The sequence below is a fragment of the Pseudomonas agarici genome (genome assembly GCF_001543125.1).
In the GTDB taxonomy this organism is placed as follows: Bacteria; Pseudomonadota; Gammaproteobacteria; order Pseudomonadales; family Pseudomonadaceae; genus Aquipseudomonas; species Aquipseudomonas agarici.
The window spans coordinates 2,461,041-2,518,257 of the sequence record NZ_CP014135.1 but is presented as its reverse complement, the minus strand read 5'-3'; the positions used below and the strand labels follow the sequence as shown (position 1 = coordinate 2,518,257).

Below are 57,217 nucleotides of genomic sequence, written 5' to 3'. Positions count from 1 at the left end.
CGCTGAAGACCGCGCTGGCTCAGTTCCTCGCGAATGCGCAAAGGCCCATAGCCGGAACGGGCACGGTAAGAAACAAAGCTTTCGAGGTAACGGGATTCGGACAGCAGCCCCTCTTGCGTCAGACGGTCGAGTTCGCTGTCGATCATTTCGGGAGAAGCGCCGCGCTGGCGCAATTTGCGTGTCAGCTCGACTCGACCATGCTCGCGTCGTGCGAGCAGGTCCATGGCAGTACGCCGTACAGCAACAGGGGTATCCAGTACGGCGCTCATCGCTTCACTCAGAGGTCAGCGTCAGCCAGATCGTCTTCGGTTTCAACGATCGCGGCAGCGCCGGAGTTGGCTTTGGTATCAACGCCTGGGCTCAGCAACTTGTCACGCAGTTGCTTCTCAAGGGTCGCGGCGATTTCCGGGTTCTCCGCCAGAAACTTGGCCGAGTTGGCCTTGCCCTGACCGATCTTGCTGCCGTTGTAGCTGTACCAGGCACCGGACTTCTCGACGAAGCCGTGCAGCACGCCCAGGTCGATCATCTCACCATTGAGGTAGATACCCTTGCCGTAGAGAATCTGGAACTCGGCCTGACGGAACGGCGAAGCCACCTTGTTCTTGACCACCTTGACACGGGTTTCGCTGCCGACCACTTCATCGCCTTCCTTCACCGCGCCGGTACGGCGGATGTCCAGGCGAACCGAAGCGTAGAACTTCAGCGCGTTACCACCGGTAGTGGTTTCCGGGCTGCCGAACATCACGCCGATTTTCATGCGGATCTGGTTGATGAAAATCACCAGGCAGTTGGCGTTCTTGATGTTACCGGTGATCTTGCGCAGCGCCTGGGACATCAAGCGAGCCTGCAGGCCGACATGCATGTCACCCATTTCGCCTTCGATTTCCGCTTTTGGCACCAGTGCGGCCACGGAGTCGACGATGATCACGTCAACCGCGTTGGAACGTACCAGCATGTCGGTGATTTCCAGGGCCTGCTCGCCGGTGTCCGGTTGGGACACCAGCAGGTCGTCGACATTCACTCCCAGCTTGCCGGCGTATTCCGGGTCCAGGGCGTGTTCGGCATCGACGAAGGCACAGGTTGCACCGGCTTTCTGCGCCTGGGCGATGACGGAAAGCGTCAGGGTGGTCTTACCCGAGGATTCCGGGCCGTAGATTTCCACGATACGACCCTTTGGCAGACCGCCAATACCGAGCGCGATATCCAGGCCCAGGGAACCGGTGGAGATCGAAGGGATCGCCTGGCGGTCATGATCGCCCATACGCATCACGGCACCCTTGCCGAATTGACGTTCGATCTGACCCAAGGCCGCAGCCAAGGCTTTCTTCTTGTTGTCGTCCATTAAAGTCCTCACGTAATCAATAAGGCCTGACGGCCAACACCTGTATAAGTAGCCAGTATTATTCCACAGCCTCGGCGGATCGCCTACCCCTGTTTTGCGATTTCTGCTTCCGCCCGTCGCAACAGCCCTTCCAGTGCGGCCCGCACCGTCTGTCGACGGACCGCATCGCGGTCGCCGGGGAAGTGCCGGCGCTCGCTGTCGACCTCGTCGCCGACACCCCAGGCGAGCCAGACGGTGCCCACCGGCTTTTCCATCGACCCGCCGTCCGGCCCGGCCACGCCACTGACCGCCACGGCAAATTGCGCCGCGCTGTGGGCCTGGGCGCCACGGACCATGGCCTCGACCACTTCGCGGCTGACCGCACCGACCTGACCGAACAGGACCTCGGGCACCTGCAACTGGCGGGTCTTCTGTTGATTGGAATAGGTCACATAGCCGGCCTCGAACCAGGCCGAGCTGCCGGGAATCCGCGTGATCGCCTCGGCGATACCGCCGCCGGTACAGGACTCGGCCGTAGTGACCTGGGCGTTCAGAACCTGCAAACGCCGACCGAGTTCCACGGCCAGTTGGGTGATGTCGTCCACGTTGCTCTCCTGACGGGGCCGGTTGCGCAAAATGAACACCCTACATGAGCGCCTCGGACTTTCAAGCCGCGATGTGCATCCGCCGCTCAGTGCGACACCGCCTCGGCATACGCCTGACAGGCCTGCAAGGCAATCAGGGCGCGGTCGCCGTCGTCGGTGATGGCGATAATTCGTTGAGCATGCGCCGGGTCAAGTCGGGCGCGTGCGGCTGCATGAACCACGCCGCTGGCGGCGGTGGTGGCTGGCATCGCGCAGCCACTGGCAAGATCGCCTGCGTCGAGGAGGACTGACAACCGCAGATCAGCAGTGGCAATCCGATCGCGCAAGCGCGCCTGATCCTGTTGTACATCACTCAACTCCTTTGCATGGATCTGGTCGCTGGCCTGGAGCTGCTGCTCCAGGGCCAGGCGTTTATCCTGTTCGGCACGTTGCTGCGTTGCTGCGGCCAGGGCAATCTGGTGGAGCGTGTCGGCTTGCTGTCTGGCTTGATGCTCCAGTTGCAGGCCGTAACGCCAGTCCTGAATCCACCAGGCCAGCGCCGCCGAGCTGCCGGCCACAATGGCCAACAGCGCGACAGCGACGAATAGACGGTAAGGCGCCGGGATCAGATCGAGGAAACGCATAGCACCGCCCTCGCCCGCGCCCAGAGTTGCAATCGATCCTCGAGGCCGGTGAGGCCGCCGTTGATCTTGCGGGTGATGCTGTTGAATCGATCGGCATCGGCCAGTGCGTTCAACCCTTGTTGCTCCCAGAACCAGGCCGCCGACTCGGCAGCCCACTGCGGTTGCTCCAGCAGTTGCGGTTGTTGCAGCAAACGCTCGTCGCCGAACAGCGCGAGGCTGCATTGACGATAATTGCCATGCCCGCTGATCTGGAGCAGCCCACGACCGCGATAGCGCTGACCATCGCCGTCGGCATCCGGGGTATTGCCCAAGCGAATAGCGAGGGGGCCCGTATCGTATTTGCTCAGGTATTGATCACTGCCCAGCTCCCGCACGTGGCGCAGTTGCGCCGACTCATGACCCACCTGGGCCAGGAAGGCGGCGATGCGCTTGGGGGTGTTGATTTGATGGCGGGACATGGCGGTGTTGAGAGCGGATACAAAAACGCCCGCTTGGGAGCGGGCGTCGGGCATGATTTGCAGCAACTGCTGCTGGGTAACGGACATGGTTTTCTCCGGGCATAAAAAAGTTTTCGCGGATTGCCGGGAAAATCGCTCTTGATTTTCATGAAAAAGAACTCGCTACGCTGGTAATCGTAGGCCATGTACTGGATCACCCGCACCCAGTTGATCCGGACTGAATATCCATGGCAATTTTTTCAGCGTTGTCGCCCCAAAACCGCGTCCTGGTGCTGCCGAAGTCCCAGTTAAGGGCCGAGTATGTGGCGGTTTTCCCTGCTCGGTTGGCGTTAAGGCGCAACGCTTAGGAGTGACAATCAAGCAATACGCACCCTCCTTTTTGATCAGATCAGCCACCATCACAAAGGTGTACTCCTCCTGCTGGCCATCCTCATAGGTAAGCAACGCAACAACAGTGGTTGTACCGCCCCGGCGAGGGGGCATTTTGACGTTCTCGACCTTAAGCGCGCGTTTGCCGCCGAGGAACTACTCAAGGCTGATCGGCATTGAGGAGGGCTGAGAGATGATTCCCTTAAACAGCCCCCTCAATTGTTCGTTACCCGCGTCAACCAAATGATTGTCATCGTAATAAAGGGATACGCCGTTTTTCGATCCCATGCACTGCCCAGCAGGACAAAGATATGGGACTGGGTCGATCACTCGCTCATTACACTGCTTGGCAGCAGCTTCAATCGCACCGTTGGCTGTGCGGTTGCGGCTCTCATAGTCACGTAGCGGAATCGTGATATCCGACTTGCTCTGAAACACCCTGGCATGCAAGTTTAGCCCCTTATAAATACTGAACGGCATTTCTGGAATTGGTTTGACGATGTAAACAGGATGGTTTTCAGCTATAGCGCACACCGTGCTGACATACTCGACCGTATAGCTTACGTCCCGAGACAACTTATCCTGCTGAGAATCGCCATTGAAATAGACCTGAAAACCATTTTCTCTGCTCGGCTCCAAGTATAGAGATGCCCGGCTAAACAGAACAACCGGTACACCATGATATGAATCTTTCAGCGTCGCCAGTTTTTCGCCCATAAATCCACGGCATTTGCTTTCAAACTCTTTATTATGCATTTCGAAATTTTTCAGGGTTGGGCATCCGCCACGAGCCCATTCTAAAGCAGCTTCTTTATTTTCCATCTGAACAGCCGCGGCAGTAGATTGCGCGTGACTGTCACCGAAGATAATCACTGAAATTTCCCCTGTACCCAGCTTGCAGTCAGCCGCACCGTACTCGTTGGGGTAGCACTCTTGCTTGTACATCTTGCTTGTATAATCCGGCTGACCCAACTCCAGGAATGAGAACCTGATGTCAGGATGTTTTTTGACAAGTGAGGCAATGATTGCAGACACTCCAACTGCCACAACAAGGAATGCCGCGTACTTGAAAATGGCTTTGGGGGCTGATGCAAAATTCTTCGATTTAGACTCTACAAAATAGAACGATAGAGCGCCGAGTGCGAATGATAGGAATATCGAAGCCAGTACATAAGCTGAACTTTCGAGCAGCCCACATATGTAGAGAAATACCACTATAGGCCAGTGCCACAGATACACGGAATAGGAAATCCCCCCAGTGAACTGAAGGGTTTTGTTGGCACTGAATATTGAGTGAGTGTTTCCGTAGATAACCAATACTGTGCCCATCACAGGAAGAAGGGCCAGATAGCCTGGCCAGAAATCCTGCTCGGAAAAGTAGAAAATCCCCACCAGAATTGCTGCCAGCCCCAGCGCCTCAAACACATAACAGGCTCGCTTACCGAGTTGCAGGGGAAACAGGAATGCCAGCCCCCCGGCAATCATCTCCCATGCTCTTGTGGGAAGCATGTAGAACGCAAAAACCGGAGCAATCTTGGTCATGTATACAGATGCAACCAAGGACGCCGTTGCAAGCAGCACAAGGGCTACCTTTGTTACTTTTACGCCCGTATGCTTAAATAATAACATTAATAGAACGGGATAGAGCATATAGAACTGCCATTCTACGGATAATGACCAAGTATGCAACAACCAATTTTCGTGCAAGGGTGCGTCAAAATAGTTCCCTTCTTTTGCGAAATCAAAGTTTGAACTGAAGAGCAGGGCACTCTTGATGGTCTTGATCGAGTCGCGGTAGTCATCCAACGGCAGGTACAAAAACCCGAATATCAGGAGTGCAATACACAAGACCAACAATGCAGGAATAATTCTCCTCGCCCTGGAGGCGTAAAAACTGAGCAACGAAAACTGCTGCTCTTGCAGTCCTTTGAAGATAATCCCGGTCATCAAAAAACCAGAAATTACAAAGAAAATATCTACTCCTGTAAAGCCCCCGCCAAACCCCCTGATTTTGAAGTGAAAAAGCACTACGGATATGACCGCAACTGCCCGTAACGCATTTATGTTTTTTCTAAACTGCATTTGTTTTTCCGTTACTTTGGTGATATCAGCGCGGCCCGATGGGCCTGAAGGCTATTCATCGTCGCATTTTTCCTCGCTATCCGGCCTCCTTAACGCGTTACACAGCCGTTTAAAGACTCACATAAATAGGTCCGCCCTAAACGCTCGACCTACTCGACTCTCGAAGAATGCAGAATGCCCAACAACCAATCGACCGACGGGCGGCCAACCCTTCATGCCTACCTCCAACCTTGTATTGCACAATGCTACCTTCGCCCCTGTCAAGACCGACAGGTGAAAGTGGACATGCGGGTATCAACCCAGCGCCCACCATTGCTGGTCCACATGGATCGATAGGACGGTATCCATAGCATCAACTATAAGCCCTTGGTTTGAACCAAGGTATCACCCACGGCGTGCATTTTCGGCACATCAACACAGAGCAGCCCCTCACCGCATCCTCTTGGTAATCGTTCATGACCGCCTCGATAGAAGGGCTCCAGTTCTGTTGTCAGTGCCTACCATGAGATTACGGCGTCGATTTCAACCAGAAAACGGTCGCGACGCCTCAGCTTATTCTTGGTGGTGTATTCAAGGGTGGAAAAGTTCGACTGCATGGCAGGCAGACTGGCTGTTGTGCAGGGTGGCTGACCCTCTCAAATCAAGCGTTATGGCGGAACTGCTTGGAGAGGGACAAGAATAAATCAGCGTTTCCCTAAACATAATTGATGCCTCATGATTCCTTGTTCGTCAGGAGTAGAGGCGCGAAGATCTCCCCACGACAGAAGAACTCAGTACTTGATGACGTAGAGCAACGCCATGTTGCGTGGCCGAGACTCATTCCCACCCGATGCGGCAACTGTAATCGCATGTGTATGATCTTCTGTCTGGGCAACACTGATCACGTGTGTATGATCCACAGCAGCATTTATGGTCAGAGTGTGCGAGTGCGCGCCCGCCGCATTGGTGTATTGGGTCCCATAAGCTTGACGCCCACCACCAACACTCCCGTTGTCAAGATCGGTATACCCCATGGTTAAACCGTGTTGATGGTTCCCATCGGTCGATGTGCTACCTGTATGAGTATGTTCCCCGGCGGCTCCGGAGGACGCCGTGTGATTGTGCGACCCTGCAGCTCCTGAGCTGGCTCCATGGTTGTGGGAGGCATTCTGCGAATCCTGAAAACTACCGAGCGTCCTCCCCGAGTCAACACCTCGCCCATCATCCCAACCTCGGATGAACTCTCCTCGAAAATCCGGAAGATTGAAAGTCGATACGCCGTCCCCTTCACCGAAACGAATATCAATGGCACTAAAAAGTGCGGGGTATTGAGCACGTGAAACCGCATCACCATTGCACTTGAGCCAGCCTTTGGGCGGCTGTGTGGTCGCAACAGCCTTGACGTCCCCTACATCGGCGCCAGTCTGTTTGGCTGCTCCGGAACTCGCAATCAGAACCCACGCCCCATCACCAATCGAGCCGTTCCACTGCACCCATACATCGCCGCCAGCAACGATTTCACCGCCGAGTAACGGCACATGATCAATACCGAGGATTGATTTTGGGGCCAAGCCATTAGGTGAAAAGGTGCTGGCTCCGGTGTTGCCAGTCAGGGCCTTGAAACGTAACGTCACACCATCTACAAGTGCCGTGAGAGCCGGAGCATAAGTCGCAATATAGGTGCCAGCCCCCCCCGTATCCAAAGCATACTTAACAGAGTCAAATTGACTCATCTTCTGGATAGACAGCAGTAGTTGCCCAAGATCGGCTTCATCAGGAACCAGACCAGCCGCCTTAACTACATTCACAATTTCATCAGTAATTGAATTCCCCCACTCCGCTGGTATCAGTGAACCTGACGCGCCCGTCACCGGATTCTCATCTACGAACTTGCCGTTCACCAACCCTACACTGGGTACACTCTTTGGATAATCCATACTCTCAACCTCTAATCATAATTAATATGCACCAGCGTATGTGCTGGCGCGGTGCGGTGTATCAGGCATTCCAGGGCGCTGCCGGGGTTGGCGCCGAAGCGCTCGCCCCAGTAGCTGGCACCGAAACGACGGCCCATAAGCAACCGCCCGCCGGTATTAAGCGTCCACATGAATTGCGCCTGCCAGGTGCCGAAACGCGCCTTGCCGAACCGTGCCCGGCCCATGCGCGGGGTCTGCAGTTCGGTGACGCTGGCATTCGGATAACCCTGGCTGCGGGCGATATCGATGAAGTAGCCGATGCTCTGGTCGCCCACCGCCAGCAGGCGCCGACGCACCGCCAGGCGACGGTCGTCGAACAGCGGCTTGGGACCCAGGCACGGGTCAGGCAGGTTCATCACCCGCTCCCAGTCCGGCACCAGCTCGCTGACGGTCACCGGGTCCACTTCGTTGATCAGGTCGACCGCGCGGGCATCGACCCGCGCCAGCTCCTGGGCAATGCCCAACAGCACCTGCTGGATCTGCGGCACCTGTTCCGGATCCCACGCGGGACCGGCCGGCAGCAGGCTGCGCAGTTGCTCTTGGTATTGCGCGGCGGTTCTTATTCCAGCCATACGCAGCCTCCGAAGGTCAGCAACTGGTTGGTGGCCGCGGGCACATCGGCGGACGGCGTGACCAGCAGATGATCGTTCTCGCCACTGGCGCTGCTGATGGATTCGGCGATATGGGTCAGCAACAGGGTTTCCCCCAGACCGCCTTCACGGTTGTGCAGATCGCGCAGTTGCGCCTCGACCGCAGCGCGGGTGGCGCTGGTATCCGGCACCAGGCGCAGGGTGTAGGTGATCGGCACCAGCACCGGCGCCAGCACCTGCAACTGCGCCGTCACCGGCCGCAATGGCTCGATATAGGCCTGGACCAGCGCCAGTTGCGCGGCATCCGGCAGCGGCACGGGGTCGTCGTCACGCATGACAAACAACCCGACAGTGCCCGGCCCCAGGTAGTTGCCACGGCACCAGGCCCGAGTAATGCCCTGGCACTCCAGCGCCCAGGTTTCGTAGTCAGCCGCCGAACCGCCATGGGGCGTGACGCGATATGAGCGAATAACCCGCGCGCGCAGGGACTCAAGGCTTTCCTGCGCCACACCGCCGGTCAGGCCCGGCGTCAGTACCGTGAAGGTGTTGCCGATACCTTGCACCGGCTGCACCGGAAACAGGGTCAGGCCGGCATCGGCATTGCCCAGGCTGCCGGCATCCAACGCCTGGATCGGCGCGGTGTTGGTGCCGTCGCTGGTGGTGCCGCCGAGGGTCACCTTGTAGCTGCGACCGTCACTGGTCTGCAGTAGGGTGTCGGCGTCCAGCACCGCTCCGGCGGCGGCGCTAAAACCGACGCTGCCAACGGCGGCCTGAGCGGCCTTGCGCGGTTGGTGCAGACGCAGTGCGGCAATACGCTCCAGGGTGGTTTCGTCGGCGGTGTCGGGCAGGATCTGCTCGGCGATCCAGTCGAGGTAACCGTACAGGCCGAAGGCGGCGCCACTGAGCGTGCGGGCCAGGACCTGGGCATCGGACTGGCGCAGCGAATCGCTGGCCAGGTCGCTTTGGGTGCGGTTGATCAGCACCGGCAGCGAAGGGGTTTCAAACGGCATAAGTCACCTGCCAACTGTTGTTCGGGTTGATATCCAGGCGCTCGCCGCCGGCCAGGATCAGAACCGTGCGCAGGTTCAGTCGCTGGGCGTCGAGCCGTTCGGTGGTAATCTCGATGGCACTGCAATGGCCGTCGTCGATCAACCATTGCAGGGCTTCACGGGCATAGAATTGGGCGTCGAGCTGAGTCCGCGCGGTCAGCTTGACCCGTCGCAACAGCCACAGCCGCGAACCGATGCGGTCGTCGCTCACCACCGGAAAACTGTCGCCCCACCAACCGAAACGTTCATCGTCGTCGATAGGATCGTCAGAGTTGGCGCGACGCCAGGTGAACAGACTGATCAGCACCGAACGGGTCAGCGCCGCCTTGAGGTTATGGGAGACGAACATCAGGCACCTCCCGCCGGTACGCCAGTCTGGCCGGTGCCTGGCTGGATACCGCCGTGTACATGCTGGATCTGGCTGATGCCGCCGGCGAGTTGGTCGCCCTGGGAGACGATCTTGCCGGTCTGGGTCAAGGTCGGGCTGTCGAGGTTGATGGCGGTGCTGGCGCGGATGTTCAGGGTGCCGGTGTCGATATTGATGATTCTTCCGCGCTTGAAGTGGATCCGGTCGCCTTCGTCGGTGTAGAGGGCGATCTCACCAGGGGCGAGGTTTTGCAGGCGATAGCGGCGGTCGGCGACCACCAGCACGATGCCGTGGGAGCGATCGCCGCCGAGAAAGGTCGCGATGCCTTCGGCGCCGGCCAGTGGGTTGCTGGTGAAACCGTAGGGCTCGAAATGCTCCATGTCGTCGTTCACTTCACCGGCGGTCAGGCGCATTTGCAGCGATTGCAGTTTATTGGCCGAATTGGCAAGCACGACGGTGCCGCGCGCCAGTAGGCGTGTCAGTAGGCTCATGGTCAGTTCCTTGGGCAAGCGGTGTGTCAGGCAGGAGTGGATCGGGGGAGGACTATTTCGGGGTTTTGGCGAGCGTCGGCGTGGCCTCGAAAACCTGCGGCGGCGCCACGTCCAGGGTGGTAATCGAACCCTGTGCGGACAGCGAATAGGTCACTTTTGAAATCAACATGTCCTGATCCAGATCCAGCACCGGGTCCTTCACCCGCACCAGCAGATTGTGTCGCCACAGATCGCCGTTGGACTGTCGCCAGCCCTGTACGGTGTAGCTCGTGGCCAGGGCTTTGCCGGTGCGGATGGCGCGCTCCCAATCGGCCCGTTGCTGGGCCAGCTCCGGGGTGAGCTGCACGCTTTCGCTGATCACCGTGACCCGCTTGCGCAGCGCATGGGTGTCACTGGACACACCCGACACTTCGCTAACCGCGCTGCCGCTGTTCTGGTCGTTGCCCTTGTGCTGGCCGATGACCCGGTACTCGGAAAACACCGTGCTGTAATCCCGCGCGGTAGTGGCCGAGAGGATGTTCTGGCCCAGCTCCAGGACATCGCCGGCACGCCCGGCACTTCCCGGCTTGGCGAGCACCAGGTTGCCGTCGGCATCATCGGTGGAAAACACTCGGTACAAGGTCAACAGACGGTCAATGGACTTGAATACCGTTTCCCCCGGCACAATGCTGTGGGTCTGCAACTGGGTGGTCTCCGCGATCTCGCTACGCACATTGACCTTGTAGGGTTTGGCGAGCGCCTCGACGATCTTCAACATACCCTGCTGACGCCACTGGCTCGGCTGGTTGATGGCCGCGCAATCCACCAGGTCGCGGGTCAGCGAACTGCCCTCGATGGTCAGGCTGATCTGATTGCCGTCATAGCGGATGGGCGCCTGGTACACGTAACCGGTCAGGACCAGGTCGCAGCCGATCAAGACCGAGCAACGAGCCCCCGCCTTGATGGGCACCGCCTGGGTCTGTCCCGGCCATTTCCAGGTGATACCGAGCTTGAAGGTGCGGAACTGGCGCTCGAGATCGGCACTGATTTCAACGGTCTTCCAGCCCTCATAACTCAGGCCGTCAACTAACAGGACAACAGCATTGTCGATATCAGTCATGACTTACTCCTGGGATATCTGCAACGGCATCGGTGGTATGAAACCGGGGTGCGAAATCCGGTTGCGTTGCACCACTTCACCCACCCGCGTGGCATCACCAAAACTCCGGTAGGCCACCACCAGTGCCGGCAGGTTGCTCTTGGGGGTCAGGTCAATCAATCGCACCCCGGTGGACGCCACCGCGTTGAGATGCCGCACCAGTGTCTGACGTACACCGTTAAGTGCTTGGTAATGCATCGAGTCGGCTTTGAGCGCCGCCTGCCAGATCAGCTCATTGAGGCTGTCACGTAGCGCCAGTACGTCGTCGACCACCGGTACATCGGCTCGTTGTACCGGTTGCTGGGCTTGTTGGGCCAATGACGGTGTGCTGGCCAACTTCACCGCCGGCGTGGCGACCGGCATCATCGACACAAGCTGGGCGATCTGTACCAGTAAGGCATCCTGGATCAGGTTCACCGTGGCCCGTGACGCACTAGCGGAGTCCTTGCCAATGGGCAGTTGTGAGGTGTCGAGGGACTTGGCCTCCTCGATCTGTTTCGAAATGTCGGCCAACATCCCGCGATAACCTCGGACGGCAAAGTCTTTCAATTGCCGGACTTCACCCACCAGGCCCTTAAACTCGCCCAGCACGCCTTTGATCGCCGTACTCAGTTGATGGGGGAACTCCTTGACCGTGCGCACCAGCGCATAGATATCCGCGTAGGTTTCGATCAGCGGCGCCAACGCTTGCTCAATCACCTGATACGCCAAGGTAATCCCCTGACGCAGGTTATCCAGGCCGATCCGCGCCTGGTTGACCAATGCCATCGCTTCGTCGAAACGCACCAGCGAAGCGTCGAGCAATCGACTCGACGCCATCTGCAATTGCTCACGGGTGTTGATGACGACCTTGGGGAACGGCAACAACTCGTCCGGGTAGAACTTCAGGTTGAAGGTCACCAGCCCGCCATCCTGGCGGCTCTGGGTCATGTCGCATTCGCCGACCTTGACCTGCATCCGCCCCAACCACGGGTGAACCAGTTCGCCGCTGCCTTGCTCCAGCGCTTCGAGCAGCTTGTCACGCTGCTCCAGGCAATCGGTGCCCACGATAAACGCGGTCAGGGTATGGATCTTCGCCTGTTGGCCGAGCGGCTCGAAAAACGGCTGGTCACGCTGGGGGTATTCATGCAACTGGCCTTTCTGGCCGACTGGGATTTTCGCCTGGTCGACCCAGAACGGCACGCCGCGAAACGACGCCGGCAACAAACGGTCACGCCAGTGAGTCGCCATAAGCACCTCCAAGGGAAAGTGAGCGGTAGCCGACGGCAGGCGTCAGGCTCAGGCCCGGTTGATTGGTCTGGGGTGAGTCGACCCGCAAGCCTGCTGGGGCATTATCGAAGCGCACGGTCAGACCGCCTTCAAGCTGGGTACGATTGTTGGCGGCGGTTTGTTGGACAAGCGCACCGGAGCTTTGGATCAGGCCCGCGTTGGCGTTCCCGGCCTGCTGTTGCTGAACGAGGCCATCGACTTGTCCCGTGATCCTGGCGACGAAACCAGCGAAACCATCACTGAACAACTCCTTGATCGGCGCGATAAGGCTCTGCAACTTGTCCCATCACTCACCGAACCAGGCGATAATCGGCTCCCAGTTCTGGATAATCAGTCCTAGTGGCGACCAGTCGAACATCGTCCGAAAAAAATCCATCACCGGTGCCGCCAAGCCTCGCAAAACATCCCACAAGGCAGAAAACACCTCGCTGATGGGTTGCCAGTTGGCGATGACCTGCCCAATGGGAGACCACTCGAACACGCTCAGAAAAAACCCCTTGAGCAACTGCGCGGGATTTTGCAGCGCAGCCCACAGCGTCTCGAAGTAGCCGCTGATCGTGCCCCAGTTAGTGACGATCAATGCCACTGGCGACCAGTCGAACATGCCCTTGAGAACATCCGTCACCGGCACCGCCAACGCCTTGAGCAATCGCCAGATCGAATCGAACAGTCCCGTCAGTGGCACCCAATTGGCAATGACGAGGCCTAGCGGTGTCCAGGAAAACAGTGTCTGGAAAAAATCGACCAGCGTGGCAGCCGGCACTTTGATCGAATTCCAAAGACCGGCAAAAAATCCGCTGAGCGCTCCCCAGGCAGCGCTGATCATCGGCAGCGGCGACCAAGCCAGCACTGTCGCCAGGGTCGACATAAAGCTAAACGCCGCGTTTTTGATGCCCTCCCAAAGTTTGTTGAAAAAGCCCGATATCGGCTGCCAGTAGGCGACGATCAATCCCGCCGCAACGGCAATGCCCAACGCGACCAGGCCAATGGGCGAAGTCAGCAGGCCGGCCTTGAGCAGTTCCATTGCTCCCACCATGCCCGTCACCGCGCCACGCATGGCCGTAAACGCCAGGGCCCCGGCAGCGAGCCCCTGGACAAGATGGGGGTTTGCCGCGACAAACTCGGCAACGCTATTGACCAGCGGCACCAGCGCCGTGACGACACTGTTCAGCGCAGGCAACAACGCCTGGCCGAACTTGCTGGAAACGCTGTCGAGCGCCGCATTCAGCTTCGCCAGGTTCTGCGCCGTAGCACCTAAACCGGACGCTGACGCGTTTGCCGCCTGCGCGCCTTCGCGGGCCTCGGCCAGTTTGTTTTCTTCCTTGATGGCCGCCTGGACACCGGCCACGAAAGGCGCCGCCAGTCCAGCGCCGTTGAACACGCCGGCAATATCCAGGTTGCCCAGCCCACTGTTCTTCAGGCTGTTCTTGAACGTCTCGACTTGCGTGGTGACCTTAGCCATCTCGGTCTCCATTTTTTGCACACCCTTGATGACCACCGACAGGTTCACGATGGTCTGGCTATTCATCACCTGTTGCAGGGTTTGCGGGGTGTTATTGATTGTCGTAGCCATCACTGCACCTGCTGCATCGCATTGATCCGTTGCGCGTGCTCCAGGGATTCGCGGAGCACATCCAGTGGCCTGGCCATCATCTGTTCGGGGTCAACCTTCCAGAACCAGGCCAGGTCATAGGCCACCGCAATCAGCTCGCCGATGGCGGCGATGCCGCACTCATGAAAAAACCCGCCACCGCCCAGCTCAGCGTGTTGAGGTCGGACAGGTCCAACTGATTGACCGAGGACGGCGGGATGCCGGCGCAGATCGCGATGTATTTGGCCGCGACATCCATGTCGAGGCTGACCTCTTCGCTCTTGTCGATCTTGTACGGCAGTGCCTTGATCGCCCGTACCTCTTGCACCGTCGGACGACGCAGGCTGAGTTCGCTCAGCGGCTCGCCGTGGGCCTCGATGGGCACCTGCAACTTCACCGATTCAGTCATTGCCAGGTCCCCTTGATACCTTCGAATTTCAGCTCGATGGTCGCGTCATCGCCCTTGGCGACCGGCTCCTCGACCAGATAGGCACCGGCCAGTACATAGACTTTGCCGTTGCTGAATTCGCAGGTAACGGTCATGTCCGAACCGGCGATCAGTTGCTTGAGGGGGAAGTCCGGGGTATGCAGCGCCGTGACCTTGAAGGACGGGGCGATATCGGTTTCCTTGTAGAAACCCGGCACGACCGTTTCCCGTTTGACGGCCATCAGGGGCGCTTCGCAGCCGCCGTTGATGGTCAGTTGAGCGCCGTCCACTTTGACGTAGCAGGTGCCCGCAATCAGTTGACCCATGGTGTATCTCCCAAAAAATAAGCCCGCTCATGGCGGGCTGAAACAAAACCGTGAGGAAGACGCGGCTTACGCCACCGCGTCGTACTGCAGACGGAACTGGTTGAGCAGCGCGAACACGCGCAGGCCGTTGATGTAATCCGGCGGGAACAGCACGTTGATCCGGCTCGGGTCCTGGACGTCGCGCTCGACAATCAGGTGCTCGGCGAACAGCTCGGCGTTTTCCACATGGCCTTCCAGTTCGAGCTTGGCGTACTGGGCAATCAGCTCCCCGCGAATCGTGCTCGGGGTGACGATCGGCTGGCCGGCACCGAAACGGGTGCCATCGGCCGCGAGCTTGTGACGCCCGTATTTGCTGGTGATCACGCTTTGCAGGCGCCGGACGATAAAAGCCGACTGGTGCATGGTTTCGCTGTCCAGGTAGGAGTTGTCCGCCTGGCCATAGGCGTTCTTCTGGTAGGTGGTGATCGCGCGCTGGATGCGCACATAGCCGCCCTCGTAGTACGCGGTGGCGATGCCGTAGCTGAGCAACGACTGACGCTCGGTCAGGGTGAAACGCTCGCTGGCCGGGGCCGGATCGACACCTGGCAGGCTGCCGCTCTGGGTCGGACGGCTGGCATCGGCGGAGATGAACACCGCCGTGCGAGCAGCCAGGGCCGCGGCCTGGATCCAGAACGGCTGCGCAACACCGGGCTCCAAGGCCAGGAGGGTCATGTGTTGATCGTTGCGCGCCTGACCGGCCGCTACCAGGGTGCCGAGGGTACCGCGCTTGGCGGTATAGACATGGCCGAACAGTTGCTTGGACCAGGACCAGCGACCGACATTGTCGTCCATCGCCGCTTGCCAGGCACTCAAGCTGGCCGCGTCGGACCACGGTTGGCAGATGAACTCGAACGGTTCGTCGCCCAGAGCGGCGAGTGCCGCGACCTGATCCGGCACTCCGGCGCCACCGGCCATCTTGGCGGTGACGATGGTCAGGCCAGCCGGAGTTTGCTCACCGTTGCTCTTGCCCAGACGATTGAACTGCAGGCTGATGTCGTTGCCGCTGTCGCCGGTCCATTTGCAGCTCAGGGTGACGGTGCCATCGGTGGCCACGGCGCTGACCGGTAGATCGGCGGCGGCATTGATTTGCAATGCCAGGGTGGTCGCCGCCTGGGCGGCAGTCGCACCACTGACCACGACAGCCTGGACCCGCACGCCAGCGACATACAGGTTGAGCACGCCGCTTTCGGTGGCGGCGCCGCTCAGCTGCAGATCGGACTCGGCCACGGCGCCGGTACTATTGCGCAGTGGCAGGCACCAGATCTCGCCGATCGGATCGCTCTTACGCCAGGTGTCGTACATCGAGGCGAGCATCGAACCCTGGCCACCGATGTTTTTCGCCACCGCAAGGCTGGAGACCAGCACCAGGCCCCCGACTTCCGGGCTGGTGGCATTGTCATTGACCTGGGCGACGATCAGTCGACGCAGGGTTGACGACGCGCTATTGGCCGCCGAGTTGTCCATTTCAGCGTAGAACAGCGGAACACGCAGGTCCGCGGGGATGTTGCTGAATCCGATAGCCATTATTGGGCATCCTGTGGTTGTGCCGCTTGCACGGCGGTGAGGGTGATATCGCCATCGGTCTGACGACGGCGCCACCAGGCACTGTCGGCCACTTCGCGACCGGCGACCGGCAGCAGATCGCCGGCTTCCGGATCCGGCACGGCGCGGCCTTCGGCCGGCACTACGGTGATGCGTTGAGTCATTGCTTTACCTCTCCTGAAAAAGTCAGCTCCAGGCGCCCATCGGGGCCAGGACGCTGCAGATTGGGGTCGGCCGGGTCGATGGCATCGACCCGCACCGTCACCCCGGTAAAAGACGGCAAGCCGTCCAATTCGCGCTCGTGCCAGGTTTCCGCCGGGTCACTGGAGCGATTGCGCCCCAGTTGGAACTCGGCGAAGAAGTGCAGGCGGTAGAGCAGGTGGTCGGCGCTGATCGAGATCAGTTCGCCACCGTCGTATTCGAGGGGGCTATAGAAGCTGTCAGGCTTGAAACCCACCAGCGCGCGCCAGAGTTCGGCGCGTAACGCGTGGAGTTGGTCGAAGGCGGCTTGGCCGTCGCTGCTGTCGAGCAGCAGAATCAGTTCCAGGCGATCGCGGATGCGCTGATGAGTGACGTTCTGTGACGCATCCTGACTCGCCAGATCGGCGATCACCGTGACAAATGCCGCCGGGGTTGGCTGCGTGGTGTTGCCTTGCAAAAGCTCGAGATCAAGGCCGGTCAAGATAGCTTGAGCAAGACTGGGGCATTGATCGCGTAGCTGCGTGAGGATCGGGGTGATGTTCATGGGGTTTTACCGATAATAAAAAACCTGCCGATTGACAGGTTCGACAGGCGATATCTCGCCTCCAGAAAGCCCGCATCCTTGCAGGCTGGGCCTTGCTCTCAGGCCCGATGGCTCCAGTCCGTTGGCGATATTGATGACTGGCTGATTCGACAATCTGTCGGGCTATCTCTCTGGCGGAGGCCCCTCGCCCACCCCCAGCCGCTTGGCCGCCCAGCGCTCGTACAGGCCGATGGCGACATCCGCTCCGGCCATGGCGGTCAGACAACCAAAGGCACCGGCGGTCCAGATCGACAGGCCAGCGGCGTACAACAGCATGATGGTCGACACCCCACAGACCATGCAGGCCCCAGAGCGCAGCGCCAGCCGCCGTAGCAGCGGCCAGCCGCGAGCGCCCTCCTTGTCGGCCCGCCACATTTCGCCGCAAACCCCGCCGATCACGGCCAGCACAATGACCAGCCAGATAGGCATGTCCGCCAACGCTTGTTGCTCGCTTGTCATGTCACGCCTCCTGCCATAAAAGAGGGCCATTCATTGGCCGTTGATGGTTTGTCTGGTATTTCAAGAATAAGGATTCTCGTAGAAGCCCCTGTTCGGTAGGCATTCCAAAAAGCCCGGCTGCCCAGGCTTTTCAGTAATGCGGTCCTGATACCCAGCCTTGAATCCGTCCACGCTTTCGGCGCGTTGGATTCCTGGCGAGTTGGCTGATCTTTCGGCGCTACTGGCGCGGTACGGATCGATTCAAATTGTTCTTCCGACCGCGACCCTGTCCGCCGGATAACTGCTTACGGTGCTTTACGCTGCACACCCGGGTCAGTTGCCAACCCTCTGAACCGTTAAGGCCGGTTCATCGCTGCCTGTTCTTTGAAGCGGTGCCACTAAAGAGCTTCGGGTTACCCCTGGCATTGCTGCCTGCTGCCGAGCTTTTTTTGGCTGGCTTGAGACAAAGAATATGCATGTATGCATATACAGTCAATGCACAAACGCATTTATTTTGACCTGAATTTTTGCATTTACGCATAAATCTACACAAATCAAGGGTTAAGGCTTTTTTCAGCGCGAAAAAAAACCCACATTGCCGTGGGTTTTTTCTGCATCAGGGTGGGTTAGCGGGCGTACATGCCCCACCAGAAGACATGGCCAAGGAGGGTGATCTGCTCTTCCTGGATCTGCTGGAAGCTGTAGTCCTCATCCGGGTGTTCGTCGCGGTTGAAGCTGCGCAGGCGGATCCCGGTAGGCAACCGATAGAGCTGTTTCACTCGCAACTGGCCGTTGTGATTGATGGCATAGAGGTCGCCATCGACGATATCGCCGATGGCGCTCTTACTGGCGTTGACTCCAACCGTGGCGCCGTCACGCAATACCGGCAGCATGCTGTTGCCGCGCACCGTCACGCACTTAGCCTGGTCGAACTGCACGCCGTTGTGGCGAAGGCTGCGCTTGCCGAAGCGCAGGCTGGCCTGCTCGCTTTCCTCGATGACGAATCTTCCTGATCCAGCAGCCAATTCAACCTCGCGAAGAAAGGGGACGGAAACCTCATCGGCATCGACGGGGGTATCGTCGTCCCACAGGCTTATGTCCTTGAGCTCAGAGTGCAGCGTACCCAGGTCCTGATCGCGAACGGCACCGATATCGGCACGCCCGCGCAACTGGTCGGTACTGATCCGGAAGTATCCGGCAATCTTCGAGACATGCTTATCCGACGGATCGACGATCTTGCCACTGAGGATGCGCGACAGGGTGGATTGGGGCACGCCGGTACGACGGTGAAGCTCCGTGGGGGAGATCCCGTGGCGATCGAGCAAGGCTCGGAGGACGGTAGAAACGTTGCGTATTTGCATAACTCGCATATTGCTTGGGCTTTTCATGAATAGCAAATGCTGATTTGCATATTTCATGCATAAACCGATACACTGACTTCAAAAAGCCATGCCCACGGACCTCGGATCTCCCGTGTTAACCTTGCGCCCATCACAAAGCAACGGGCCGGGCTCCCGACCTTGCCTCTCCACTCAAAACCAATCCGCCTAAGTATCCAATGAGTAAAACTACTTCCGGGGTCTGCTAACGCAGGGAAAGCAACATTGTAAGCGGCGACAATTCAGGGCAACGCTGAAATCCTGCATGCTTCGCATAGAACTCTGCGAGCTTGTCGTCGAGTGGATGAACCAGCACAGCCGAAGTTCCAACTGAGTCTGATGCGATCATGCAACGGCGAATTGCATCTTGCAGAAGGTCAACAGCGTAACCATAGCCCTGTGCTGCAATGCTTACTCCCATGCGCCCCAGAATGGTTACTGGATGTGCACTAGGCGAGTTCCGCTGATGGCTTTTAGGGACGACGTGCTCCCGAGCAACCGATCCGGCTGACAATGTATAGAAACCAGCAACGCGGTTGGTTCCCGCGAAACAAGTCACATAAACCACCGCTTGCTTGTGGTCTTGCGCTTTTCTAGCGGTCTTATGAAGGTAGTCGTTGATCGACGACTCTCCACAGTCGAACTCGGTGAAGTCGTGAAGCTTGTTTAGTTTTTCGGGTCTACTCAGCTCCACCGGGCTGGTCTGGACATCAGTTTCTGTAGGCATTTGTTACTCCTAATCGAGTTGTCATCAAGTGCCTGCTCAAAACGGTCAAATGCTTCGTCATTGAGAATAAACAACTGTCGATCCATGATTACGTCTTCGGCCCGCTTGCAAGCAGCATCCAAGATAAAGCTGGTTCGATCTGTTCCCAGTAACTCGACTGCCGCGTCAATCAGGTTTCGCTTTTTTGTGTCGACCCGCATATTTATTGGTACGGGCTTTTCACGTTCTACTAGTAGTTGGCTCATCGCTTGGTCATCTCCAGGTATTATTTCTGCTTCGGGCCTACCTCCTTAATGTGATCGTCGGCCGTTGGTTGCGCGGCTATTTTGTGACATTGGCTATTCCTCTCTTTCTAGGGTTGGCCCTTGGTGGGCTCGGTTAGGTGGGATGCCATATCCCACGAGAACTACGCTAGCACAGTGTATAGCTATTGTGTAGCTGTATATGCGAAAGACTTACAAAGTACATCGCGCTAACGATGTATTGAAAACCCGATACACCCACGCCTGCCGACGCCTGACTGGCCGTGTTACCCTTGCGCTCATTCCAAAGCAGATGGGTCACAAGGACTTCAGCATACGGGTCCAGGTCTACGCCAGGTGAATGGATGGTGAGCCACCGATTGAGCGGGTCGGGCATTCAGAATGCAAAGCAAATAGCCCCATTCTTGCCCCGCACTTTTTTTAAAATCACGCCTAAGCCACTGATGAATATGTCAATTTTCGACCTCTCCAGCCACACCCCAATGATGCAGCAGTACTGGCGCCTGAAGCACCAGCACCCCGATCAATTGATGTTCTATCGCATGGGCGACTTCTATGAGATCTTCTATGAAGACGCGAAGAGAGCCGCCAAGCTGCTGGACATCACCCTGACGGCGCGCGGGCAATCGGCCGGGCAGTCGATTCCGATGTGCGGGATTCCCTATCACTCGCTCGAAGGCTATCTGGCCAAGTTGGTGAAGCTTGGCGAATCAGTGGTGATCTGCGAGCAGATCGGCGACCCGGCCACCAGCAAGGGCCCGGTGGAACGCCAGGTGGTGCGGATCATCACCCCCGGCACCGTCAGTGACGAAGCCCTGCTCGATGAGCGCCGCGACAACCTGATCGCCGCCTTACTGGGCGACGAGCGCCTGTTTGGCCTGGCGGTGCTGGATATCACCAGCGGCAACTTCAGCGTCGCGGAAATCAAGGGCTGGGAAAATCTGCTGGCGGAACTGGAGCGGATCAATCCGGTCGAGCTGATGATTCCGGATGATTGGCCACAGGGACTGCCGGCGGAAAAGCGCCGTGGAACACGTCGTCGCGCGCCGTGGGATTTCGAACGCGATTCGGCACATAAAAGTCTCTGCCAGCAATTTTCCGTGCAGGACCTGAAAGGCTTCGGTTGCGAAACCCTGACCCTGGCCATTGGCGCCGCCGGCTGCCTGCTCAGCTACGCCAAGGAAACCCAGCGCACCGCCCTGCCGCATCTGCGCAGCCTGCGGCATGAACGCCTGGATGACACCGTGGTGCTCGATGCCGCCACTCGTCGCAATCTGGAGCTGGATACCAACCTCGCCGGCGGCCGGGACAACACCTTGCAATCGGTGGTCGACCGCTGCCAGACCGCCATGGGCAGCCGCCTGCTGACCCGCTGGTTGAATCGCCCGTTGCGTGACCTCAAGGTACTGACGGCACGCCAGAGCTCCATTACTTGCCTACTGGAAAGCTATCGCTTTGAAAAGCTGCAACCGCAGCTCAAGGAAATCGGCGATATCGAACGGATCCTCGCCCGAATAGGCCTGCGCAATGCCCGTCCTCGCGACCTGGCGCGTCTGCGCGACGCCCTCGGCGCCCTACCGCAATTGCAGGACGCGATGCTCGAACTGGATGCGCCGCATCTCAAGCAACTGGCTGTCACCACCCGCACTTACCCGGAACTGGCGATCCTGCTGGAACGCGCCATCATCGATAACCCACCGGCGATTATCCGCGACGGCGGAGTCTTGAAGAGCGGCTACGACGCCGAGCTGGATGAACTGCTGTCCCTCAGTGAAAACGCCGGGCAATTCCTGATCGACCTGGAAGCCCGAGAAAAGGCCCGCACGGGCCTGGCCAACCTCAAGGTCGGCTACAACCGCGTCCACGGGTACTTTATCGAGTTACCGAGCAAGCAGGCCGAGTCGGCGCCGGCCGACTATATCCGGCGCCAGACCCTCAAGGGCGCCGAGCGTTTTATCACCCCGGAACTCAAAGAGTTCGAGGATAAGGCGCTGTCGGCCAAGAGTCGGGCGCTGGCGCGGGAAAAGATGCTCTACGAAGCCTTGCTCGAAACCCTGATCGGCGAGTTGCCACCGTTGCAAGACACCGCCGCGGCGCTGGCCGAACTGGACGTGCTGAGCAACCTCGCCGAACGCGCGCTGAACCTGGACCTGAACTGCCCACGTTTTGTCGATGAGCCATGCATGCGCATCAGCCAGGGTCGCCACCCGGTGGTCGAGCAGGTACTGACCACGCCGTTCGTAGCCAACGACCTGGCCCTTGACGACGACACCCGTATGCTGGTGATCACCGGTCCGAACATGGGGGGTAAATCCACCTACATGCGCCAGACCGCGCTGATCGTACTGCTGGCCCATATCGGTAGCTTCGTGCCGGCGGCCCGTTGCGAGCTGTCGCTGGTGGACCGGATCTTCACCCGGATCGGCTCCAGCGACGACCTGGCCGGCGGTCGCTCGACCTTCATGGTGGAAATGAGCGAAACCGCCAATATCCTGCACAACGCCAGCGAACGCAGCCTGGTGCTGATGGACGAAGTCGGTCGCGGCACCAGTACCTTCGACGGCTTGTCTCTGGCCTGGGCCGCCGCCGAGCGCCTGGCGCACCTGCGGGCCTATACGCTGTTCGCCACTCACTATTTCGAACTGACGGTGCTGCCGGAAAGCGAACCGCTGGTGGCCAACGTGCACTTGAACGCGACCGAGCACAATGAACGCATCGTCTTCCTGCACCACGTGCTGCCCGGCCCGGCCAGCCAGAGCTACGGCCTGGCAGTAGCACAATTGGCTGGCGTGCCGGCCGATGTGATTGTCCGTGCCCGCGAACACCTCAGTCGCCTGGAAACCACCAGCCTGCCCCACGAGCTTAGCGTGACCAAGCCCGACAGACCCAGCAAGCCCGCGACACCGATGCAGAGCGACCTGTTCGCCAGCCTGCCGCACCCGGTGCTCGATGAACTGGCCAAGCTCGACCTGGACGATCTGACGCCACGCCGTGCATTGGAAATGCTCTATACATTGAAAACACGGATCTAACGCAGACGGCCGCAAGCTGCTAGAATCTCGCGCGGTTTGGGATGCTGCCGACTATGCAGGTCAGTACGAGAACTCATCGAGCGGCGATCAAGCAAGGCGAAAACAGGCGAGAAAGCGCAGTTTAGTTCACTAAATGAGCATTCCGGGCCTGTTTTCAACGTGCCATGATCGACACGCAGGCAGTTATCGTGCTGAACCCGCCTGGTTCGCAGACTATCGCTCCTAGACCTGGCGAGCCTATTTTGACCGGGGTTCGCTGCCGCCGCCTGAGGAGAAAATTAGAAATGACCTTCGTCGTCACCGACAACTGCATCAAGTGCAAGTACACCGACTGCGTAGAAGTCTGTCCGGTGGACTGCTTTTACGAAGGCCCGAACTTCCTGGTGATTCACCCGGACGAGTGCATCGACTGTGCGCTTTGCGAGCCAGAATGCCCTGCTGTGGCTATTTTTTCCGAGGATGAAGTCCCGGAGGACATGCAAGAGTTCATTCAACTGAACGTCGAGCTGGCCGAGATCTGGCCCAACATCACCGAGAAGAAAGAATCGCTGCCGGATGCCGAAGAGTGGGATGGCGTCAAAGGCAAGATCAAAGACCTCGAACGCTGATTGCAGAGCGTTCCTGAAAAGGCTCCTTGCGAGCCTTTTTGTGTTTGCGCGCTGGCGCTTTCACTTTCCTGCAGGCAAAAAAAAGGGGCGGTATAACCCGCCCACATTTTTTCCCTAATCCCTTTTTTCCCTTTCATCATCCTGATGAATCGCATCCTGCGAGGTTCCTTGCAGTGACCTTCCCTGATCACCGTGTCTATCCGTCGACACAGGGCTGATATTAAGGGTTTTCAGATCCTCCGCAAGTGGATCCAACGGGACGTCACCGTGCTTTGGATCCATTGAAAAATATAAAAACACATGTATTTCAATAAGATACAAAACAACCCAGGTAATCTATTCCTACTTTTATCCTTGATCGCTTACGCAACGCGTAAGCAAAGGCTTACACGAGCATGCCGACAAAAAAGAACTTCTGGATCCAAACAGACTGATTTCCTCCTCAAAACGTCCTGATCCTCATCTGTTCATCTATTCGAGATTTCCGCACAACAATCCTTTAGGGCAAGCTCGCAACCCATGAGCCAATGCTCCCGACCTTCGGCCAGAGACACCGACAGGCGCATTAGCGCTTGACCTACAGCGCATATGATAAGCATTATCATTAACCTGTAATCGCTTCGGTGCTGTCGTGACGCAATCCCAGTTCAATCAAGTCTTCCTTACCCAGCGGGTCTCGCTACTGCGCACGCTGCAACGCATGGTACACAACCCCTGCACCGCCGAAGACCTGTTGCAGGAGACGTACCTAAGGGTCACTCGGGCATTGCGCGAACGCCCTATCGATCACCTCGAACCCTTTGTGTTCCGGACCGCCCGCAACCTGGCACTGGACCATCTGCGCGCACGGCGCATTCAGTCGCGCACGCTGATGGAGGACGTACCGCCGGAGCTCGTGGAGAATGTCGCCGCACCGCTGAGCCCGCCAGAAGATGCCACCCATGCCGAACAACTGCTGGAGCGCCTGAGTGTGAGTCTTGGTCAATTGACTGCCCGTCAGCAGCAGATCTTCATCCTCAGCCGCTTGCACGGTAGCAGCTATCAAGAGATCGCCGAGCAGCTCAAGGTGTCCCTGAGCACCGTGCAAAAGGAACTCAAGCTGATCATGGCTATCTGTGTCGGAGTGGCCGAACGCCTGGATCCCTCCTAAGCTTGGCATCGGACCGACCAGACGCGTCCATGCACAGCAGCAGATCATCGAATCGAACCGTGGCAGCGACTGCCGAGGAACTCCCGTGACGGAAAGCCCCAACCCGCATTCCCCCGAGCTGGCTCGGCAGGTGTTGCTAGACGATGCTATGGACCAGGCCCTGGACTGGCTGATCGTGATGGAGTGCCCGAGCGCCGAGCAGCGCATCGAGTTCGATACCTGGCTCGCCGCCGACCCGGCACACGCCCACGCCTATGCCCGAGCCAGCAAGGCCTGGAATGCCGAACCGGTGAGCGGCGCCGCACAGGCCCTGCAAACCCCTCGCCGCCCGTCGCTGCCGCGACGCCTGCGTCCCCACTGGAAACCCTTGGCGACTGCCGCCGTGCTGCTGATTGCCATCGGCACCTACGGCAACCTGCCCTTGCGCCTGCAGGCCGATCACCTGACCGTGGTCGGCGAACGCCAGCACCTGCAACTGGAGGACGGCTCAAAGGTCCTGCTCAACACCAACTCGGCGTTCTCCAGCAACGTCACCGGGCAACAGCATGTCGCGCGGCTTTACCAGGGCGAGGCGTTTTTCGAGGTGTCCGGCCAACGCCAATACCCGCTGGAAGTCGAGGCGGGTCCAGTCCAGGCCAGCGTACGCGATACCGCATTCTCCGTGCGTTATCTCAATGGCGAAGCACAGGTCCAGGTAGAACGTGGCGATGTCAACCTGCGTACCCGCGACGACAGCGCCCGCTTGCGCCTCTCTGCCGGCAATAGCGTGCGGATCGGCCCCCACGGGTTTGGCCACCCGGAAAAACTCGATGTACAGAAGGATCTGGCTTGGGTCCGGGGTCGACTGGTATTCGAGAATTGCCCACTGAGCCAGGTGCTGGCCGAACTGCGGCGCTATTACCCAGGTTGGATCGTCAACAACAACGAGCAGTTGGCCCAAGTCGCCGTGACCGGCAACTACCGCCTGGACAAGCCGCTGGACGTGGTTCGCTCTCTCGCCCACATTACCTCTGCCCGAATATCGGAATACCCAGCACTGGTAATTCTCAACTGACTGTAAGTTTTTTTACTCAATAGCGCAGGGTCATTCGTCTCGTTATAGCCAATGCAAGTGATTCGTATCTAGAATCGCATCGCAACTATACGATTCGTACACCGGAGCGCTATCGATGCCCACACGTTTGACGCCCAAGGCCCGCGGCGGCGGCCTGCAACAGTGCACCCTGTCCCTGCTCACCGTGGCCGTATTACTGGCTGGCGTCCAGGCGACTCCTGTGCTGGCGGCGACCAGCGCCAACCAGTCGACACGCAGCCTGGGCAACTACAATTTTGCCATCGCCCAGCAGCCGCTGGTGTCGGCGCTGAATGCGTTCACCATGATCACCGGCTGGCAAGTCGGCCTGTCGGCCGCGCTGGGCCAGGGCATGGCATCACCGGGCGTACAGGGCGCATTGCCGCCGGAAAAGGCCCTGGAACGCCTGCTGGTCGGCACCAACCTGAGCTACCGCAAGCTGAGCGACAACAGTATCGTCCTGGAAAAACGCAGTGGCGGCAGCACCCTCAATCTACAGCAGGTGACCATCAGCGCTACTCGCCAGAAGCAGGAAGTCTCCTCGGTTCCCAATACCGTGAGTGTCCAAGACCGCCAGCAACTGGACCGGCAAAACGTCAATACCCTCAAGGATCTGGTGCGTTATGAGCCCGGCGTCTCGGTCGGCGGTACCGGCGTGCGCGGCAGCGGGATCAGCAACTACAACATCCGCGGGATCGACGGCGACCGGATTTTGACCCAAGTCGATGGCGTCGAGATTCCCGATAGCTTCTTCAACGGCCCCTACGCACAGACCCAACGCAACTACGTCGACCCGGAAATCATCAAGCGCGTGGAAATCCTGCGCGGACCGGCGTCGGTGCTCTACGGCAGCAACGCCATCGGCGGCGCCGTGAGTTACTACACCCTCGATCCAGACGACATTATCAAGCCTGGCCAAGACACCGGAGCCCGCCTGAAGAGCGGCTACAGCTCCGCCGACAATAGCTGGCTGACCTCCGGTACCGTCGCCGGTCGCAGCGGCGATTTCGACGGCTTGCTGCACCTGAGCCAGCGTCATGGGCGCGAAACCGAATCCTACGGCGATACCGGCGGCACCGGCCTGAACCGCACCGCCGCTAACCCGCAAACTGCCCGCACCAGCAACGTGCTGGCCAAGCTGGGTTGGCACTACAACGACGACTCACGCTTGGGCCTGACCTACGAACGCTTCAAGAGCGATATCGATACCAATCAGCGCAGTGCCGTGGGCGGGCCGTTCGGCAACGGCGCGGGGCAGAACATGTACCGCTCGCGTACCGGCAACGACACCGTCACCCGCGAACGCTTTGGCATCGACAACAGCTTCGGCCTCGACAGCGCCGTGGCCGATCACGTCAAACTGAGCCTGAACTACCAGGTTGCCAAGACCGACGCGAGCACCCTGGAAAACTATGTCGTGCCCACCTTCGGCCCGTCCATTGGCCGTAACGTGATGCGCGCCCGCGACACCCTCTACAAAGAAAGCCAATGGGTCTTCGATGCTCAGGCCGACAAGGCGTTCAGCATCGGTAAAACCGATCACCTGCTGACTTACGGCACCACGATCAAGCAGCAAAAAGTCACCGGTTCGCGTGCCGGCTCAGGCACCTGCGTGGCCGCATCGGCGCCTTGTCCCGTAGTCGGAGGCGACAGCCCGAAGGACCGTCTGGTGAAATCCAGCGACTTCCCGGATCCGACTGTCGACAGCTACGGCCTGTTCGCCCAGGATCAGATCACCTGGAACCAGTGGACCTTTCTGCCAGGCCTGCGCTATGACTACACCCAGCTCAAGCCGCATATCACCCAGGAGTTCATCAACACCATCAACGCCGCACGACGCGGCCCCGGCGACGAGCCCATCGACGGTTCCAACAAAACCTGGCATCGCCTGTCGCCCAAGTTCGGCCTGACCTATGCCCTGAGCGAGCAATACACCTGGTACGGGCAATACGCCGAAGGCTTCCGCACGCCATCGGCCAAGGCACTCTATGGGCGTTTCCAGAACCTGAGCGGCGGTTATCAAGTTATGCCCAACCCGGATCTGGAACCGGAAAAAAGCAAGAGCTATGAAACCGGCGTGCGCGGCAAGTTCGATGTCGGTTCTTTCGACGTGGCGGTGTTCTACAACAAGTATCGCGACTTCATCGATGAAGACGCGGTCTCGCCCGGCTATGACGAGCCGACCTTCCAGACCCACAACATCAAGCACGCCACCATCAAGGGGGCGGAAGCCAAGGGTCGTCTGGACCTGGACAGCTTCGGCGCTCCTCAAGGGCTCTATACCCAGGGCTCGGTGGCCTATGCCTACGGCCGTAACGATGACACCGGCAAGCCGATCAACAGCGTCAACCCGCTCACCGGCGTCTTCGGCCTCGGTTATGACCAGGACGATTACGGCGCGCTGTTGAGCTGGACCCTGGTCAAGCGCAAGGAGCGGGTGGACAACAGCACCTTCTTCGCCCCTGATGGCCTGAGCGCCAGCAAGCAGTTCAAGACGCCCGGCTATGGCGTGATCGACCTGACCGGTTTCTACAAGGTAACCGATGATCTGACCGTCAACGCCGGCCTGTACAACCTGACCGACAAGAAATATTGGAACTGGAACGACGTGCGCGGCTACGACGGTGTCGGTGAGGCCGGCGTGCTGAACCCAGCCAACCTCGACCGCTTGACCGCTGCGGGTCGCAACGTCTCGGTGAATCTGATCTGGGATATCTGATCCCTGTGCACCTCCTCGCTGCGACAGGAATCGGCGGAGTGAGGTTTTTTTACTGTGGCGCGTCTTCTGATTCGTCTACCTATGTATCAATTGAAAATACATCTTATTCTCAAGGATTTCACAATGACACTCCAGGACAACACTCAGCGCCTGAGCCTGCGCTCCCAGCGCCTGAACCAGATCACCAACGAGCCGCACACCAAGCTCGATCAGTTGGTGAAAGCCCATGCGCCGTTCGAAAATCAGGCCAACTTCGCCCGTTTCGTCGTCGCTCAGTACCTGTTCCAATCGGAACTGGCTACCCTGTACAACGATCCCGAACTGATCGCCATTGTCCCGGACCTGCCGGCCCGCTGCCGTGCCGAACAGGCCAAGGCCGATCTCGCCGACCTGGACACCGAAGTGCCGGCTCCGGTCGCCGGTGCGCTGAACAATCCGAGCAAGGCCCAAGCCCTGGGCTGGATCTTTGTCTCCGAGGGTTCCAAACTCGGTGCCGCGTTCCTGATCAAACGCGCCGCAGGTCTGGGCCTGAGTGAAACCTTCGGTGCTCGGCACCTGGGCGAGCCAGCCGGTGGTCGTGCCGAGGGCTGGAAGAGCTTTATCAGAACCCTCGACGGCCTGACGTTCAGCGCTGAAGAAGAGGCTGCGGTGGAAAAAGGCGCCGTCGATGCCTTCCGACGCTTCACCGTGTTGCTGGAACAGGCTTACGCCACGGCCCCCGAACTGGCCTGATACCGGGTCCCCGGCTGGACGCCACCGGCTAGCGGGCTGTCGGCCCCCCGCGCTGGAGGCGGCCCCGGAACCGGCGAGCGCGGCCCGTCAGGCAGGGGTTACCCTGGCGTCGCCGCCGAGCGCGGCGCCTCGACCAGTCTGCTCGCCACAAACCTCGCCCCCTCGGGCTCATACGTGGAGTTCTCACCCAAAGCCCGAGCATTCATTCCAGACTTGAGCCAAATCGCCTGGCGCACCACAATCGATGCCATGACCAGCAAACCACCCTCGTCTTCGAAACTCGCGCGCCTGCTGTTCGGCATGCTCGCCTATGTCAGCCTCGGTATCGGCCTGATCGCCATCGTCGTGCCTGGCCTGCCGACCACCGAGTTCATCCTGTTGGCCGCCTGGGCCGCCACCCGAAGTTCGCCACGTCTGAGCGCCTGGCTGGAAAACCATCGCCTATTCGGCCCGATCCTGAGCAACTGGCGCAACGGCAAGATCATCGCTCGCCGCGCCAAGATCAGTGCCACCGTCAGCATGCTGCTCTGTGCCGTCCTGATGCTGGTGATGCTCGAACACCACTGGCCAGTCTATCTGGCCATCGCCGGCATGAGCCTGGGCAACCTGTGGATCTGGTCCCGTCCCGAACGCCGGCCGCTCGCCGATCCCCCCTGAACGTGCGTCACCAGGCCGGCCAAAGTCTACGTTGAGCGGCGCTTCAGGGCATAAGCAGTTGTTGGTGGTTGAAACATCGGCACAGATCCGTAGTCTGCTCTACTTCCATGCCTTGAAGGAGAGTTCCCATGGCCAAGTTCGAGCCCGGTCACCTGCATATCGAGCGCCACGCGCTGAACAAGGACGATTACAGCTACAACCTGCGTATCGACTACGAACTCGCCCAAGACCCCAAGGAAGGCCGGGGCATGCGGTTCACCCTGCGGGGCAGTATCGAGGAGAAATCTCTGAACGAGTCGTTCTTCCTGGCCAAGGACCAGGCCTTCGACTTCGCTCGTCATGCCAGCCGTATTGCCCAGCGATATGGCCTGCCGAAAAACGCTAATGTTGCATCGATGCACAAGTACTACGACGAGATGTTCGAGGACGTGCGGACACAGCTCAACGTCAAGTCCGGCGACCCGATGCAACCCGAACACCTGGAATAATTCCCCGCCCCGATGGGTCCCGCAGCGTGGGAACCATCGGGTAGAGATGTCATACTTGCCCCTCCTTGCCCCGAACCGTACTCCACCCCATGCGCATCCACGTCAGTTTCATCGACCGCGTCGGCATTACCCAGGAAGTCCTGGCGCTGCTCGGTGGTCGCAACCTGAACCTGGATGCCGTGGAGATGGTTCCACCCAACGTCTATATCGACGCACCGACCCTCAGCCCACAAGTGCTCGAAGAACTGCGCGAGGCGCTGTTCAGCGTCCATGGCGTGCAGGCGGTGACGGTGGTGGACATCCTTCCCGGCCAACGTCGGCACCTGCAACTCGATGCCTTGCTCGCTGCCATGACCGACCCACTGCTGGCACTCGACAGCGCAGGCGTGGTGCTGCTCGCCAACCCGGCGCTGATCGCCTTGTACGGGCGTGAGCCGGCCGGCGAAAGCGTCGCCGAACTGTTCGCTGATCCCGGCCTGCTGGAGACGCTGCTGGAAAACGGCTTTCGCTTGCCCCTGCGAGAAATCACCGTCAACGGCCAGACGCTGTTACTGGACGCCACGCCCATCACCAATGCCGGTGCGTTACTGACGCTGTACCAGCCCAACCGTATCGGTGAACGCCTGTCAGCGCTGCATCATGATCATGCCGAAGGCTTCGATGCCCTGCTCGGCGAGTCGGCGGCGATTCGCACCCTCAAGGCCCGTGCCCAGCGGATCGCGACGCTTGACGCGCCCTTGCTGATCCAGGGCGAAACCGGCACCGGCAAGGAGCTGGTAGCCCGTGCCTGCCACGCCATCAGCGCCCGCCATAGCGCACCGTTCCTCGCCCTCAATTGCGCGGCGCTGCCGGAAAACCTCGCCGAAAGCGAGCTGTTCGGTTATGCCCCCGGCGCCTTCACTGGCGCCCAGCGTGGCGGCAAGCCAGGGCTGATGGAGCTGGCGAACCAGGGCACGGTGTTTCTTGACGAGATCGGCGAGATGTCGCCGTACCTGCAAGCCAAGCTGCTGCGTTTTCTCAATGACGGTAGCTTTCGCCGGGTCGGCGGCGACCGCGAGGTCAAGGTCAATGTACGAATCCTCAGTGCCACTCACCGCAACCTGGAAAAGATGGTCGGCGAAGGCAGCTTTCGCGAGGACCTGTTCTATCGCCTGAACGTGCTCAATGTCGAGGTTCCGCCCTTGCGTGAACGTGACCAGGACATTCTGCTGCTGGCACGCTACTTCATGCAGCAGGCCTGCGCGCAGATCCAGCGGCCGGTCTGCCGGCTGGCACCAGGGACCTATCCGGCGCTGCTGGGCAATCGCTGGCCGGGCAATGTCCGCCAGTTGCAGAACGTGATCTTCCGCGCAGCGGCGATCTGCGAGAGCAGCCTGGTGGATATCGGCGACCTGGACATTGCCGGAACCTCCGTGGCCCGCCAGAGCGACAGCGAAATCGACAGCCTGGAACAGGCGGTCGAAACCTTTGAAAAAACCTTGCTGGAAAAGCTCTACGTTCATTACCCCTCGACCCGGCAGTTGGCCAGCCGCCTGCAAACCTCTCACACCGCGATTGCTCATCGCCTGCGCAAGTACGGCATCCCTGGCAAGGCCTGAGAACAACAAAAGCGACCCTCATCTGTACTGAAAGCGCTACAGTGGAACGATTTCGCTACAAATCCAACGCACCGTGGTTCAACAAGGCTTTTATCCTGTTGAGCTTTTTTTACGCACCCTGTCTGTAGCGATTTCGCTACAGACAGGGTGCTCCCGCGTCTTGAAATCCCCCCTCAAGCCCTTGATTTACAAGGCCCAAACAACATTGGCCACAAACTTGCTAAGGGAATCCCTATTAGCGAGGCCAGCTCTCGCCTTTATTGCGTCCACCAGACAAGTCTGGCCCTTGAGGAGTTTCCATGAGCGAGTTGCGTTTTACTGAAGACCACGAATGGCTGCGTACCGAAGCCGATGGCAGCGTCACGGTCGGCATCACAGCATTCGCGCAGAATGCCCTGGGCGATGTGGTGTTTGTGCAACTGCCGCAATTGCAGGACTACAACAAGGGTGCCGAAGCCGCCACCGTGGAGTCGGTAAAAGCCGCCAGCGGCGTGTACATGCCTCTGGACGGCAAAATATTGGACGTCAATCCGGCCCTGGAGGATCGCCCGGAACTGATCAACGAAGACCCGCTGGGCGAGGGCTGGTTCTTCCGCTTCCAGCCCAAGGACGCCGCCGCTGTCGACCAACTGCTCGATCAGGACGCCTACGACCGCCTGATCAAAGCCAACGCCCAAGCCTGAGGAGCCGCCATGACCATCAATCTCGGCACCGCCAATGAATTCATCTCCCGTCATATCGGTCCGCGTCAGGATGACGAACGCGCCATGCTCGCCACCCTCGGCTTCGACTCCCTGCAAGCGCTGAGCGCCAGTGTGATTCCCGACAGCATCAAGGGCACCAGCGTCCTCGACCTGCCGGCCGGACAAAGCGAAGCCGACGCCCTGGCATCGATCAAGGCCATTGCGGCGAAGAACCAAGTGTTCAAGACCTACATCGGCCAGGGCTATTACAACTGCCATACGCCGTCGCCTATCCTGCGCAACCTGCTGGAAAACCCGGCCTGGTACACCGCCTACACACCCTACCAACCGGAAATTTCCCAGGGTCGCCTGGAAGCGCTGCTGAACTTCCAGACCCTGATCAGCGACCTCACCGGTCTGCCGATCGCCAACGCCTCGCTGCTCGATGAAGCCACCGCCGCCGCCGAAGCCATGACCTTCTGCAAGCGCCTGAGCAAGAACAAGGGCAGCCAGGCTTTCTTCGCTTCCGTACACTGCCACCCGCAAACCCTCGACGTACTGCGCACTCGTGCCGAACCGCTGGGCATCGAGGTGGTGGTCGGCGACGAAGGCGAACTGAGCGATGTCAGCGCGTTCTTCGGCGCCCTGCTGCAATACCCGGCCAGCAACGGCGACCTGTTCGACTACTGCGAACTGACCGAGCGGTTCCACGCCGCCAACGCCCTGGTGGCTGTCGCGGCGGACCTGCTGGCCCTGACGGTACTGACCCCGCCAGGTGAATTCGGCGCCGACGTCGCCATCGGCAGCGCTCAACGCTTCGGTGTCCCGCTGGGCTTCGGCGGCCCGCACGCGGCGTACTTCTCCACCCGTGATGCTTTCAAGCGCGATATGCCCGGCCGCCTGGTCGGCGTTTCCGTGGACCGCTTCGGCAAGCCAGCCCTGCGCCTGGCGATGCAGACCCGCGAGCAACACATCCGTCGCGAGAAAGCCACCAGCAACATCTGCACCGCCCAGGTCCTGCTAGCCAATATCGCCAGCATGTACGCCGTGTACCACGGTCCCAAAGGCCTGGTGCAGATCGCCAATCGCATCCATCAGCTGACCGCTATTCTGGCCAGGGGTCTGGGCACGCTGGGCCTGAACGTGGAGCAAACCAACTTCTTCGACACCCTGACCGTCAAGACCGGCGCGCAAACCGCCGCCCTGCATGACAAGGCACGTGCCCGCCAGATCAACCTGCGGGTGGTCGATGGCGAGCGCCTGGGCTTGTCCCTCGACGAAACCACCCGCCAGTCAGATGTCGAAACCCTCTGGAGCCTGCTGGCCGATGGCCAGGCGTTGCCGGATTTCGCCGCCCTCGCCGCTTCGGTAGCCAGCGCCATCCCGGCCACACTGATGCGCCAGTCGCCGATCCTCAACCACCCGGTATTCAACCGCTATCACTCGGAAACCGAGCTGATGCGCTACCTGCGTAAGCTGGCGGACAAGGACCTGGCCCTGGATCGCACGATGATCCCGCTGGGCTCATGTACCATGAAGCTCAACGCCGCCAGCGAAATGATCCCGGTCACCTGGGCCGAATTCGCTGCCCTGCACCCATTCGCCCCGGCTGATCAGAGCGCCGGCTACCAGCAACTGATCGACGAGTTGGAAGCGATGCTTTGCGCCGCCACGGGTTATGACGCCATCTCCCTGCAGCCGAACGCCGGCTCCCAGGGCGAATACGCCGGCCTGCTGGCGATCCGCGCCTACCATCAGAGCCGTGGCGAAGAGCGCCGCGATATCTGCCTGATCCCGTCGTCGGCCCACGGCACCAACCCGGCCACCGCCAACATGGCCGGCATGCGCGTGGTGGTCACCGCCTGCGACGCCCGTGGCAACGTCGATATCGAGGATTTGCGAGCCAAGGCCATCGAGCACCGCGACCACCTCGCGGCGCTGATGATCACCTACCCGTCGACCCACGGTGTATTCGAAGAAGGCATCCGCGAAATCTGCGGCATCATTCATGATAACGGCGGCCAGGTGTATATCGACGGCGCCAACATGAACGCCATGGTCGGCCTCTGCGCACCGGGCAAGTTCGGCGGCGACGTGTCGCACCTGAACCTGCACAAAACCTTCTGCATCCCCCACGGCGGCGGCGGCCCGGGCGTCGGTCCAATCGGCGTGAAATCGCACCTGACCCCGTTCCTGCCCGGTCACGGCGTCATGGCACGCAAGGAAGGCGCAGTCTGTGCGGCACCGTTCGGCAGCGCGAGTATTCTACCGATTACCTGGATGTACATCCGCATGATGGGCGGCGAAGGCCTCAAGCGCGCCTCGCAATTGGCGATCCTCAATGCCAACTACATCTCCCGGCGCCTGGAAGAACACTACCCAGTGCTCTACACCGGCAGCAACAGCCTGGTGGCGCACGAGTGCATCCTCGATCTGCGACCATTGAAGGACAGCAGCGGCATCAGCGTCGATGACGTCGCCAAGCGCCTGATCGACTTCGGCTTCCACGCCCCGACCATGTCGTTCCCGGTGGCGGGCACCCTGATGATCGAGCCGACCGAAAGCGAATCCAAGGAAGAGCTGGATCGCTTCTGCGACGCCATGATCCGCATCCGCGAGGAAATCCGTGCAGTGGAAAACGGCACCCTGGACCGGGACGATAATCCGCTGAAAAACGCCCCGCACACGGCGGCGGAGATCGTCGGCGAGTGGACGCACCCGTACAGCCGCGAACAGGCGGTCTACCCGGTGGCGTCGTTGATCGAAGCCAAGTACTGGCCGCCGGTCGGTCGCGTCGACAATGTGTTCGGCGACCGCAACCTGGTCTGCGCCTGCCCGTCGATAGAGAATTACGCTTAACTGTTGGCTTGCTTGTGACCAGAGGCTTGCCTGTGGTCACAAGGCTCACCTCCGCCGGGCCGCGCAGCGCCCCTGAAACCGGCCACAGCGTTGCCTCGGAAAGAACACATTGGCTGATTTCACCTTCTATCTCCGACAGAATCGCGTGCTAACTCTATCCCCAACAGCTTTAACCCAATAACTATTAGAAAAACCGGAGAACCCATATGTCCCTGAGCGTGTTCGACTTGTTCAAGATCGGCATCGGTCCCTCCAGTTCCCATACTGTCGGTCCGATGCGTGCGGCTGCACGTTTCGCCGAGGGCCTGCAGCGCGAAAACCTGATGCAACAGACCACCTGCGTCAAAGTCGAGCTGTACGGCTCGCTCGGCGCCACCGGCAAAGGCCACGGCAGCGACAAGGCCGTATTGCTGGGTCTGGAAGGTGAGCACCCGGATACCGTCGACACAGAAACCGTCGCCGCCCGCCTGCACACCATTCGCAGTGACGGACGCCTGAATCTGCTCGGCGAACACTCCATTGAATTCAACGAAAAAATCCACCTGGCGATGATCAGGAAGCCCTTGGCCTATCACCCCAACGGCATGATCTTCCGCGCCTTCGATGCCGCCGGTCTGCAGATCCGCAGTCGCGAGTACTACTCGGTGGGAGGCGGTTTCGTGGTCGATGAAGATGCCGCCGGCGCCGACCGCATCGTCGAGGACAGCACCGCGCTGACCTTCCCGTTCAAAAGCGCCAAGGAACTGCTGGGGCAATGCAGCACCCACGGCCTGTCCATCAGTCAGGTCATGCTGACCAACGAAAGCGCCTGGCGTCCGGAAGCGCAAACCCGTGCCGGGCTGTTGAAAATCTGGCAGGTCATGCAGGACTGCGTCGATGCCGGCTGTCGCAATGAAGGCATTCTGCCAGGCGGCTTGAAGGTCAAGCGGCGCGCGGCAGCCCTGCATCGGCAACTGTGCAAGAACCCGGAAGCCGCGCTGCGCGACGCACTGTCGGTGCTGGACTGGGTCAATCTGTATGCTCTGGCGGTCAATGAAGAAAACGCCAACGGCGGGCGCGTGGTCACCGCACCGACCAACGGCGCGGCAGGGATCATTCCCGCCGTGCTGCATTACTACATGCGCTTTATCCCCGGCGCCAACGAGGACGGTGTGGTGCGCTTCCTGCTCACCGCTGCCGCCATTGGCATTCTCTACAAGGAAAACGCCTCCATCTCCGGTGCCGAAGTCGGTTGCCAGGGCGAAGTCGGCGTGGCCTGCTCAATGGCCGCCGGTGCCCTGTGCGAAGTACTCGGCGGCACAGTGCAACAGGTCGAGAACGCCGCCGAAATCGGCATGGAACACAACCTCGGGCTGACCTGCGACCCCATCGGCGGGCTGGTCCAGGTGCCCTGCATCGAGCGCAATGCCATGGGGTCGGTCAAGGCCATCAATGCCGTGCGCATGGCTCTGCGAGGTGACGGCCAGCATTACGTCTCCCTCGACAAAGTCATCCGTACCATGCGCCAGACCGGTGCCGACATGAAAAGCAAATACAAGGAGACCGCCCGTGGCGGTCTGGCAGTAAATATTATCGAGTGTTGATTGAGGGGCCGGCGCAAGCGGCCCTCCGGCAATTTCCAGGAGTTGAAGATGTCCACCGAAAACCTGCTAAAAACCCCACTGCACGCCCTGCACCTGCAACTGGGCGCACGTATGGTGCCGTTCGCCGGCTATGACATGCCGGTGCAGTACCCGTTGGGCGTGATGAAGGAACACCTGCACACCCGTGAACAGGCCGGACTGTTCGATGTTTCGCACATGGGCCAGATCCGCCTGGTCGGTGCCGCCGCCAGCGCACTGGAAACCCTGGTGCCGGTGGATATCATTGACCTGCCGGTGGGCATGCAACGCTATGCCATGTTCACCAACGAAACCGGCGGCATTCTCGATGACCTGATGGTTGCGAACCTGGGCAACGACGAACTGCTGCTGGTGGTCAACGCCGCCTGCAAGAACCAGGACCTGGCACACCTGCAAAAGCACCTGGGGCATCTGTGCGAGGTCCAGCCGCTGTTCGAAGAGCGTGCCCTGCTCGCCCTTCAAGGCCCCGCCGCCGCTACTGTGCTGGCGCGCCTGGCACCGGAGGTTACCCGGATGACCTTCATGCAGTTCCTCGCCATGCGCCTGCTGGGTGTCGACTGCTACGTCAGCCGTTCCGGTTACACCGGCGAAGACGGCTTCGAAATCTCCGTACCGGCGGCCAGCGCCGAGTGTCTGGCCCGCAGTCTGCTGGCCGAAACCGAAGTCGAAGCCATCGGCCTCGGCGCACGCGACTCGCTACGCCTGGAAGCCGGCCTGTGCCTCTACGGGCATGACATGAGCAGCGATACCACGCCGGTCGAGGCCAGTCTGCTCTGGGCCATTTCCAAGTCGCGGCGCGCCGACGGTGCGCGGGCTGGCGGTTTTCCGGGCGCCGAGCAAGTCTTCGCCCAGCAGCAACGAGGGATACGACGCAAGCGTGTCGGCCTGTTGCCCCAGGAACGCACGCCGGTACGCGAAGGTGCGGAAATCGTCGACCAGGACGGCACCATCATCGGCCACGTATGCAGCGGTGGCTTCGGTCCGACTCTCGGCGCACCACTGGCCATGGGCTACCTGGACAGCGCTCACTGCACACTGGACAACGATGTGTGGGCCACTGTCCGTGGCAAGCGCATACCACTGAAAGTCAGCAAAATGCCTTTTGTTCCGCAACGTTACTATCGTGGCTGATACCAACAGTAACAACTAACACGGTGATGAACCAGCGCACTATTTTGCAATGCAGTCGCCACGCAATAGTACATATATTTTCACCGAACTTGGTTTACAACTGTTGTACCCAACTGAGTACTTGTAGATCCACCCTGCCAAAGCTCTCGAAAACTGAGACAAACCGGGGCTTGGCGGGGGCTTGTTTTTTCTCCCACAGTTGGCGTAGAGTTTCTCCACTGTGTTTGCATGGGTCGCTCGGAATCGTGACCTGGGCAGTAGCTCTAAGTTTTGCTACAACCCGTTCGACGTCTCTTACTTTCCTGCAACCCAGCCCAGTACTCTTTCAGGTGAAAGAGACTGTCATTAATTTTTAGCGTCAAAGGAAATAAGAAATGTCCCAACGTCAGAGCGGCACCGTCAAATGGTTTAACGACGAGAAAGGTTTCGGTTTTATCACGCCTGAAAGCGGTCCGGATCTGTTCGTCCATTTCCGTGCTATTCAGGGTAGCGGCTTCAAGAGCCTGAAAGAAGGTCAAAAAGTGACTTTCATCGCCGTGCAAGGCCAGAAAGGCATGCAGGCTGACGAAGTCAGCGCAGAAGCCTAAACTTAAGCTTTATTACACAAAAAAGCCCCTGATGGCGACATCGGGCGCTTTTTTGTGGGTGCCTTCTAAGGTGTAGCTCCGTAAAATGGCTTTTTCCGATGAGAGAGCCGTTATGCCAAAGCACGTGCTAAGCCCCCAGGGCGAGTTTCCTGCCGCCGGCCTGGGCCGTCGCCTGGCAGCAATGTTCTATGACTTTCTGCTGTGTACCGCCTTACTGATGGTCACTGACGGCCTCTACAAGCTGGTGCAGATGGCATTCATTGGCGAGCAACGGCTCAGAGCCCTCGCGGATGCCGGCCAGCTGGACCATGATCCGTTGCTCTCGACCCTGCTGTTTTGCGTCCTGTTCGCTTTCTTCGCCAAATTCTGGACCTACAAGGGCCAAACCCTGGGCATGCAGGTATGGGGTATTCGGGTACAGAACGCCGACGGCTCAGCCATCAGTATCTGGCAGGCGCTGCTGCGTTTCATGGTATCGATTGCCTCCTGGCTGTTTGTCGGCCTGGGTTTTATATGGGTGCTCTTCGATAAGCAGAAACGCAGCTGGCATGACATCTACTCCAACAGTCAGCTGGTGCGTATTCCCAAGCAACCTCGATAATACTTTCCGTTCGCACATAAAAAAGCCCGCCTCATTCGAGACAGGCTTTTTTGCAACATTTCAATCCTGGTTTATTCGGTCAGCTTGAAGGTGATGAAACTCGCACGTCCCTGGCGCAACACGCGCATCGATACCGAGCGATTCTTCGGCAGGGCCTTGGCGATATCGGTGAACTGCTTGGCATCGGTGATTGCCTGGTTGTTCAGGTGCGTGATCACGTCGCCCGGCTGTAGGCCGATCAGGGCCGCTGGACCGTCCTGTACGTCCTTGATGAGCACGCCGCCCTTGAGCTGGTCATTGGCTTTCTTCTGATCATCGGTCAGGTCAATGACAGAAATCCCCAGGCGATTGCTGCTACGCTCGGCACCCGTGGACTTGGCGATATCCATTTCCTTGCCTTCATCCGGGATCGCACCGACCGTCAGGTCAACGGTCTTATGCTGACCTTCACGAACCACTTCCAGCTTGGCCTTTTCTCCCGCCTTCAGCGCGCCCACCAGATGCGGCAGGTCAGCCGACAACTCGATTGGCTGGCCGTTCATGCTGAGAATTACGTCACCGACTTGCAGGCCGCCTTTCGCCGCCGGGCCATCGTCCTGAACCTGAGCAACCAACGCACCGGCCGGTTTGTCCAGGCCGAAGGATTCGGCGAGATCCTTATTGACCTCCTGAATCACCACACCCAGCCAGCCGCGGCTGACCTTACCACCCGCCTTCAATTGGTTGGAAACGTCCATGGCAACATCGATCGGGATCGCGAAGGACACGCCCATGAAGCCACCGGAACGGGTGTAGATCTGCGAGTTGATACCCACCACCTCACCGTTGAGGTTGAACAACGGACCACCGGAGTTGCCCGGATTGATCGGCACGTCGGTCTGGATGAACGGCACATAGTTTTCGTTCGGCAGGCTACGACCTACGGCACTGACGATGCCCTGGGTCACCGTATGATCAAAGCCGAACGGCGAACCGATGGCGACGACCCACTGGCCGGACTTCAAGTCCTTGGATTTACCCAGCTTGAGAGTCGGCAGGTTCTTGCCTTCGATCTTCAGCAGCGCTACGTCGGAACGCGGATCGGTACCGACCAGCTTGGCCTTGAGCTCGCTACGGTCGGCCAGGCGCACGAGAATCTCGTCAGCGTCGGCGACGACATGGTTGTTGGTGAGGATATAGCCGTCATCGGAGATGATGAATCCCGACCCAAGCGATTGGGCTTCGCGTTGTCGACCGCCACCGCCACCTTTGCCACGCGGTTGCGGGAACCCGCGGAAAAACTGCTGGATTTCCGGCGGCAAGCCCTCCAGCCCCTGAATCTGCTCCGAAACCTTGCGGTCCGGCATCTTCTGAGTCGTACTGATATTCACCACCGCCGGCGAGGCCTGCGCCACCAACTGGGTGAAATCAGGCAGTTCCGCAGCCTGGGCCGCGACCGTCTGCCCAAGCAGCAGGACAGCGGCGAAGATGGACAAATAAGATTTCAAGCTTGGTATCGACATACGGCTCCCGTAAACAACGAGCATGGTTAAGCGACAGGTACCATAAAACCCGAGGATGATTAAGCCTGGATTACGGACCGGAAACAACAAACAAGGCCAGGGCCGTTAGGGCCTTGATCTGTAGGAAAGTTCGGTTTGTTTTGCAAATGAAAATGATCACCGGGCATTTCGGCATTTCGATCCTACCGCCTGGATGGCTTCATGTGAAGACCTGATCGAGCTCATGGGTCAGCGACTCACTGCTGGGGAGGCTGCGCTTCGCCGGCACGCATCGACAAGGCGATCCGTTCGGCGGTACCAATGGGAATCTCACCCACCACCGTGACCATGATATCCCCGCCGGGGGTGCTCAGGTGGCGGGAGACCGCGACGGTAGGCCCCAGTTGGGTACGGGTGTCGGTGGTGCTGGCGCCGTTGAGGGATTCGAGAAAGACCGAGAAACGCGCCAACCCATCGTCATACATAAGACTGCTGACCTGAGTCTTGGACTGTGGATCCAGACGCACCGTACTACTCACCAGTTCAAAACCCGGCGGCAGCCAATCGGAATGCCATAACTGCGCTACTTTACTGCCCAGCACCTGTCCCTTGGCCTGCGTCTGGTTACCGGGTAATACCACCGGTTTGCATTCAGGGCCAGCTTGCAACTGGCTGTTCAGGGGGGCCTCGGAGGTGTTCAATTCGGTAAACTGGAAACGTTCGAGCAATTGCCCCTTGTCATTGGTCAGCAGCGACTTGAGCGGCAAACCGGTCTGGCGATCCAGATGCAATTCGAAATCATAGCGATGCTGGTCGCGCGGCGTCAGCGACACGATCACTGCAGAACGGCCAGCCACGCGTGATTTACCCACGACCGTAATGTCATACCAGGCTTTGAGTTTCTGCGGATCGAGCGCACGGGCGTGCGCATCGGACGGCTCATCGAGTCCGGCGGCCAACGCGCCACTGACACACTCAGTGCGCCCATCGACGCGTACAACCTCTTGCGCCGAGTCATCCAACTGAAGCAACCGCTCATGAACCCGACCATTCTGGACTAAGTGCCAGATGCGGTGAGTCGAAAAACTACCGTTGCGTTCGTAGACAAAGGTGCCCTGAAAGCTTTGCTGCTGCTCAGCTTGCCCAAGACGGTCCAACCAATCCCGGGCATCGTCGGCCCGGGCAGTCAGAACAAACCCACCGGCCAGGGCAAGCGTTAAAAGAGCTAGCGCGCGCATGGTCCTCCTTAACTTAGCGGTTTTCCAGGCTCGCGGCACGTGCGTAAGGCAGCGCGCTCTCAGTACCCTTCAGGGCCGCCTGCTGCGCATGTTGGCGCAGATAGCTTGGCAAACGCTGCTCCCAACCGGGCTGGCCTTGCCGTAGCACCCCGCTGGCCATCGGACCGACGGGCTGGGAACCTTCAGTATAACCGGCAAGAACCGCCGGCCCCTTGGCCGTCGGAGCAGCCAAGCCAGGCTGATTCGATTGCTGGGCCAGTTGGGCACCGGCAATCTCATCCTGATTGTAGATGCGCACGCCAGCCAGCACCGCAACGGTTACCGAAGCGGCCACGGCCAGACGGCCCAGGGTACGCCAAGGACCACGGGAAGCTTTACTCGGCACATCTTCGCCGGCCAGAGCCAGCGACACAGCCGAGGCGATATCCAGGCGCGGGTCCAGCAATTCCTTGTGCATCACTGCCCGGGCGATTTGGTAACGCGACCAAGTAGCACGGGTATCAACATCGTCAAGGGCACTGAGTACCCGACGTAACTCCAATTCGTCCGCTTCGTTATCCATCACCGCGGACAGCGATTCCTGCAGGGCTTCACGACTCATGACGGTTCCTCTCTTGGCTGTCGCCGCTGTCTCAGGTTTCCTGCAACAACGGCTGCAGGGCTTTGTCTATGGCCTCCCGAGCGCGGAAAATCCGGGAGCGCACGGTGCCCACAGGACATTGCATGACCGCTGCAATGTCCTCATAACTCAGACCATCGAATTCACGTAAAGTTAACGCCGTACGCAAATCTTCTGGCAGTTGCTGGATGGTTCGATGGACAGTCCCCTCGATCTCATCCCGGAGCAACGCACGCTCCGGCGACTCGAGGTCCTTCAGGCCATGATCGCCGTCGTAGAACTCTGCATCCTCGGAACTCACATCATTATCTGGTGGCCTGCGACCGCGGGATACCAGATAGTTTTTTGCCGTGTTGATGGCAATGCGGTACAGCCAGGTATAAAAGGCACTGTCACCGCGAAAATTACCTAAGGCACGGTAGGCTTTGATAAAGGCTTCTTGTGCAACGTCCTGGGCTTCATGGGTGTCGTGCACGAAACGCACGATCAACCCGAGAATTTTGTGCTGATATTTCAGCACTAGCAGATCGAAAGCCCGCTTGTCGCCACGCTGAACGCGCTCGACCAGCTGCTGATCCTCTTCCTGGGTTAGCATGAACACTCCTCATAGGACTTGAAGGAGGCTGCCATTGCTAATTGATCAGACTTGCAAACATAGACTCGGGCTTTTGGCAAAAGTTCTCCCCCTTTCAAGCAAGTTTCCTGCGATCCGCTGAACGGACACACACGAAAAACGCAGCACGGACTTGGCCGACTGCGTGAATAATTTTGGCGTCGAATTCGCTGGTAAAGCCTTCCCTCAGGCCCCACAGAAAGCCGACGCTGTCCCCTTCTTTCAGGTACCTGTCTATGGAGCACGGGGCTTTTCAAAAGTTCCCGGAGATTGCAGTAAGTAATAGCATTGTGCCGTTCCATCGATCAAAGGTTGCCTGAACCTAGTTATAGCCGAAAAATCATCATCTTACCCTGCAAAACCACATGCACGACGCCCCGGAGTAGCGCACACTTCTTGCTCGTTATAGTCTCACGATGCCATGAAGGCCCTGCCATTGTGCCGATCCCTCCAGCTATATACTAGTGGGTGGTATGGCGGGCTTCGTGGCCTACCCAGGCGTTTTTCGGATTCCTAGAGATGAGCCAACATTTTCAACACGATGTGCTGGTGATTGGCAGCGGTGCCGCCGGCCTGAGCCTGGCGCTAACGCTGGCGAACCATCTGCGCATTGCCGTCCTGAGCAAGGGCAACCTGGCCAACGGCTCGACCTACTGGGCTCAGGGTGGCGTCGCCGCGGTGCTGGACGACACCGACACCGTGCAATCGCATGTCGAGGACACCCTAAACGCCGGTGGTGGCCTGTGCCACGAAGACGCGGTGCGCTTCACCGTCGAGCACAGTCGCGAGGCCATCCAGTGGTTGATCGACCAAGGCGTGCCCTTCACTCGCGACGAAAAAGCCAATGTCGATGACCGTGGTTTCGAATTCCACCTGACCCGTGAAGGCGGCCACAGTCATCGGCGGATCATCCACGCCGCCGACGCCACCGGCGCGGCGATCTTCACGACCCTGTTGGACCAAGCCCGGCAGCGCCCGAACATCGAGCTGCTGGAGCAGCGCGTGGCCGTCGACCTGATCACCGAAAAACGCCTCGGCCTGGACGGGGAACGCTGCCTGGGGGCCTACGTACTTAATCGCGGCACGGGCGAAGTCGATACCTACGGGGCCCGCTTCACCATTCTTGCCTCGGGCGGCGCGGCCAAGGTGTATCTCTATACCAGCAATCCCGACAGCGCCTGCGGCGACGGCATCGCCATGGCCTGGCGTTCGGGCTGCCGGGTCGCCAACCTGGAATTCAACCAGTTCCATCCGACCTGCTTGTACCACCCGCAGGCCAAGAGTTTCCTGATCACTGAAGCCCTGCGCGGCGAAGGCGCACACCTGAAACTGCCCAACGGCGAACGTTTCATGCCACGCTTCGACCCACGGGCCGAGCTGGCGCCACGGGATATTGTCGCCCGAGCCATCGACCACGAGATGAAGCGCCTGGGTATCGACTGCGTCTACCTGGACATCAGCCACAAACCCGAAGCCTTTATCAGGACGCACTTCCCGACGGTGTACGAACGTTGCCTGGAGTTCTCCATCGACATCACCCAGCAGCCGATCCCGGTAGTCCCGGCGGCGCATTACACCTGTGGTGGCGTGCTGGTGGACCAGCAGGGCCGTACCGATGTCCCTGGCCTGTATGCCATTGGCGAAACCAGCTTCACCGGCCTGCACGGTGCCAACCGCATGGCCAGCAACTCGTTGCTGGAATGTTTTGTCTATGCCCGTTCGGCCGCCGCCGACATCCTCCAGCAGTTGCCACGGGTCGCCATGCCCGCGGCCTTGCCGAGCTGGGACGCGAGCCAGGTGACCGACTCCGACGAAGACGTGATCATCGCCCACAACTGGGATGAACTGCGACGTTTCATGTGGGACTACGTCGGCATCGTGCGCACCACCAAGCGTCTGCAACGAGCCCAGCACCGGGTGCGGCTGCTGCTGGACGAAATCGATGAGTTCTACAGCAACTACAAGGTCAGTCGCGACCTGATCGAGCTGCGCAACCTGGCCCAGGTGGCCGAGTTGATGATTCGCTCGGCCATGGAGCGAAAAGAAAGCCGGGGCCTGCATTACACCCTCGACTACCCGGACCTGCTACCCGAGGCCCTTGACACTATTCTGGTGCCGCCCATCTACGCCGGCTGAACTTCAGCCATACGCGCAGGCGCCGATGCAGGTCGCTCGCCAGCGCGTCGCGGGGCACGCAAATCGAGCGCGACCACCAATCTCCGCGCCGACGAAAGCGCAGCACCACCAGCCAGGGCAAGGCCAGGCTGTCGCGGTGCAACTGTACCGACTGCCAGCCAGCCGCCCGACTCCAGAGCTGCCAACCCCGCTCGTCCCGGCGCAAACCGGTAAAAGCCGACGGATGGTTCAAGCGTATTTGTCGCGGTACGACCCAAGCCCCATGAAGCAGGCACAGCAACGCCCCGGACAGGCTCGCCCAGAACGGAATTTCAAGCAGGCACCACGATAACAACGCCAGACCCAGAGCTCCGAGATATGCCACCAGCAACAGCCGTGAGGCCCGCCAGCGGCATTCGAACGTGTTACTTGGGCTGAACACGGTCGAGAATCATGCGTACCATGCGCTGCAGTTCTGGATCTGGCGATTCGGAACGCTCCATGAACCAGCCGAACATGTCCTGGTCCTCGCATTCGAGCAACTTGCGATAGCACTCGCGGTCGACGTCGTTCAGATGCGCGTACACCTCCTTGACGAACGGTACCAGCAGCACGTCCAGTTCCAGCATACCGCGACGGCTGTGCCAATAGAGACGATTGAGTTCTACATCTTCGACCATGGAGCGCTCCTCAAATTTGTGCGCAAGTATACAGGCCCGATCATCACCGCGCAGTCGGCTTTGGTCGCGGCACCCGGCGTTTTGTGAACTACCCATTTGCGGAGCACCCCTCTATGATGTCCGCCAGACTTATTCATGCTGCGAAGACCCATGGCCGATTCCGCTTTTTTCTGCATCCTTTCCCACGAAGGCGTTCTCGCCGTCCGCGGCTCCGACGCCAGCAAGTTCTTGCAGGGTCAGTTGACCTGCAACCTCAATTACCTCAGCGAGACCCAGGCCAGCCTCGGCGCTCGCTGCACGCAGAAAGGCCGCATGCAGTCGAGTTTCCGCATCCTGCTCGAAGGTGACGGCGTGTTGCTGGCCATGGCCAGCGAGTTGTTGGAACCGCAGTTGGCGGACCTGAAGAAGTACGCGGTGTTCTCCAAGTCCAAGCTCACCGATGAAAGCGCCGGTTGGGTCCGGTTCGGGCTGGGTCAGGCCACCCGCGTGCTGGCCGACCTGGGCGTCGATCTGCCCGAGGAAACCGATGCCGTGGCGCGAGCCAATGGTCTGATCGCCATACGAGTGTCCACCGGGCGTAGCGAGCTCTGGGTCCCGGCGGCCCAAGCGCGAGACCTGCAGGCGCAACTGGCTGGCTCGCTGCCGGAAGCCGATCTCAACACCTGGCTGCTCGGGCAGATTCGCGCCGGTATCGGCCAGGTCATGCCGCAAACCCGCGAACTGTTTATCCCGCAGATGCTCAACCTGCAGGCCGTGGGTGGCGTGAGCTTCAAGAAAGGCTGCTACACCGGGCAGGAAATCGTCGCGCGCATGCAGTACCTGGGCAAACTCAAACGGCGCCTGTATCGCCTGAAGCTGGACGCAGGGCAACTGCCTGAGCCCGGTACGCCGCTGTTTTCGCCCGCCCACAACAGTTCCATCGGCGAAGTGGTGATCGCCGCCACGGCCGAGGAGTCGATCGAACTGCTGGCCGTGCTACAAGCCGAAGCGGCCGAAGCCGGCACTGTCCATCTGGGCGATGTGCAAGGCCCGGCCCTGACATTGTTGGATTTACCTTATCAACTGGACCGTGATGGTGAGATCCAGCGTTAACCGCACCGCCATAGAGAGCACAAATGAACAAGCTGGCGGAAAAGGTCCAACAGGATCTGGTAACGGCCATCGACAACGACGACCTGGTTCTGCCCACGCTCCCGGAGGTCGCCCTGAAGATTCGCGAGGCGGCGGAAGATCCCGAAATCAGCGTCAGTACCCTGAGCAAGGTGATTGGTGGCGACACCGCTCTGTCGGCACGGCTGATCAAGGTGGTCAACAGCCCGTTGTTGCGCGCCAGCCATGAAGTGACCGACCTGCACACCGCCATCACCCGGCTTGGGGTGAACTACAGCAGCAACCTGGCGATCGGCCTGGTGATGGAACAGATCTTTCACGCTCGCTCCGGGGTGGTTGAACAGAAAATGCGCGATGTCTGGCGCAAGAGTCTGGAAATTGCCGGGGTCAGCTACGTGCTGTGCCGCGACTTTACCTTGCTCAAGCCGGACCAGGCGGCGCTGGGTGGGCTGGTACACCAGATCGGTGTGCTGCCGATCCTGACCTACGCCGAAGATCACTACGAACTGCTGGCCGATCCGTTGAGCCTGGATCATGTGATCGAGAGCATTCATCCGTTGCTGGGCGACAAATTGCTAAGAGTCTGGGACTTCCCGGAACGGCTGGTCAAGCTGCCCGGACAATACCAGGACCTGGAGCGCGATAGCGGTACCGTCGATTACGTTGACCTGGTGCAGATCGCCACGGTGTTCTGCCATCAGCGCACGACACAAGCTTATGCCAATATCCCGCTCGGCAGTCTGCCGGCCTTCAGGCGGTTGAAACTGGCCCCGGACAGCGAGGTCTGGGTCGGAAAACTCAATGATGCGCGGATGATGTTCATTTAACCGACAGACCCTGCCTGTGGGGAGCGGGCTTGTCGGAGCCCCAGAAGCTTCTAACCGGCGATAAAACTCACCCGGACCTTCAACCCCCGCCGCTCACCGTCGTGCAGGCTGATCTGCGCCAGGTGCGCCCGGCAGATCTCGCCGACAATCGCCAGGCCCAGCCCGGCCCCCACACCCTGCTGGCTGCGCCGATAGAAGCGCTCGAAGACCCGGTCGCGCTCCTCCAGGGGAATCCCCGATCCGTCATCCTCTACCTCCAGCACAGCCGGCGCGCTCACCCGCAAGATCACATTGCCGCCGACCGGTGTATGGGCCAACGCGTTGTCCACCAGGTTGCTCAGCAGCTCGTTGAGCAAGGTCGGCTCGCCACGCAACCAGACCGGCTCATCGGCTTCCAATGCCAACGCCACGCCTTGGGCATGAGCCAGAGGTGCCATGGCCATGCCCAGTTCCCGGGCCAGTTGGCTCAGGTCAAGCCACTGCGCGCCACCTTCGGCTATCGCCCGCGCACCGTTTTCCACCCGTGCCATCGACAGCAGTTGGTTGGCCAGGTGCGTCAGGCGATCGGTGCCCTGAGCTGCCGTTTCCAGGGTACGGCGCCAGGTATCGGCATCTGTGGCGCGTAGCCCTAGCTCCAACCGCGCCTTCAGCGCCGCCAAGGGTGTGCGCAGTTCATGGGCGGCATCAGCGATAAATTGCCCCTGACGCTCGAACTGCCGACGCAGGCGCTCGGTAAAATGATTGAGGGCGCTCACCAGGGGCCACAATTCGTGTTGTACTTCCACCAACGGCAACGGGCGCAAGTCGTCCGACTGGCGCTCCTCCACCGCCGTCCGTAGGCGCTCCAGCGGGCGCAGCGCCGCACTCACGGCAAACCACACCAGCAGCAACGCGCCCACCGCCAGCATGCCCAGGCGCAGCAACGTGTCGGCCATCAGGCTGCGGGCCATGGTGACTCGCGCCTCATCGGTCTCGGCCACGCGGATTTCCGCCATGCCATTCATATTCGGCTCGCTGACCGCCTTGAGCAGGCTCACCACCCGGACGTTCTGCCCGCGATACTGCGCGTCGTAGAACCGCGCCAGGGCCGGATAGTCATCGGTGCGCGGGGTGCCGGGTGGCGGTGGCGGTAGGTGTTCGTAACCGGAAATCAGTTGCTGGTTGATGTCTCGGACCTGATAGTAGATCCGCCCTGCGCTGTCATAGGCAAAGGTATCGAGCGCCACATACGGCACGTCGGCGCTGAGGGTGCCATCGCGCTGCGACAGGCCCGCGGCGATGGTCCGCGCCGAGGCCAGCAAGGTTCGGTCATAAGCGGTGTCGGCGGCTTCGCGACCGTTCCAGTAGGCACTCAAGCCACTGGCGAGCATCAACACCACCAACAGCAGTGCAAGGTTCCACAGCAACCGCCAACGCAGGCTGCTGGGCTTATGCATCGCGGGCTTCCAACAAATAACCGAGGCCGCGAAAGGTGACGATAGCCACCGCATGTCCATCCAGCTTCTTGCGCAGGCGGTGTACATAGATTTCGATGGCGTCGGGACTGGCGTCCTCATCCAGGCCGAACACCTGAGAGGCCAGTTGTTCCTTGCTCATTACCCGCCCAGGGCGAGCGATCAGCGCTTCGAGCACCGCCTGCTCGCGGGAGGTCAGGGTCAGCACCTCGTCGCCCAGGCTGAAACGCCGGGTATCCAGGTCATAGACCAGCCCCCCACAGCGCTGCTGGCGCTCGCCGCCGAGCACACTGCGGCGCAGCAAGGCCTTGACCCTGGCGTCCAGTTCGCTGAGTTCGAACGGCTTGGCCAGGTAATCGTCGGCCCCCAGATTGAGGCCACGGACGCGGTCCTTCACATCGCTACGGGCGGTCAGCATCAGCACCGGAAGATTTCCTCCACGTGCGCGCAAGCGCGCCAGTACTTCGAAGCCGTCCATGCGTGGCAAACCCACATCAAGGATTGCCACTGCGTACTCCTCGCTGCCCAGGGCCAGCTCGGCGGCGACTCCGTCGTGCAGCACATCCACCGTCAAGCCCGCGCCCTTGAGCGCCTGGGCAACGCTTTCAGCTAGCTGCAGATGGTCTTCGACCAGAAGCACACGCATGAATTTCCTACCTCGACCGCCCTTCCGAGCGCCGAGTTTACCCAATAAACCCGCCGCCGGTAGCCACCCGCCGCCGGTTTATCGGGCCTTGCACACTGAAAGGTTGATGAAAGCTTGGCACATTAAAGTCCCTTCACGGACCGTTGTGAGTAACGCACTCATCTGTCCAAAAAAACTGAATGACGTCCCGAGGCGTTTTCACTCAAATAAGAACAATAACGGAGTACTCCACGATGCTGCCATTGCGCACCCTCGCCCTCGCTACCGGTTGCCTGCTGTTTGCCGGGCAACTCCTCGCCGCCGAGCCCAAGCGCCCGGAATGCATCGCCCCCGCCTCCCCCGGCGGCGGCTTCGACCTGACCTGCAAGCTGGCGCAAAGCGCCCTGGTCAGCGAGAAAGTCCTGAGCAAACCGATGCGGGTGACCTATATGCCCGGCGGCGTCGGCGCCGTGGCCTACAACGCCGTGGTTGCCCAGCGCCCGGCCGATGCCGGGACTCTGGTGGCCTGGTCCAGCGGCTCGCTGCTCAACTTGGCCCAGGGCAAGTTCGGTCGTTTCGATGAAGGCGCCGTGCGCTGGCTGGCCGCCGTCGGCACCAGCTATGGCGCCATTGCGGTGAAAAGCGACTCGCCGTACAAAACCCTCGACGACCTGGTCAAGGCCCTCAAGGCCGACCCGAGCAAGGTGGTAATCGGCTCCGGCGGCACTGTCGGCAGCCAGGACTGGATGCAGACCGCGCTGATCGCCAAGGCCGCCGGGATCAACCCGCGCGACCTGCGCTACGTGGCCCTCGAAGGCGGCGGCGAAATCGTCACGGCGCTGATGGGCGGGCATATCCAGGTCGGCAGCACCGACATCTCCGACTCCATGCCACATATCCTGAGCGGCGACATGCGCCTGCTCGCGGTGTTCGCCGAGAAGCGCCTGGACCAACCGGAAATGAAGGAGATTCCGACCGCCCGCGAACAGGGCTACGACATCGTCTGGCCGGTGGTACGCGGTTTCTATCTCGGACCGAAGGTCAGCGACGAAGACTACGCCTGGTGGAAAGACGCCTTCGACAAGCTGCTGGTTTCCGAAGAGTTCGCCAAGCTGCGCAACCAGCGCGAGCTGTTTCCCTTCGCCATGACCGGTCCGGAACTGGACACCTACGTGAAGAAGCAGGTTGCCGACTACAAAGTGCTGGCCAGGGAATTCGGCCTGATCCAGTGATCATCTCTCTCTAGTCGCCTCACGCCCTTCGGTCACCGGGGCGTGGCCCAGGAGTCCGTCATGCTCTTGCAACGCACTTTTGCCTTCACGCTGCTGCTGGCCTGCGCCGGCCTGGCGCTGATGGCCTGGCCTTACCAGGCCGCATTTTCCTATGAGCCCGTGGGCCCCAGAGCCTACCCGCTGCTGATGCTCGGTCTGATGGGCCTGGCGCTGCTGTACATGCTGTTTCGTCCGGCACCGATCAAACATAACGACGACGAGCCGCCGCTGGACCGCCAAACCCTGACCAAGATCGGCATCTGCACCGCACTGCTGTTGGTGTTCGCCGGGACCTTCGAGCCGCTGGGCTTCGTCCTCAGCAGCATCCTGATCGGCGTACCGATGGCGCGCCTGTACGGCGGTCGCTGGCTGCCCAGCGTGGTGATCATCAGCCTGATGAGCGTCGGGCTTTATCTGCTGTTCGATAAAGCCCTGGACGTGCCGCTGCCCCTCGGACTGCTCGACGTTCTGGAGAACTGACATGGATACTTTCGGCTATTTGGGCCAGGGCTTCGGCGTCGCGCTCAGCCCCTACAACCTGGTCACCGCCCTCTGCGGTACGTTGATCGGCACCGTGGTCGGCCTGTTACCGGGCCTGGGGCCGATCAATGGCGTCGCCCTGCTCATCCCCATTGCCTTCGCCCTCGGGCTGCCGCCCGAATCGGCGCTGATCTTGCTGGCAGCGGTTTACCTGGGCTGCGAATACGGCGGGCGGATCAGCTCGATTCTGCTCAATATCCCCGGCGAAGCCTCCACCGTGATGACCACCCTCGACGGCTACCCGATGGCCCGCCAGGGCCTGGCCGGTGTCGCTCTATCGCTGTCGGCCTGGAGTTCCTTCATCGGCGCATTTATCGCCACCTGCGGCATGGTGCTGTTCGCTCCGCTGCTGGCGAAATGGGCCATTGCCTTCGGCCCGGCGGAATATTTCGTGCTGATGGTGTTCGCCATTGTCTGCCTCGGCGGCATGGCCGGCGACCGACCGCTGAAGACCTTTATCGCCGCGCTGATCGGTTTGTTCCTGTCCAGCGTCGGCATCGATGCCAACAGCGGTGTATATCGCTTCACCGGGGACAACATCCACCTCACCGACGGCATTCAGTTCGTGGTGCTGGTCCTGGGCCTGTTCTCCATCAGCGAGATTCTCTTGCTGCTGGAAAAAACCCATCATGGCCAGGAAGCGGTGAAAGCCACCGGGCGGATGATGTTCAACTTCAAGGAAGCGGCATCGGTGTTCGTGGTGAACATCCGTTGCGGCCTGTTGGGCTTTGTCATGGGCGTGTTACCCGGTGCCGGCGCGACCCTGGCCAGTGCCGTGGCCTACATGACCGAGAAACGCATCGCCGGTGCTGGCGGCACGTTCGGCCAGGGCGACAAGCGCGGCCTCGCCGCACCGGAAACCGCAATCGGCGCCTCGGCCTGCGGCGCGCTGGTGCCGATGCTGACTCTCGGCGTCCCAGGCTCAGGCACCACGGCGGTGATGATCGGCGCGCTGTCGTTGTACAACATCACGCCGGGACCGCTGCTGTTTCAACAACAACCGGATATCGTCTGGGGCCTGATTGCCTCGCTGTTCATCGCCAACATCATGCTGGTGATCCTCAATATTCCGATGATTCGCCTCTTCACCCGTATCCTTGCCGTGCCGAACTGGGCGCTGGTGCCGGTGATCGCCATCATCACCGCGATTGGCGTGTACGCGGTACATGCCACCACCTTCGATCTGTTCCTGATGATCGGCATCGGCATCTTCGGTTATATCCTGCGCAAACTGGACTTTCCGCTGTCGCCGGTCCTGCTGGGCTTTATCCTCGGCGGGCTGATGGAATCGAACCTGCGCCGGGCGCTGTCGATTTCCAACGGCGCGTTGGAGATTCTCTGGTCGAGCCCGATCACCCTTGGCGTCTGGGTGCTGACCTGCATCATGCTGTCAATGCCACTGCTGCGCATCTGGCGCAAGCGTGCCGCCCAGCGTCGCGCCCTGGCCAATGCGTGAGAGAACCTGCGGAACGGGAGATGGTCTGCTTTGTCGGTCGAGCAACCCTTTCCTTGCCGATCAATGCTGGGTCATCGGCAAGGAAAAGGTTTCAGGAACACCACCTATCGACGTAGATAGACGCCTGCTGTTTCCGTTTGTCAGTAGGTCAATGTAAACGCAATAGCCTCTGACCGAGAGACACTATCAACGGTGTAATGAAGATTTGCATCCCTGAATCCAAGATCATCAGCCAGAAACTCATTATCAATGGCTATTGTCGCCTTGCCACTTGAAACATCAGGCGCGGAAACTATATGGGTTATTTCATAAATTGCCAGGAGTCTATCCATAACAAGAGCAATAGAATCCCCCACCTTCATAGCCGCATAACTCACCTCTGCCGTAGCAGGTTTGCCATTAAGATCAGGGACGTGGAGCTTACCACCTGAAATCTCAAGCACTCGAGGTGCCGGCAGATTAACTTTAATGACTCTTTTTGATCCAGACATTATCCTGACTCCTCTGATAAACCAGTTATAAGAAAGTCCGACATGAGCAGCCAGTTACTTCTGTCATATCTTCATTTCCCTTGACCATCTCAACAAAAAACGAATCGTCGGGAAACTGTCAGAAATGACAGTCCCGACGAAGGGTCTCGGAAAACCCAGGGCGCATGAGTCAGCCTGAAAGACCCAGCTCCTTCACTCGCACGTCGTCTACCGAATAGTCATTCCCTTGACCGGACGCTACATGGTTATACAGTTGCAAGCGCATGGTGGTGGCTGTCGCGGTAAAAATACCTTTCAAGGTGTGCCAGTTCTGATTGGAGATCGTGAAGGGTCCCACCAATGATTTATTCTCGATCCACAGCGACACGACAGGAGTGAGATGCACATTGCCGACTCGCCGAATCGAAATACTGAACTCATAGTTCATGCCCGGCTCAAGCCCCCTGTAGTCTCGATACAAGAACACGCCGCTGGATCGTTCCGTATAAGTCCAATTGTACAAAAACCAATTGCCGTCCTCATGCCTGATGACCAGATCACGGGGATCCGCGGCAGCGGGGCCTTTTACCCAACCATTCCAGTTACCATGGTCAAAGGTGGTCAGGTCATCAAATGGCAGGCGTATCGTCAGTATCAACGCAGGGAACTCCACCGCCTCACTTTCATGAGCACTGCCATCGGGAGTGACCTTGCAGGTAAACGTCAGGGTGCTGACGTTTTGCAGTTGTTCAAGCAAGACACGCGAAAGCACTGAACGTAGCCCGTTATTCACTTCGCTCGGCGTCAGCGTATCGCCTACATAGACCTTGAGGGTATACGGCTGGCCGTCCTTCCCGGTTCCGGTGCCCACCAGCCAGACCTTCTGCCCCGGCAGGATGAACCACCATGGCTCTACCGCGATCGTGGCGTTGCCGCTAAAGGTACGCAGGTCCAGGAGGCTCTTGATTGCTTGCGGCACCACCGGTGTCGGCAACCGGACAGGCACGCTGATCTGCAGATCGAGATTTGCCGAGGTCGCGACCTTGCAGTGGCCGGTGACCGTATAGTTGATCGGCACCGTCTTGCCGATACCGTGGATCACCGCCTCACGCGGGATCTGAAAATCGACGTGCCCCAACTCGCTATTACCGGGTTTCGGCGCCAGTGGCAAACAGCCTCCGGCCTCGCGCTTCCAGCAAGGTTGAATGCTCTGCCGGGCACTGATGGCATCGTATTCTACCCGCAGTGTCACCCCATCCCTGCCGTTGTACACCGTCAGCAGCGAACCGACGGCCTCACGAACGGTGGGCGCCTTCAGGACCCAGTCCTCCTGGGTAATTTCCAGCGTCAGGGTCGGGAACAGCGTGGCCGTGGGTTTATCGGTAACGCCGTTGAAATTCACCGCGAAATGCACTTCGATCCGGCTGCAGTCAGCCAGCTTTTGCAGTTGGGCGCGCGGCAGCAAGGTACTCACGCCCGTCTCCAGCCACTCGGCATCGAGCGGCTCGCCTTCGAGCACTTGAAAGCTGTAGGCGCTGCCATCCTCCTGCTCGCCGGTCACCCAGAGCCAGCAAGGCTGTTCAAGCGCCCGGTAGTCCCACGGCTCGACCAGGCAATCGGCATCCCCGGAAAAAGTGTTGAGATCCAGTTTGTCGGCAGTGGCCTGGTCCACCATCGGTCTCGGTAACTGGCTGATGTCGAGCACGGTCACCAGGCGCGGTGGCGATTGCCAGAAGACGCCCGAGCTTTGCGTCACGGTGTAGGACACCGTCACCGTCTGGAGAAAATTTGCACTGATGGCCGAGGGCGGCACATGGAACTCAAGCGCCATTTCGCCTTCCCGAACCTCGCGGCACTCAAGCGCCGGCGAACCGGCACCTGGCGTGCCGGCCCAGGCCGGACAGACCCAATCCCCCGCGCTCATGCCGCCATACGCCACCTGGATGGTCGCACCGTGCGTGGTATTGACCGGGTTCAGCAGCCAACCGTCGGTTTCGTCTTCCGTCGATTCACGGACACTGGGTGGCGGTAGAACCAGCCTGATCGGCACCCGCATCGTCAGTTCCAGCGGCTCCAGGGCAACGGCCTCGCCCTGCCCATGGTCGATCTTGCAGGTGATGATCAACAGACTGTCATCCGCCAGTTGCTCCAGGTCCTCACGCGGCAGCAACCGGTGCAGACCCTCGCGCACTTCATTGTCCGTGACCCGTTCTCCCTGCATCAGCACGATGTCGAACAAGCTGCCGTCCAGCCGGGCCCCCACGGCCTGCAACCAGACCTTTTGCCCAGCCTGGATAAACGGCCAGGGCGCCACGGTGCACTCGGCATCACCCTCAAAGGTGCGGATATCCAAGACGCCCTCACGGGCCTGTGCCACCTTCGGAACGGGCAACGGATCCTTGTTCAAGGTCACAAATGCTATCCCTGGGCGAAACAGAATGCTGTGATCATGCCCACCGTAAGACGCGAACAAATTAAAGAACAGCGTGCTGCCGGAAGGACTCGTTGCGTACACGTCACTGGGAAACCGGCGTTTCCAGCCGAAATTAATATCAGCCTCGGTCACCGGCTCGTTTTCCACGATACGAAAATCGACTCTTCCGCCGTCCGGCTTGTCGACATGCGCCCACACCGTGACCCGACAATCCGAAGTGATAAACGGCCAAGGGTCCATCTGCAGCGTGAAATGCTCGTCGGCCAGCGCCGACACGAACAGAGTATTGTCGATCAGCGGCACCAGGTTCAGAGGCGGAAACGTGTTTGGCCGGCTGATCCTGACATCGTCCGCCCGCGACTTGATCGTCTCTTCACCGCGAGTAACGGTATAGAAAAAACGGGCATACATGTCCTGGACATACCCGACATAGTCATAGGGCACCTTGAAGTGGACCACTTCATCGGTACTCCCATGTACAGGCTCTATCGGGGCAAACTCTTCATCCGGTAGCAGGCCCGGCCAGTAGAAGTGGATCAGGTCGGTCGCCAGCATGCCGGGGTAACGGACCTCGACAGGCGTGCCGTCCAATGGCACCAGAAGACTGTCGAGATGCCCGCCATCGGCATCCAGTAATTTGGCCTCGGGCAAATCGAGTTCGGCAAGCGGTTGCTCTTTCATCAGGCGCACCCTTATTCGGAACATGGGCTATCGGCCGCCCTGTGCCACTGCGCGTTGGCATCATTTGAAGTGGCGGGAGAGGGAATGTCTACTGTCAGAAATGACAGTCTTGCCCTGGAAAAGCGGGAAAGCAGACCGGTGGTTTCTCGCTGTTTTCCCTGTAGACCACTCGTCGCCACTGTTATTTCTGACAGCTAGCCAGTCCTCCTCCCCAGGCGTTGAATGATCCTC

Annotated in this window: 56 protein-coding genes (1 of these 56 running past the window's edge); 21 read left to right on the top strand and 35 right to left on the bottom strand. The window is 59.8% G+C overall.

Features of this window, described 5'->3' with window-relative positions; genetic code table 11:
* From recX to AWM79_RS10905, 25 genes are all read right to left on the bottom strand, one after another.
* Positions 1-269, bottom strand: partial view of a recombination regulator RecX gene (recX, locus tag AWM79_RS11010; RefSeq protein WP_060782825.1) — the 5' portion only. 199 nt of this gene lie to the left of the window's left edge; only the first 269 of its 468 coding nucleotides appear in the window; it begins with the start codon at positions 267-269; its stop codon lies beyond the left edge, outside the window.
* A gap of 8 nt (positions 270-277) precedes the next feature.
* On the bottom strand, positions 278-1,342 hold the full coding sequence (gene recA, locus AWM79_RS11005) for a recombinase RecA (protein WP_017131055.1): 1,065 nt from the start codon (positions 1,340-1,342) through the stop codon (positions 278-280).
* 83 nt (positions 1,343-1,425) lie between these two features.
* The gene (locus AWM79_RS11000) at positions 1,426-1,926 is read right to left on the bottom strand and encodes a CinA family protein (RefSeq protein ID WP_017131056.1); all 501 of its coding nucleotides are present in this window, start codon (positions 1,924-1,926) and stop codon (positions 1,426-1,428) included.
* Between the two features lie 86 nt (positions 1,927-2,012).
* Complete coding sequence (locus AWM79_RS10995) at positions 2,013-2,549, bottom strand: lysis system spanin subunit (protein WP_017131057.1); 537 nt, start codon at positions 2,547-2,549, stop codon at positions 2,013-2,015.
* A complete protein-coding gene (locus AWM79_RS10990) occupies positions 2,531-3,094 on the bottom strand; it encodes a glycoside hydrolase family 19 protein (protein WP_017131058.1) in 564 nt (187 codons plus the stop codon). Before AWM79_RS10990 ends, AWM79_RS10995 begins: the two co-directional genes overlap by 19 nt.
* A gap of 438 nt (positions 3,095-3,532) precedes the next feature.
* Positions 3,533-5,458 (bottom strand): acyltransferase family protein, encoded by a 1,926-nt coding sequence (locus tag AWM79_RS10985; protein ID WP_060782824.1) that lies wholly within the window; start codon positions 5,456-5,458, stop codon positions 3,533-3,535.
* A gap of 770 nt (positions 5,459-6,228) precedes the next feature.
* Positions 6,229-7,374, bottom strand: a complete 1,146-nt coding sequence (locus tag AWM79_RS10980; RefSeq protein WP_017131060.1) for a tail fiber protein — start codon at positions 7,372-7,374, stop codon at positions 6,229-6,231.
* Between the two features lie 11 nt (positions 7,375-7,385).
* Positions 7,386-7,985 carry a YmfQ family protein gene (locus tag AWM79_RS10975; protein WP_017131061.1) on the bottom strand — a complete coding sequence of 200 codons (600 nt, stop codon included), beginning with the start codon at positions 7,983-7,985 and terminating at the stop codon, positions 7,386-7,388.
* A complete protein-coding gene (locus tag AWM79_RS10970; protein WP_017131062.1) occupies positions 7,973-9,013 on the bottom strand; it encodes a baseplate J/gp47 family protein in 1,041 nt (346 codons plus the stop codon). The genes AWM79_RS10975 and AWM79_RS10970 overlap by 13 nt, the downstream gene beginning before the upstream one ends.
* Positions 9,003-9,401, bottom strand: coding sequence for a phage GP46 family protein (locus tag AWM79_RS10965; protein ID WP_060782823.1), 399 nt, complete (start codon positions 9,399-9,401; stop codon positions 9,003-9,005). Before AWM79_RS10965 ends, AWM79_RS10970 begins: the two co-directional genes overlap by 11 nt.
* On the bottom strand, positions 9,401-9,910 hold the full coding sequence (locus AWM79_RS10960; RefSeq protein WP_060782822.1) for a phage baseplate assembly protein V: 510 nt from the start codon (positions 9,908-9,910) through the stop codon (positions 9,401-9,403). The genes AWM79_RS10965 and AWM79_RS10960 overlap by 1 nt, the downstream gene beginning before the upstream one ends.
* A gap of 52 nt (positions 9,911-9,962) precedes the next feature.
* Complete coding sequence (locus tag AWM79_RS10955; protein ID WP_060782821.1) at positions 9,963-11,009, bottom strand: phage baseplate assembly protein; 1,047 nt, start codon at positions 11,007-11,009, stop codon at positions 9,963-9,965.
* Between the two features lie 3 nt (positions 11,010-11,012).
* Positions 11,013-12,278 (bottom strand): DNA circularization protein, encoded by a 1,266-nt coding sequence (locus AWM79_RS10950; protein ID WP_060782820.1) that lies wholly within the window; start codon positions 12,276-12,278, stop codon positions 11,013-11,015.
* Positions 12,259-12,594 (bottom strand): hypothetical protein, encoded by a 336-nt coding sequence (locus AWM79_RS25570; protein ID WP_244159636.1) that lies wholly within the window; start codon positions 12,592-12,594, stop codon positions 12,259-12,261. Before AWM79_RS25570 ends, AWM79_RS10950 begins: the two co-directional genes overlap by 20 nt.
* Positions 12,595-12,603: 9 nt before the next feature.
* Positions 12,604-13,890: a phage tail tape measure protein gene (locus AWM79_RS10945; RefSeq protein ID WP_244159635.1), complete on the bottom strand. Its 1,287-nt coding sequence runs from the start codon at positions 13,888-13,890 to the stop codon at positions 12,604-12,606.
* Entirely contained in the window at positions 13,890-14,015 is a 126-nt protein-coding gene (locus AWM79_RS25880; RefSeq protein ID WP_017131068.1) for a hypothetical protein, read from the bottom strand. The genes AWM79_RS10945 and AWM79_RS25880 overlap by 1 nt, the downstream gene beginning before the upstream one ends.
* Before the next feature lie 5 nt (positions 14,016-14,020).
* Complete coding sequence (locus tag AWM79_RS10940) at positions 14,021-14,317, bottom strand: phage tail assembly protein (RefSeq protein ID WP_017131069.1); 297 nt, start codon at positions 14,315-14,317, stop codon at positions 14,021-14,023.
* The gene (locus AWM79_RS10935; protein WP_017131070.1) at positions 14,314-14,661 is read right to left on the bottom strand and encodes a phage tail tube protein; all 348 of its coding nucleotides are present in this window, start codon (positions 14,659-14,661) and stop codon (positions 14,314-14,316) included. Before AWM79_RS10935 ends, AWM79_RS10940 begins: the two co-directional genes overlap by 4 nt.
* A gap of 66 nt (positions 14,662-14,727) precedes the next feature.
* Entirely contained in the window at positions 14,728-16,224 is a 1,497-nt protein-coding gene (locus AWM79_RS10930; protein ID WP_060782819.1) for a phage tail sheath subtilisin-like domain-containing protein, read from the bottom strand.
* Positions 16,224-16,406 carry a DUF2635 domain-containing protein gene (locus AWM79_RS10925; protein WP_060782818.1) on the bottom strand — a complete coding sequence of 61 codons (183 nt, stop codon included), beginning with the start codon at positions 16,404-16,406 and terminating at the stop codon, positions 16,224-16,226. The genes AWM79_RS10930 and AWM79_RS10925 overlap by 1 nt, the downstream gene beginning before the upstream one ends.
* Positions 16,403-16,987: a phage tail terminator protein gene (locus tag AWM79_RS10920; RefSeq protein WP_060782817.1), complete on the bottom strand. Its 585-nt coding sequence runs from the start codon at positions 16,985-16,987 to the stop codon at positions 16,403-16,405. The genes AWM79_RS10925 and AWM79_RS10920 overlap by 4 nt, the downstream gene beginning before the upstream one ends.
* Positions 16,988-17,149: 162 nt before the next feature.
* Positions 17,150-17,485: a phage holin family protein gene (locus tag AWM79_RS10915; RefSeq protein WP_060782816.1), complete on the bottom strand. Its 336-nt coding sequence runs from the start codon at positions 17,483-17,485 to the stop codon at positions 17,150-17,152.
* Between the two features lie 605 nt (positions 17,486-18,090).
* Positions 18,091-18,834: a LexA family transcriptional regulator gene (locus tag AWM79_RS10910; protein WP_082712605.1), complete on the bottom strand. Its 744-nt coding sequence runs from the start codon at positions 18,832-18,834 to the stop codon at positions 18,091-18,093.
* A gap of 214 nt (positions 18,835-19,048) precedes the next feature.
* Positions 19,049-19,570, bottom strand: coding sequence for a hypothetical protein (locus AWM79_RS24310; RefSeq protein ID WP_074861902.1), 522 nt, complete (start codon positions 19,568-19,570; stop codon positions 19,049-19,051).
* On the bottom strand, positions 19,528-19,770 hold the full coding sequence (locus AWM79_RS10905; protein WP_244159652.1) for a type II toxin-antitoxin system TacA family antitoxin: 243 nt from the start codon (positions 19,768-19,770) through the stop codon (positions 19,528-19,530). The genes AWM79_RS24310 and AWM79_RS10905 overlap by 43 nt, the downstream gene beginning before the upstream one ends.
* Before the next feature lie 518 nt (positions 19,771-20,288).
* On the opposite strand from AWM79_RS10905, the gene mutS reads away from it, so the two are divergent.
* From mutS to AWM79_RS10830, 15 genes are all read left to right on the top strand, one after another.
* Positions 20,289-22,865 carry a DNA mismatch repair protein MutS gene (gene mutS, locus AWM79_RS10900; protein ID WP_167375457.1) on the top strand — a complete coding sequence of 859 codons (2,577 nt, stop codon included), beginning with the start codon at positions 20,289-20,291 and terminating at the stop codon, positions 22,863-22,865.
* A 284-nt stretch (positions 22,866-23,149) separates the two neighbouring features.
* Positions 23,150-23,473 (top strand): ferredoxin FdxA, encoded by a 324-nt coding sequence (fdxA, locus tag AWM79_RS10895; RefSeq protein WP_003222178.1) that lies wholly within the window; start codon positions 23,150-23,152, stop codon positions 23,471-23,473.
* Positions 23,474-24,104: 631 nt separating this feature from the next.
* Positions 24,105-24,623, top strand: coding sequence for an RNA polymerase sigma factor (locus tag AWM79_RS10890; RefSeq protein ID WP_060782813.1), 519 nt, complete (start codon positions 24,105-24,107; stop codon positions 24,621-24,623).
* 148 nt (positions 24,624-24,771) lie between these two features.
* A complete protein-coding gene (locus tag AWM79_RS10885; protein WP_156430173.1) occupies positions 24,772-25,677 on the top strand; it encodes a FecR family protein in 906 nt (301 codons plus the stop codon).
* A gap of 115 nt (positions 25,678-25,792) precedes the next feature.
* Positions 25,793-28,414 carry a TonB-dependent receptor gene (locus AWM79_RS10880; RefSeq protein WP_060782811.1) on the top strand — a complete coding sequence of 874 codons (2,622 nt, stop codon included), beginning with the start codon at positions 25,793-25,795 and terminating at the stop codon, positions 28,412-28,414.
* A gap of 123 nt (positions 28,415-28,537) precedes the next feature.
* Positions 28,538-29,146: a biliverdin-producing heme oxygenase gene (locus tag AWM79_RS10875; protein ID WP_060782810.1), complete on the top strand. Its 609-nt coding sequence runs from the start codon at positions 28,538-28,540 to the stop codon at positions 29,144-29,146.
* A 249-nt stretch (positions 29,147-29,395) separates the two neighbouring features.
* Positions 29,396-29,803, top strand: coding sequence for a YbaN family protein (locus tag AWM79_RS10870; RefSeq protein WP_026013080.1), 408 nt, complete (start codon positions 29,396-29,398; stop codon positions 29,801-29,803).
* Between the two features lie 128 nt (positions 29,804-29,931).
* Positions 29,932-30,291: a DUF5064 family protein gene (locus tag AWM79_RS10865; RefSeq protein ID WP_017131083.1), complete on the top strand. Its 360-nt coding sequence runs from the start codon at positions 29,932-29,934 to the stop codon at positions 30,289-30,291.
* Between the two features lie 89 nt (positions 30,292-30,380).
* Positions 30,381-31,889, top strand: a complete 1,509-nt coding sequence (locus AWM79_RS10860; RefSeq protein ID WP_017131084.1) for a sigma-54-dependent transcriptional regulator — start codon at positions 30,381-30,383, stop codon at positions 31,887-31,889.
* A gap of 299 nt (positions 31,890-32,188) precedes the next feature.
* The gene (gcvH, locus tag AWM79_RS10855; RefSeq protein ID WP_017131085.1) at positions 32,189-32,572 is read left to right on the top strand and encodes a glycine cleavage system protein GcvH; all 384 of its coding nucleotides are present in this window, start codon (positions 32,189-32,191) and stop codon (positions 32,570-32,572) included.
* A 9-nt stretch (positions 32,573-32,581) separates the two neighbouring features.
* Positions 32,582-35,431, top strand: coding sequence for an aminomethyl-transferring glycine dehydrogenase (gene gcvP / locus AWM79_RS10850; protein WP_060782809.1), 2,850 nt, complete (start codon positions 32,582-32,584; stop codon positions 35,429-35,431).
* A gap of 206 nt (positions 35,432-35,637) precedes the next feature.
* Positions 35,638-37,014 (top strand): L-serine ammonia-lyase, encoded by a 1,377-nt coding sequence (locus tag AWM79_RS10845; protein ID WP_017131087.1) that lies wholly within the window; start codon positions 35,638-35,640, stop codon positions 37,012-37,014.
* A 48-nt stretch (positions 37,015-37,062) separates the two neighbouring features.
* Entirely contained in the window at positions 37,063-38,184 is a 1,122-nt protein-coding gene (gene gcvT, locus AWM79_RS10840) for a glycine cleavage system aminomethyltransferase GcvT (RefSeq protein ID WP_060782808.1), read from the top strand.
* Positions 38,185-38,558: 374 nt separating this feature from the next.
* Positions 38,559-38,771, top strand: a complete 213-nt coding sequence (locus tag AWM79_RS10835; protein WP_060782807.1) for a cold-shock protein — start codon at positions 38,559-38,561, stop codon at positions 38,769-38,771.
* 112 nt (positions 38,772-38,883) lie between these two features.
* Positions 38,884-39,372, top strand: coding sequence for an RDD family protein (locus AWM79_RS10830; RefSeq protein ID WP_017131090.1), 489 nt, complete (start codon positions 38,884-38,886; stop codon positions 39,370-39,372).
* 71 nt (positions 39,373-39,443) lie between these two features.
* Here AWM79_RS10830 and AWM79_RS10825 read toward each other — a convergent pair whose 3' ends face one another.
* From AWM79_RS10825 to rpoE, 4 genes are all read right to left on the bottom strand, one after another.
* Positions 39,444-40,874: a DegQ family serine endoprotease gene (locus tag AWM79_RS10825; RefSeq protein WP_060782806.1), complete on the bottom strand. Its 1,431-nt coding sequence runs from the start codon at positions 40,872-40,874 to the stop codon at positions 39,444-39,446.
* A gap of 236 nt (positions 40,875-41,110) precedes the next feature.
* Positions 41,111-42,091, bottom strand: a complete 981-nt coding sequence (locus tag AWM79_RS10820) for a MucB/RseB C-terminal domain-containing protein (protein WP_060782805.1) — start codon at positions 42,089-42,091, stop codon at positions 41,111-41,113.
* Positions 42,092-42,104: 13 nt separating this feature from the next.
* The gene (locus AWM79_RS10815; RefSeq protein ID WP_017131093.1) at positions 42,105-42,692 is read right to left on the bottom strand and encodes a sigma-E factor negative regulatory protein; all 588 of its coding nucleotides are present in this window, start codon (positions 42,690-42,692) and stop codon (positions 42,105-42,107) included.
* 31 nt (positions 42,693-42,723) lie between these two features.
* Positions 42,724-43,305, bottom strand: coding sequence for an RNA polymerase sigma factor RpoE/AlgU (gene rpoE, locus AWM79_RS10810; RefSeq protein ID WP_017131094.1), 582 nt, complete (start codon positions 43,303-43,305; stop codon positions 42,724-42,726).
* 537 nt (positions 43,306-43,842) lie between these two features.
* Here rpoE and nadB point away from each other — a divergent pair.
* A complete protein-coding gene (gene nadB / locus AWM79_RS10805) occupies positions 43,843-45,459 on the top strand; it encodes an L-aspartate oxidase (RefSeq protein WP_060782804.1) in 1,617 nt (538 codons plus the stop codon).
* On the opposite strand, the gene AWM79_RS10800 is transcribed toward nadB, so the two are convergent.
* Both AWM79_RS10800 and AWM79_RS10795 read right to left on the bottom strand, forming a co-directional pair.
* On the bottom strand, positions 45,428-45,880 hold the full coding sequence (locus AWM79_RS10800) for a protein YgfX (protein WP_017131099.1): 453 nt from the start codon (positions 45,878-45,880) through the stop codon (positions 45,428-45,430). The genes nadB and AWM79_RS10800 overlap by 32 nt on opposite strands.
* Positions 45,864-46,118 (bottom strand): FAD assembly factor SdhE, encoded by a 255-nt coding sequence (locus AWM79_RS10795; protein WP_017131100.1) that lies wholly within the window; start codon positions 46,116-46,118, stop codon positions 45,864-45,866. The genes AWM79_RS10800 and AWM79_RS10795 overlap by 17 nt, the downstream gene beginning before the upstream one ends.
* A gap of 150 nt (positions 46,119-46,268) precedes the next feature.
* On the opposite strand from AWM79_RS10795, the gene ygfZ reads away from it, so the two are divergent.
* Positions 46,269-47,210, top strand: coding sequence for a CAF17-like 4Fe-4S cluster assembly/insertion protein YgfZ (gene ygfZ, locus AWM79_RS10790; RefSeq protein WP_060782803.1), 942 nt, complete (start codon positions 46,269-46,271; stop codon positions 47,208-47,210).
* 23 nt (positions 47,211-47,233) lie between these two features.
* Positions 47,234-48,055 carry an HDOD domain-containing protein gene (locus tag AWM79_RS10785; protein WP_017131102.1) on the top strand — a complete coding sequence of 274 codons (822 nt, stop codon included), beginning with the start codon at positions 47,234-47,236 and terminating at the stop codon, positions 48,053-48,055.
* 50 nt (positions 48,056-48,105) lie between these two features.
* Here AWM79_RS10785 and AWM79_RS10780 read toward each other — a convergent pair whose 3' ends face one another.
* Both AWM79_RS10780 and AWM79_RS10775 read right to left on the bottom strand, forming a co-directional pair.
* Positions 48,106-49,491: a sensor histidine kinase gene (locus tag AWM79_RS10780; RefSeq protein WP_060782802.1), complete on the bottom strand. Its 1,386-nt coding sequence runs from the start codon at positions 49,489-49,491 to the stop codon at positions 48,106-48,108.
* Positions 49,484-50,155 (bottom strand): response regulator, encoded by a 672-nt coding sequence (locus AWM79_RS10775; protein ID WP_060782801.1) that lies wholly within the window; start codon positions 50,153-50,155, stop codon positions 49,484-49,486. Before AWM79_RS10775 ends, AWM79_RS10780 begins: the two co-directional genes overlap by 8 nt.
* A gap of 233 nt (positions 50,156-50,388) precedes the next feature.
* Between AWM79_RS10775 and AWM79_RS10770 the strand changes: the two genes are divergently transcribed.
* From AWM79_RS10770 to AWM79_RS10760, 3 genes are read left to right on the top strand one after another with little or no spacing between them, the layout of a single operon-like run.
* Positions 50,389-51,366, top strand: a complete 978-nt coding sequence (locus AWM79_RS10770; protein ID WP_060782800.1) for a Bug family tripartite tricarboxylate transporter substrate binding protein — start codon at positions 50,389-50,391, stop codon at positions 51,364-51,366.
* Positions 51,367-51,426: 60 nt separating this feature from the next.
* Positions 51,427-51,885, top strand: coding sequence for a tripartite tricarboxylate transporter TctB family protein (locus AWM79_RS10765; protein ID WP_060782799.1), 459 nt, complete (start codon positions 51,427-51,429; stop codon positions 51,883-51,885).
* Between the two features lies 1 nt (position 51,886).
* Complete coding sequence (locus AWM79_RS10760; RefSeq protein WP_060782798.1) at positions 51,887-53,401, top strand: tripartite tricarboxylate transporter permease; 1,515 nt, start codon at positions 51,887-51,889, stop codon at positions 53,399-53,401.
* A 140-nt stretch (positions 53,402-53,541) separates the two neighbouring features.
* Here the strand turns inward: AWM79_RS10760 and AWM79_RS10755 are convergent, their stop codons facing one another.
* Both AWM79_RS10755 and AWM79_RS10750 read right to left on the bottom strand, forming a co-directional pair.
* Entirely contained in the window at positions 53,542-53,892 is a 351-nt protein-coding gene (locus AWM79_RS10755) for a hypothetical protein (protein WP_017131108.1), read from the bottom strand.
* A 169-nt stretch (positions 53,893-54,061) separates the two neighbouring features.
* Complete coding sequence (locus AWM79_RS10750; protein WP_060782797.1) at positions 54,062-56,986, bottom strand: carbohydrate binding domain-containing protein; 2,925 nt, start codon at positions 56,984-56,986, stop codon at positions 54,062-54,064.
* Between the last annotated feature and the right edge of the window lie 231 nt (positions 56,987-57,217).

Excerpts from the sequence above, each read along its gene's own strand:
- AWM79_RS10960 (WP_060782822.1), bottom strand. The coding sequence starts at position 9,910 with ATGAGCCTACTGACACGCCTACTGGCGCGCGGCACCGTCGTGCTTGCC.
- AWM79_RS10980 (WP_017131060.1), bottom strand. The coding sequence starts at position 7,374 with ATGGATTATCCAAAGAGTGTACCCAGTGTAGGGTTGGTGAACGGCAAG.
- AWM79_RS24310 (WP_074861902.1), bottom strand. The coding sequence starts at position 19,570 with ATGCCTACAGAAACTGATGTCCAGACCAGCCCGGTGGAGCTGAGTAGA.
- AWM79_RS10925 (WP_060782818.1), bottom strand. The coding sequence starts at position 16,406 with ATGACTCAACGCATCACCGTAGTGCCGGCCGAAGGCCGCGCCGTGCCG.
- gcvT (WP_060782808.1), top strand. The coding sequence starts at position 37,063 with ATGTCCACCGAAAACCTGCTAAAAACCCCACTGCACGCCCTGCACCTG.
- AWM79_RS10865 (WP_017131083.1), top strand. The coding sequence starts at position 29,932 with ATGGCCAAGTTCGAGCCCGGTCACCTGCATATCGAGCGCCACGCGCTG.
- ygfZ (WP_060782803.1), top strand. The coding sequence starts at position 46,269 with ATGGCCGATTCCGCTTTTTTCTGCATCCTTTCCCACGAAGGCGTTCTC.
- AWM79_RS10750 (WP_060782797.1), bottom strand. The coding sequence starts at position 56,986 with ATGAAAGAGCAACCGCTTGCCGAACTCGATTTGCCCGAGGCCAAATTA.
- AWM79_RS10820 (WP_060782805.1), bottom strand. The coding sequence starts at position 42,091 with ATGCGCGCGCTAGCTCTTTTAACGCTTGCCCTGGCCGGTGGGTTTGTT.
- AWM79_RS10775 (WP_060782801.1), bottom strand. The coding sequence starts at position 50,155 with ATGCGTGTGCTTCTGGTCGAAGACCATCTGCAGCTAGCTGAAAGCGTT.
- AWM79_RS10860 (WP_017131084.1), top strand. The coding sequence starts at position 30,381 with ATGCGCATCCACGTCAGTTTCATCGACCGCGTCGGCATTACCCAGGAA.
- AWM79_RS10765 (WP_060782799.1), top strand. The coding sequence starts at position 51,427 with ATGCTCTTGCAACGCACTTTTGCCTTCACGCTGCTGCTGGCCTGCGCC.
- AWM79_RS10915 (WP_060782816.1), bottom strand. The coding sequence starts at position 17,485 with ATGACAAGCGAGCAACAAGCGTTGGCGGACATGCCTATCTGGCTGGTC.
- AWM79_RS10920 (WP_060782817.1), bottom strand. The coding sequence starts at position 16,987 with ATGAACATCACCCCGATCCTCACGCAGCTACGCGATCAATGCCCCAGT.
- AWM79_RS10845 (WP_017131087.1), top strand. The coding sequence starts at position 35,638 with ATGTCCCTGAGCGTGTTCGACTTGTTCAAGATCGGCATCGGTCCCTCC.
- AWM79_RS10995 (WP_017131057.1), bottom strand. The coding sequence starts at position 2,549 with ATGCGTTTCCTCGATCTGATCCCGGCGCCTTACCGTCTATTCGTCGCT.
- AWM79_RS10945 (WP_244159635.1), bottom strand. The coding sequence starts at position 13,890 with ATGGCTACGACAATCAATAACACCCCGCAAACCCTGCAACAGGTGATG.
- AWM79_RS10965 (WP_060782823.1), bottom strand. The coding sequence starts at position 9,401 with ATGTTCGTCTCCCATAACCTCAAGGCGGCGCTGACCCGTTCGGTGCTG.
- gcvP (WP_060782809.1), top strand. The coding sequence starts at position 32,582 with ATGACCATCAATCTCGGCACCGCCAATGAATTCATCTCCCGTCATATC.
- AWM79_RS10990 (WP_017131058.1), bottom strand. The coding sequence starts at position 3,094 with ATGTCCGTTACCCAGCAGCAGTTGCTGCAAATCATGCCCGACGCCCGC.
- fdxA (WP_003222178.1), top strand. The coding sequence starts at position 23,150 with ATGACCTTCGTCGTCACCGACAACTGCATCAAGTGCAAGTACACCGAC.
- AWM79_RS10835 (WP_060782807.1), top strand. The coding sequence starts at position 38,559 with ATGTCCCAACGTCAGAGCGGCACCGTCAAATGGTTTAACGACGAGAAA.
- gcvH (WP_017131085.1), top strand. The coding sequence starts at position 32,189 with ATGAGCGAGTTGCGTTTTACTGAAGACCACGAATGGCTGCGTACCGAA.
- AWM79_RS10950 (WP_060782820.1), bottom strand. The coding sequence starts at position 12,278 with ATGGCGACTCACTGGCGTGACCGTTTGTTGCCGGCGTCGTTTCGCGGC.
- AWM79_RS10930 (WP_060782819.1), bottom strand. The coding sequence starts at position 16,224 with ATGGCTATCGGATTCAGCAACATCCCCGCGGACCTGCGTGTTCCGCTG.
- AWM79_RS10875 (WP_060782810.1), top strand. The coding sequence starts at position 28,538 with ATGACACTCCAGGACAACACTCAGCGCCTGAGCCTGCGCTCCCAGCGC.
- recA (WP_017131055.1), bottom strand. The coding sequence starts at position 1,342 with ATGGACGACAACAAGAAGAAAGCCTTGGCTGCGGCCTTGGGTCAGATC.
- AWM79_RS10760 (WP_060782798.1), top strand. The coding sequence starts at position 51,887 with ATGGATACTTTCGGCTATTTGGGCCAGGGCTTCGGCGTCGCGCTCAGC.
- AWM79_RS10815 (WP_017131093.1), bottom strand. The coding sequence starts at position 42,692 with ATGAGTCGTGAAGCCCTGCAGGAATCGCTGTCCGCGGTGATGGATAAC.
- AWM79_RS10770 (WP_060782800.1), top strand. The coding sequence starts at position 50,389 with ATGCTGCCATTGCGCACCCTCGCCCTCGCTACCGGTTGCCTGCTGTTT.
- AWM79_RS10985 (WP_060782824.1), bottom strand. The coding sequence starts at position 5,458 with ATGCAGTTTAGAAAAAACATAAATGCGTTACGGGCAGTTGCGGTCATA.
- AWM79_RS10905 (WP_244159652.1), bottom strand. The coding sequence starts at position 19,770 with ATGCGGGTCGACACAAAAAAGCGAAACCTGATTGACGCGGCAGTCGAG.
- AWM79_RS10880 (WP_060782811.1), top strand. The coding sequence starts at position 25,793 with ATGCCCACACGTTTGACGCCCAAGGCCCGCGGCGGCGGCCTGCAACAG.
- AWM79_RS10755 (WP_017131108.1), bottom strand. The coding sequence starts at position 53,892 with ATGTCTGGATCAAAAAGAGTCATTAAAGTTAATCTGCCGGCACCTCGA.
- AWM79_RS10885 (WP_156430173.1), top strand. The coding sequence starts at position 24,772 with ATGGACCAGGCCCTGGACTGGCTGATCGTGATGGAGTGCCCGAGCGCC.
- AWM79_RS10870 (WP_026013080.1), top strand. The coding sequence starts at position 29,396 with ATGACCAGCAAACCACCCTCGTCTTCGAAACTCGCGCGCCTGCTGTTC.
- AWM79_RS10785 (WP_017131102.1), top strand. The coding sequence starts at position 47,234 with ATGAACAAGCTGGCGGAAAAGGTCCAACAGGATCTGGTAACGGCCATC.
- AWM79_RS10975 (WP_017131061.1), bottom strand. The coding sequence starts at position 7,985 with ATGGCTGGAATAAGAACCGCCGCGCAATACCAAGAGCAACTGCGCAGC.
- AWM79_RS10910 (WP_082712605.1), bottom strand. The coding sequence starts at position 18,834 with ATGCGAGTTATGCAAATACGCAACGTTTCTACCGTCCTCCGAGCCTTG.
- AWM79_RS10935 (WP_017131070.1), bottom strand. The coding sequence starts at position 14,661 with ATGGGTCAACTGATTGCGGGCACCTGCTACGTCAAAGTGGACGGCGCT.
- AWM79_RS10795 (WP_017131100.1), bottom strand. The coding sequence starts at position 46,118 with ATGGTCGAAGATGTAGAACTCAATCGTCTCTATTGGCACAGCCGTCGC.
- rpoE (WP_017131094.1), bottom strand. The coding sequence starts at position 43,305 with ATGCTAACCCAGGAAGAGGATCAGCAGCTGGTCGAGCGCGTTCAGCGT.
- AWM79_RS10955 (WP_060782821.1), bottom strand. The coding sequence starts at position 11,009 with ATGACTGATATCGACAATGCTGTTGTCCTGTTAGTTGACGGCCTGAGT.
- AWM79_RS10940 (WP_017131069.1), bottom strand. The coding sequence starts at position 14,317 with ATGACTGAATCGGTGAAGTTGCAGGTGCCCATCGAGGCCCACGGCGAG.
- AWM79_RS10780 (WP_060782802.1), bottom strand. The coding sequence starts at position 49,491 with ATGCATAAGCCCAGCAGCCTGCGTTGGCGGTTGCTGTGGAACCTTGCA.
- AWM79_RS10830 (WP_017131090.1), top strand. The coding sequence starts at position 38,884 with ATGCCAAAGCACGTGCTAAGCCCCCAGGGCGAGTTTCCTGCCGCCGGC.
- nadB (WP_060782804.1), top strand. The coding sequence starts at position 43,843 with ATGAGCCAACATTTTCAACACGATGTGCTGGTGATTGGCAGCGGTGCC.
- AWM79_RS10970 (WP_017131062.1), bottom strand. The coding sequence starts at position 9,013 with ATGCCGTTTGAAACCCCTTCGCTGCCGGTGCTGATCAACCGCACCCAA.
- AWM79_RS10825 (WP_060782806.1), bottom strand. The coding sequence starts at position 40,874 with ATGTCGATACCAAGCTTGAAATCTTATTTGTCCATCTTCGCCGCTGTC.